Source organism: Streptomyces sp. NPDC032198 (genome assembly GCF_040636975.1).
Taxonomy (GTDB): domain Bacteria; phylum Actinomycetota; class Actinomycetes; order Streptomycetales; family Streptomycetaceae; genus Streptomyces.
In genome coordinates, this window is sequence record NZ_JBEZVL010000014.1 from 1 (window position 1) to 57,671 (window position 57,671).

Consider the following 57,671-nt stretch of genomic DNA (forward strand, 5'->3'; position numbering starts at 1 on the left):
CGACCGTCACGTCGTGCCCGCGCCGCCGCAGCTCCTCGATGACCGCCTCGTCCATGCGGGACTCGACCGTGACGCTCCCCGGGCGCATGCCGCGCGGGTAGAAGGAGCCGGGGAAGCTGTCGTTGTGCCAGTTGGGGGCGTCGATGGCGCCCTGGAGGTCGAGGCCTCCGCGGACGGAGTCGCGCAGCGCCACCGCCAGGAAGAAGTGCACCTGCCACTGGTCCTGCTGGTCCCCGCCGGGCGTCCCGAACGCCATCACCGGTACGCCGTCCCTGAGGGCGAGGGACGGTGTCAGCGTCGTGCGCGGACGGCGGCCCGGCGTGAGGGAGTTGGGCAGGCCGTCCTCCAGCCAGGCCATCTGGAGCCGGGTGCCGAGCGGGAAGCCCAGCTCGGGGACGACCGGGTTGGACTGCAGCCAGCCGCCGCTGGGCGTGGCCGCGACCATGTTGCCCCAGCGGTCGACGATGTCGAGGTGGCAGGTGTCGCCGCGGGTCGCGCCGTCCGCCGAGACGGCCGGTTCGCCGGGCACCGGTGAGGTGCCGCTCTTGGCGACGGTCGGCTCTCCGGCGCCCGCTCCGGGCAGCCCGAGCGCGTCGAAGCCCGGCTCACCCGCGGCGACGGCGCTCGCGTGCGCGGAGATCTTCGGGGTGCGCCCGCCGGGGCTTCCGGGGCGCAGGTCGTGCGACGCCTTGTCGCTGATGAGCGTCCGCCGCTCGTCGTTGTACGCAGCGGACAGCAGGTCGGCGACAGGGAGCGTGTCGGCGCCGTCCGCGTCGCCGTACCAGGCCTCGCGGTCGGCCATGGCCAGCTTGCAGCCCTCGATCAGCAGGTGGACGTAGTCGGCCGAGCCGTACGCGGGCAGGTCCGCGAGCGCCGAGGGGAGCACGGCCAGCTGTTGGAGGAAGGCCGGGCCCTGACTCCAGCCGCCCGCCTTGCACAGCGTCCAGCCGTTCCAGTCGTACGTCGTCGGGGCCTCGTAGGTCGCCTCCCATCCGGAGAGGTCGGCGGCCGTCAGCGTTCCGGTGTGCCGGGTTCCGCTGGTGTCCATCGTGGGGACGGCAGCCTGGCGTATCAGCGCCTCGGCGATGAACCCCTCGCTCCAGAGCTTCCGCGCGGCCTCGATCTGCTCGGTGCGCGAGCCGGTGCCCGCCTCCTCGATCACGCGGCGCCAGGTCGCGGCGAGCGCCGGGTTGCGCAGGAGTTCACCGGGACGCGGGGACTGGCCGCCCGGCAGGTAGACCTCGGCCGACGAGGGCCATTCGGTCTCGAAGAGTTCGCGCACCGTCTCGACGGTCTCGCCGACGCGCTCCACGGGTGCGTGGCCGTCCTCGGCGTACCCGATGGCGTACGTGAGGACATCGGCGAGGGACTTGGTCCCGTGGTCGCGCAGGAGCACCATCCACGCGTCGAAGGCGCCCGGCACGGCGGCCGCGAGCGGCCCGGTGCCCGGCACCAGGTCGAGGCCGAGCGAGCGGTAGTGCGCGACGGTCGCTCCGGCGGGTGCGACGCCCTGCCCGCACAGGACCCGTACCTCTCCGTCGGCGGGGGCCACGATGATCGGCACCTCACCCGCCGGGCCGTTGAGGTGCGGCTCGACGACGTGCAGGACGAAACCGGCGGCGACCGCCGCGTCGTAGGCGTTGCCGCCGTCCTCCAGGACCGCCATCGCGGACTGCGAGGCGAGCCAGTGGGTGGAGGACACCATGCCGAAGGTGCCCTGGAGAGTCGGCCTAGTGGTGAACAAGAGAGCTGCTCCTAGCGTGCGGTGCGGGTACGGGGGATCGTACGGAGGGTCGGGGCGGCGGCAGCGTCCGGAGCCGTGCCGTCGTCGGCGACCAGGTGGCAGGAGACCTCGTGTCGGCCGTCTCCGCTTCCGGGAAGTACGCGCAGCGCGGGCACCTCGGTGCGGCAGCGGTCGACGGCCAGCGGGCAGCGCGTGTGGAAGCGGCATCCGGTCGGCGGGGCGAGCGGGCTCGGCAGTTCGCCACTGAGGACGATGCGCTCGCGGGTGCGCTGGAGCACCGGGTCGGGCACGGGCGCGGCGGAGAGCAGCGCCTGGGTGTAGGGGTGCTTGGGGTCGGCGAACAGCTCGGCGGTCGGCGCCTGTTCGACGATCTGGCCGAGATACATGACCGCGATGCGGTCGGCGAGGAACTCCACTGCGGCCAGGTCGTGCGTGATGAACAGGCACCCGAAGCCGCGGTCGCGCTGGAGGTCGGCGAGGAGGTTGAGGACCGAGGCCTGGACGGAGACGTCGAGTGCCGATGTGGGTTCGTCGGCCACCAGGAGGTCCGGGTCGACGGAGAGCGCGCGGGCGATGGAGATGCGCTGGCGCTGTCCGCCGGAGAGTTCGTGCGGATGCCGGTCGGCGTGCTCGGGGCGCAGGCCGACCTGGCCGAGGAGTTCGGCGATGCGCGCGCGTGCCGCGTCGCCCTTGGCGATGCCGTGCAGGCGCAGGGGTTCGGCGATGATCTGTCCGACGGTCATGCGCGGGTCGAGCGAGGACGAGGGGTCCTGGAAGACGAGGTGGAAGTCCTTGCGCAGCGGGCGCAGGGCACGCCGCGAAAGGCGGGTCACATCGGTGCCGTTGATGCGGACGGTGCCACCGGTGGGTTCGTCGAGCCGCACGGCACACCGCCCCACCGTGGACTTGCCGCTCCCCGACTCCCCCACGAGGCCCACGACTTCACCTTTGCCGACGGTGAGGGTGACGCCGTCGGCGGCTCGTACGATGCCGCCGGGGCTCGCGAAGTGCCGCTCCAGGTCGACCAGTTCAAGAACGGGTGTGGGGATCACTGTCCGGCCTCCTGGGTGGTGGGCGTGAGCACGGCGGCGTCCTGCGGGTGCCAGCAGGCCGCCCGGTGGGCGGCATCGGCCCCGGCGTCGCGGGAGACCGCCTTGAAGCCGGGTCTGCCCGTCGTGCACCGGTCGTCGGCGTGCGCGCAGCGTGGGGCGAACGTGCAGGCGTCGGGCTGCGCGTCGAGGCTCGGCACCAGCCCGGGGATCTCGGACAGCCGCCGCTTGCCCTCGCCGCCGGGGCGGAGGACCGCACCCAGCAGGCCGCGGGTGTACGGGTGGCGGGGCTCGGCGAACAGCTCGTGCACCGGGGCCTGTTCGACGGGGCGGCCCGCGTACATGACCAGGACGCGGTCGGCGGCGTCGGCCACCACGCCCAGGTCGTGGGTGATCAGGACGATCGCGGTGCCGAGCCGTTCCCGCAGGGACTGCAGGACTTCGAGGATGCCCGCCTGGACGGTGACGTCGAGCGCGGTGGTCGGCTCGTCGGCGATGAGGACGGACGGGTCGCAGGCGACCGCGATGGCGATCATGACTCGCTGGCGCATGCCGCCGCTGAGCTGGTGGGGGTACTCGTCGACGCGCTGGGCGGGGGCGGGGATGCCTACCAGGTCGAGGAGTTCGACGGCACGCGCGCGTGCCTCCTTCTTCGACAGGCCCTGGTGGCGCCGGAGCACCTCGCCTATCTGCCGGCCGATGGTCAGAACGGGGTTGAGGGAGGTCATCGGCTCCTGGAAGATCATCGCGATGTCCTTTCCGCGGACCCGCCCGAGCTCCTTCTCGCTCGCTCCGGCGATCTCGCGCCCGCCGAGCCTGATCGACCCTTCGATGTGCGCGGTGGGCGGCAGGAGTCCCATCACGGCCATCGCCGTGACGGACTTGCCGCAGCCCGACTCGCCTACCACCGCCAGCACTTCGCCCGGTGAGACGTCGTACGAGAGATGGTCGACGGCGTGCACCGTGCGGGTGCCCGAGCGGAAGGAGACCGACAGGTCGCGCACGCTCAGTACGGGGTTGGTCATCGGGTGGCTCCTCGGGGGTCGAGGACGTCCCGCAGGCCGTCGCCGAGCAGGTTGAACGCCAGGGTGGCCGCGACGACCGCGAGTCCGGGGAAGACCGCCATCCACGGCGCGGGCGCGAGGAAGGACTGGGCGCCGGAGAGCATCACGCCGAGGGACGCCTCCGGTGGCTGCACCCCGAGGCCGAGGAAGCTGAGCAGTGCCTCGCCGATGATCGCGGCGGGAATGCCGACGGTCGCCTGGACGGTCAGTGCGGAGGTGGCGTTGGGCAGGATGTGCCGGAAGAGGACGGTGGCGTCGCCGCCTCCGTTGGCGACGGCGGCGGCCACGTAGTCGACGTGCCGCAGCCGCAGTGTCTCGGCGCGGGTGATGCGGATGACGGCCGGGATCTGCGAGATCCCGATCGCGATCGTCGCGTTGGTGAGCGAGGGGCCGAGCACCGCGGCGAGCCCGACGGCGAGCACCAGGAAGGGGAAGGCCAGCATCGTGTCGGTGAGCCGCGAGACCACGCTGTCGGTGAACTTGCCGTAGTAGCCCGCGAGCAGGCCGAGCGGTACGCCGACGACGAACGCGAGCACCACCGCCACCATACCCACCTGCATGGACGCCCGCGCCCCGTACACGACCCGCGAGAGCTGGTCGCGGCCCAGGTCGTCCGTGCCGAGCCAGTGCGACCAGCCGGGCGCCGCAAGGGCGTTGGCGAAGTCGAGGCGCGCGGGGTCGTACGGCGCGACCAGCGGCGCGAAGAGCGCGGCGAGGACGAACACGGCGGCGATGATGCCGCCGGTCATGGCGAGCCGGTTCTTGCGCAGGGCGCGCAGCTTGCCGCTGCCCGTGCCGGCGGAACGTATCCGCCCCAGTGTGGTGAGCACCGCTGTCGTCACCGGGCACCTCCGAGCCGGATGCGCGGGTCGATGACCGAATACGCCACGTCGACCAGCAGGTTGATGAGGATGTACGCGGCGGAGGTGCACAGCACCACGCCTTGCAGGGTCGCGTAGTCGCGGGTGAAGACGGCGTCGATGGTGAGCTTGCCGAAGCCCGGCAGGACGAAGATCTGCTCGGTGACGACGGCGCCCGAGATGAGATGGCCGAGCTGGAGACCGAGCACGGTCACGACGGTGACCAGGGAGTTGCGCAACGCGTGCCCGCCGATGATCTCCCGCCGGGAGAGGCCCTTGGCGCGCGCGGTACGTACGTAGTCGGCGGAGAGCGAGTCGAGCATCGCCGCCCGCGTCTGGCGCATCACGACGGCCGCGAGCCCGGAGCCGAGGACGATCGCGGGCAGCACCATGCGGCGCAGGTTGTCGAGCGGGTCGGTGCCGAAGGGCACGTATCCGGAGGCGGAGAAGACCGGCACGGCGATGGCGAAGCCGAGGACCAGGACCATGCCGAGCCAGAAGGTGGGGACGGAGAGGCCCAGCAGGGCGAGGGCGTTGGCGAGCCACTCCTCGGGCTTTCCGCGCCGCACGGCGGCGATGATGCCCGCGCCGATGCCGACGACGACCGCCAACAGCAGGGAGAGGGCGGCCAGTTCGAGGGTGATGGGCAGCGCGGCGGTGATCGCGTCGGAGACGGGCAGGCCGGTGCGGGAGGAGGTTCCGAGGTCTCCGGTGATCGCGTGCCCGATGAACCGCCCGTACTGGACGACGATGTTGTCGTTCAGGCCGTAGCTCTCGCGGATGGCGGCGAGCGCCTCGGGGCTGCGCTCCTCACCGGCGAGGGCGAGCGCCGGGTCGCCGGGCAGCGCCCGGATGCCCGCGAAGACGACCATGCTGACGAGGACGAGCGTGACGAGGGACTGGCGGACGCGGGTGAGCAGATAGGACGTCATCGGACGTACCCCGCAGTCGTGACGCGGACCAGGCCGTCTCCGTAGACGCGGACGCCCGCGACGTCCTTGCCGGTGACGATGTAGTTCTTCTGGCGGTAGAGGTAGATGAGCCCGCGCCGTTCCTGGGCACGGCGGGTCAACTCGCCGTAGATCTTGGCGCGTCCGTCCGGGTCGGCCTCGGCACGGCCGCGCTCGACGAGCCGGTCGATGGCCGGGTCCGAGAGACCGTAGGCGTTCATCGCGCCGCGCGTCTGGAGGAAGCTGGCGATGTTGCCGTCCGGGTCGAGCCGCCCCGACCAGCCGCTGGTGAAGGCGTCGTAGTGCCCGGAGTCGGTCTCTTCGAGCATCGTGGCGTACTCGGTGGGGCGCAGCGTGACCGCGAACCCCGCTTCCTTGGTCATGGCCTGCACGACCTGCCCGAGGCGGCTGGATTCGGGGGTCGTGGACACCTTCAGCTCGATGCGCACCGGCGTTTTCACCCCGGCCTCTCGCAGGAGCTTCTTGGCTCTGGCCATGTCGCGCTTGGGGCACTGGGACGCCTTGACGCCCGGGGCGATGGCCGACTCGGGGGAGACGGGGCCGCAGGCGGGCTCGTACATGCCCTGGAAGACGACCTTGTTGATGAGGTCGCGGTCGATGGCGAGCTCGAAGGCCTCCCGGACGCGCGGTTCACGTGCGAGGGCAGTGTCGACGCGGCCCGGCTTCGCCCCGAGGCCCTTGACGTTCCCGACGTTGAAGCCGATGCCCTGATAGCCGAGCGAGGGCGAGTTGAAGAGCTGCAGACCGGGCTCGGTGAGCGCGCTGCGCACGTCGACGGGGGTCATCTGGTCGCCGACCTGGATGTCCCCGGACCGCAGGTTGGCAAGGCGGACGTTCCCGTCGGGTATCGGCTTGTAGATCACCTTGTCGAGATGGACCTGATCAGCCGCGTAGTAGTTCGGGTCCTTGGTGAGCACGATGCGGTCGCCGCCGACACGTTCCACGTACTTGAACGGGCCCACGCAGGAAGGGTGGTTGGTGAAGTTCTTGCCGTACTTCTTGAGGGCGGCGGGTGACATCACCATGCCGGAGCGGTCCGCGAGGACGGCCGTGAGGGGCACGTAGGCCTGCTTGAGCGTGAGCTCCACCGTGTACGGTCCGGTCGCCTTCGCCCCGGCGAGCGGGGCGAGTTCGGTGGCGCGTGCCGAGCCCGCGAGGCCCCGGTGGCGCAGCAGCGAGGTGACGGCGGCGTCCGCGTCAAGGCTGGTGCCGTCGCTGAACTTCAAGCCCTTGCGCAGGCCGAAGGTGACGGTGCGGCCGTCCTTCGACGTCTTGGGCAGGGCCCTGGCCAGCTGCGGGATCACGGTCCCGTGCTCGTCGATGTCGTAGAGCTTCTCGCACATCCCGGCGAAGACGGTGCGGCCCACGAGGGTCTGCGCGAGGGTCGGATCGAGCTTGTCCGGGTCGGCGTTGAGGGCGACGGTCAGGGTGCCGCCGTCCCGCACGGGACGGTCGTCGGTCATGCGCTCACCGCCGACCTCGGTGGCCGAGGACTGCAAGGAGCCGCAGCCCGCCGTCAGGGACATCACCAGGGCAACTGCCGCGAGGGCAACCGCTTTTCGGCGCACGGGTAGGTACCTCCGCCAGGGTGGTTCCGGGCTGATCGTGGACGATCAAGGAATACGGCAGAACGTATTTCGCATACAGTCCGCACACAAGAGGCCCGTCCGGATGCCGGACCGGATTTGATGAAGATTGAATAACCGGGTGCGACAAACAGCTGGGGGGCGCCCTTGTGCGGACATTCGGCGGGCTTTCCGTCCATCAGGGGACGACGTGCCGCGGGCCGGAAGCGGATCGCCTCGCCGGGCCGTTGTCAGTGCGCCGCGCTAGTCTCCGCGCATCTGACCGTTCCACCCCGTTCCGGGAGGTTTTCATGGTCTCGCGCCTCAACCCGTATCTCAGCTTCGGCGGCGACGCCCGACAGGCCCTCGAGTTCTACAAGGAGGTCTTCGGCGGCGATCTCGCGCTCAACACCTTCGGCGAAGCCGGCCAGCAGGGCACCCCGTCCGCCGACAACATCATGCACGGCATGCTGGAGGCACCGAACGGCTTCACCCTGATGGGCGCCGACACCCCGCCGGGCATGGACCACACCCCGGGCAACAACTTCTCGGTGAGCCTCAGCGGGGACGACGACGCCGAGCTGCGCGGCTACTGGGAGAAGCTGTCCGCCGGCGGCTCGGTGGCCGTGCCGTTGGAGAAGCAGATGTGGGGCGACGTGTTCGGCATGTGCACGGACCGCTTCGGCATCCCCTGGATGGTCAACATCAGCCAGCCGCAGAGCTGACCGGCCGCCCACGACGCGGCGGGGTCTGCCGGGCCCAGCAGGCGCCGGCAGACCCCGGCGCGCCCCGGTCGCGGGCTCTGAGCAGCGCGTCTACGGTGTGACGGGGATGTCTTGTGTGGTGGGGGACGTCTGGAGGCACCGATGGACCGCTCGCCCGCGCCCGAGCCCTTCGAGGCGGTGCAGACCGCAGGATCGTCCGCCTCCGCTCCCCCGCATCCGAGCGGCGGAAGCCATGAACACCGCTGGCTGATCCTCGGCGTCGTCGGCATCGCCCAGCTCATGGTGGTCCTCGACGCGACCATCGTGAACATCGCGCTGCCGTCCGCCCAGCAGGACCTCGGGTTCAGCGACGGCAACCGCCAGTGGATCGTCACCGCGTACGCGCTCGCCTTCGGCAGCCTGCTGCTCCTCGGTGGGCGCATCGCCGACCTGGTGGGCCGCAAGCTGGTCTTCCTCGCCGGACTCGCAGGCTTCGCGCTCGCCTCGGCCCTCGGCGGCGCGGCGACCAGCTTCACCATGCTGGTGGTCGCGCGCGCCCTGCAGGGCCTGTTCGGAGCGCTCCTCGCGCCCGCCGCGCTGTCCCTGCTCACGACGACGTTCACCGACCCCAAGGAACGCGCGAAGGCGTTCGGCATCTACGGCGCCATCGCGGGCGCGGGCGGCGCGGTCGGACTGCTCCTGGGCGGCATCCTGACCGAGTACCTGGACTGGCGCTGGTGCCTGTACGTGAACCTGATCTTCGCGGTGTTCGCCATGCTGGGCGGCGCCCGGCTGCTGCACGGCGGCAGGCCCGTGGACCGGCCGAAACTGGACGTCCCCGGCACCCTGCTGGTCTCCGCGGGCCTGTTCTGCATCGTCTACGGCTTCTCGAACGCCGAGACGCACGCCTGGGGCGACGTCCAGACCTGGGGGTTCCTGGTGGTCGGCGCCGTCCTGGTGGCGGCCTTCGCCTGGTGGCAGACGCGGGCCGCGCATCCACTGCTCCCGCTGCGGGTCGTGCTCGACCGGGACCGCGGGGCGTCGTTCCTCGCGATGTTCATCTCCGGCGCGGGCATGTTCGGTGTCTTCCTGTTCCTGACGTACTACCTCCAGCAAATCCTCGGCTACACGCCGGTCAAGACCGGGCTCGCGTTCCTGCCGATGGTCGCCGTGATGGTGGTGATCTCCGTCGTCACGACCAACGTGCTCGTGCCGCGGTTCGGCGCGAAGCCCATCGTGCCGCTCGGCATGGGTCTCGCGGCGGCCGCGATGGCCTGGCTCACCGCCCTCGACGTGCACAGCGGTTACGCGGCGCACGTGCTGCCGCCGCTGCTCGTCGCCGGTCTCGGCCTCGGTCTGGTCTTCGCGCCGGCGATGAGCATGGCGACCGCGGGCGTCGCCGCGCATGACGCGGGCGTGGCGTCGGCGATGGTCAACACCAGCCAGCAGGTGGGCGGTTCGATCGGCACGGCCCTGCTCAACTCCCTCGCGACGAGCGCCGCGGCCAGCTACCTCGTGGGCAAGCAGCCGACGCCACAGGTGAAGGCCCAGTCCGCGATGGAGAGTTATTCGACCGCCTATACGTGGTCGGCCGTCTTCTTCGCGGTCGGGCTGATCGTTACGGTCGTGCTGTACCGCAGGGGAGCCCCGGTCCACTCCGAGGCGGACGGCGGCGCGGTACACATGTAGGACGGGAGGGGCGATGGCAACGGCATCCGAGGCTTCACCGACGAAGGACGCGGACGGCGGTGTCGCGCTGGCATCGGCACGGGGCCGGTGGGTGCTCGCCTGCGCCGTCCTCGCGTCCGGCATGGCGATGCTGGACGGCACGGTGGTGAACGTCGCCCTGCCCACCCTCGGCCGCGAGCTGGACACGTCGATCGCGTCCCTGCAGTGGGTCGTCAACGCCTACATGCTCACGCTCTCCTCGCTGCTGCTGCTCGGCGGGGCGCTCGGCGACCGCATCGGACGGCGGCGCACCCTGGTCATCGGCGTCGTGTGGTTCGCCGTCGCCTCGGCCCTCTGCGGGCTCGCGCAGGACGCGGGGATGCTCATCGCGGCGCGGGCGTTGCAGGGCATCGGCGGCGCGCTCCTGACGCCGGGCTCACTCGCCCTGGTGCGCACGTCGTTCCGGCCACAGGACCAGGCACGTGCGGTGGGCGCCTGGTCGGGACTCGGCGGGGTCGCGGGCGCGGTGGGCCCGTTCCTGGGCGGCTGGCTGATCGACGGGCCCGGCTGGCGGTGGATCTTCCTGATCAATGTGCCGCTGGCGGCGCTCGTGCTCTTCGCGGTCCGTCATGTGCCGGAGAGCCGGGCCGAAGGTGCCGCGGACAAGCCGTTCGATGTGACGGGGGCGTGCCTGGCGGCGCTGTTCCTCGCGGGCCTCAGCTTCGCGCTGATCGGCGCCGCGGGGGACGCGTCGAAGGCGGCCGCGGTCCTGCCGGGCCTCGGCGGGCTCGCGGCGGGTGTCGCCTTCGTCATGGTGGAGCGCCGCCGCCGTAACCCGATGCTGCCGCTCTCCCTCTTCCGCTCCCGCCTGTTCAGCGCGGCCAACGTCATGACGCTGTGCCTGTACGCGGCCATCGGCGGACTCTTGTTCATGCTGCCGGTGCAGTTGCAGACGACGCTGGGCTACGACGCGCTGCAGGCGGGCACGGCGACGCTGCCGATCACGGTCATGATGCTGCTGCTCTCGGCGTCGGCGGGCGAACTGTCGCGGCGGATCGGCCCTACGGTGCCGCTGGTCGTGGGCCCGTTGATCGCGGCCGCCGGGGCGCTCCTGATGCTGCGGATCGAGCCCGGCGCAGCGTACGCCACGGAGGTGCTGCCCGCGGTGGTGGTGCTCGGCCTGGGGATGAGCCTGTTCGTGGCCCCGCTGACGGCGACGGTCCTGGCCTCGGTGGACGCGGGGCGCGCGGGTCTTGCGAGCGGCGTCAACAACACCGCGGCGCGGGTGGCCCAGATGCTCGTCGTCGCCGCTCTCCCCCTTGCCGTGGGCCTGTCCGGTACGGCCTACGCGGATCCGGACGCGCTGAACACGGCGTTCGGGAAGGCGGCCGTGGGCTGCGCGGGCCTGTTCGTCCTGGCGGCGGTAGCGGCGGCGGTCTTCATCCGCCCGCGGCCCGCCTCCTGGCACGAGGACGCGGGGAACACGCCCCGCTGCAAGTCCCATCTGGGCGTCAGCGCACCGCCGTTGGAGCCGGGCAAGGACTGCGCGGGATAAGGATGAGGGCAGGGTGAGGGTGGCTGCGGCCCTCAGGCCAGCGCGTCGGGTGCGTCGCGTACGAACAGGGTGACCGACACGCTCTCCTTGAAGCCGTTGCGCCGCATCAGCGCGGCGGATGCGGTGTTGCGCGACTCGACATCGGTCACCACGGCGGTGGCACCGGCGGCGGTCAGCGCCGCGCAGCAGGCCTGCACCAGATGGCTGGCGACGCCCTGCCCCTGGTAGGCGGGGGCGCTGGCGATCCACTCCAGGTTCCCCCAGTCCGTACGCTGGTCGAACCCCATCGAGCCGAGGACGAAACCGGCGAGGGCGTCACCGTCGAGCGCCACCCAGCACGAGGAGGCATCGGCGTCCAGGTGCCGGGCGATCGCCGAGAGCGACCACGACGTGTACGGCTTCACCGAGGTGTCGTACAGCTCACGCCCCAGGGCGAGGACGTCGGCCAGATGGGTGGCGGTCATCCGTTCGAGGGCGATCGGGGACCGCTGGTGGGCGGCGGCGGCTGACATGGGACCTCCCGGGTAGCGGACGCCGGGACCTGCGCGGGTGCGGGACGGTGACCGGCTGCTTCTCACGCTATGAGGGCCCGGGGCGTCGCGCACGCCAGGGCCCACGCCGGGACGAACGTCAGGACCCACGCCGGGACGCGGCAGGGGCGCGCGTCAGAAGGTGCGCGAGGACCGGCCGCCACCAGGCCCCTCGCCGAACCCGAGGAGCCCTTTAGCAGACCACTGTTGCGACCGCCTATCGTGGTGCGCATGTCCGCTCCTGAGCTGATCCGCATCGTCTCCCGTTCCTCCCCCATGGCGCTGGCCCAGGTGGAGCGAGTCCGCGCCGAACTCGCCGCGCTGCACCCCGGGATCCGCACCGAGGTCGTACCGGTCACGACCTCGGGTGACAAGTGGATGGGGGACCTCGCGAAGCTCGGCGGCAAGGGTGCCTTCACCAAGGAGGTCGACGCGGCACTGCTCGCCGGTGAGGCGGACCTCGCGGTGCACTGCGTCAAGGACGTGCCGGCGGACCGGCCGCTCCCGGCGGGCACCACCTTCGCCGCGTTCCTCAAGCGGGACGACATCCGCGACGCGCTCATCCACCCCGGCGGGCGCACACTGGACGAGCTGCCCACGGGCACCCGCATCGGCACGTCCTCGGTGCGCCGCATCGCTCAACTGGCCGCATCACACCCGGAGTTGGAGTGCGTGCCGATGCGCGGCAACGCCGGGCGCCGGATGGAGAAGCTGGCCGCGGGCGACGCGGACGCGCTGCTGCTCGCGGTGTCGGGGCTCGAACGCATCGACCGGATGGACGTGGTCACCGAGGTCCTTTCGGTGGAGGCGATGTGCCCGCCGATCGGCGCGGGGATCCTGGCCCTGCAGTGCCGCGAGGAAGACACGGAGACCATCGACGCCGTGTCGGGCCTCGGTGACCCCGAGGCCTGGCGGGAGGCGACCGCCGAGCGCATGTTCCTGCATGTCCTGCAGGGGCACTGCAACTCCCCCATCGCCGGGTACGCACGATGCGAGCGGGGCGGCGACCTCTCGCTGCGCGCCCGCGTGTTCACCCCGGACGGCAAGACGGTCCTCAACGCCCACGAGTGGGCCGGGCCGCTCGACCCGGCGACGCTCGGCACGTCCGTGGCGGTCACGCTCCTTCGCCAGGGCGCGCGTGAACTGATCGACTCCATCGCGCACTGACCCCGCTCAGCCGGCCGTGATGAGACGGCCGTGATCAGACGACCGTGACCCGCACGCCGTCGGCGGCGATGGCGTCGAGTTCACCCCTGGGTGCCCCGGCGTCGGTGACGAGGGTGTGCACGCCTGCCGTCGGGCAGATCCTGGCGAACGTCGCCCTGCCGATCTTCGTGTGGTCGGCGACCACGACGGTGCGGCTGCTGTGGCCCGCGAAGGCACGGTCGGTGGCCGCCTCCAGCTGATCGTACGTGGTGCACCCGTGGACGGCGCTGATGCCGTCCACGCCGAGGAACGCGATGTCCGTGTGGTGGTCGGCGAGGGTCTTCTCCGCGATGGGGCCCACCAGTTCGTAGCTCTCGCTGCGGGCGGTGCCGCCGACCACGATCAGCGTGACGGTCGGGCGCAGGACGAGGGCCGCCGCGATGTTCACGGCGTTGGTGACGATCGTGACGGGGCCGCGGTCGGCGAGCAGCCGGGCCACCTCCGTGGTGGTGCTGCCGCCGGTGAGACCGACCACCGCACCGGCGGGCACCAGTCCGGCGGCGGCCTGCGCGATGGCCTGCTTCTGCGGGGAGCGCTGATCGATCCGGTGCTGGAGCGGCACCTCGATGCTCAGACCGCCGAGGACCGCGCCGCCGTGCGTGCGCTCGAGCAGCCGCTGGTCGCTCAACTGCCGCAGGTCGCGGCGCACGGTGGCCTGCGAGACCCCGAGCAGCCGGGACAACTGCGTGACGTCCGCGCTGCCCTGGGCGGCGACATGCTCAAGTATCCGCGCATGGCGGTCGCTTCTCAGCACGGGGCGAGCATAGCCGCCGCACAGCGTTACGAGCAGACTCCCGCAGAAATACTGCGCGTTTCTGCGCGACTGCGCCAAGTGCTCCTCAGTCCCCATCCCTTGACATGACCGAAACTGCTCGCTTAACTCCCTGGCACGCCGATGCCGAGCACTCGGCGCAGAGGTACGCCTAGCCGGTAGTTGGCCTTGGCCATGAGCCCGGACTGAGTCGCCAGGACCCTTCCGTGTCCGAGGCGGGGACGTGCCCTCAGACATCTGGAGCTCTGAGATGAGCCTCAATCGTGTTCTGCGCAGGGGTGTCGCCGCGTCCGCGGCGCTCACGGCCACCGTGGCCGCCTGCCTGCTCGTCCCGTCCACGGCATCCGGCGCGACCGCCGCCGAGCTGCCACCGGCTCATGCCGGGTTCGACTACCAGATCGGCGGCTCGTACACACCGCCCGCCGGGGTCGAGACCGTCAGCCGGGACCGGACGGCCGCCCCCGCACCCGGCCTGTACAACATCTGCTACCTCAACGCCTTCCAGGTCCAGCCGGGGGCCGAGGGAGACTGGGACCCCGACCTGCTGCTGCGGGACGCCGACGGCGAGGTCGTGTACGACGGCGACTGGGGCGAGGCCGTCCTGGACATCCGCACCGCCGGCAAGCGCGAGCGGATCGCCGCCAAGGTCGGCGGCTGGATCGACGGCTGCGCCGACAAGGGCTTCCAGGCCGTCGAGCCGGACAACTACGACACCTTCACCCGCTTCCCTGACCTCCTTACGGCCGATCAGGCCATGTCCTACGTCTCGCTGCTCTCCGCGCGCGCCCACGAACAGGGCCTGGCCGCCGCGCAGAAGAACACGCCCCAGCTGGCCGGTGAGCGCGAACGGACCGGGCTCGACTTCGCCGTCGCCGAGGAGTGCGGCGCGTACGACGAGTGCGGCGACTACACCTCCGCGTTCGGCGACGACGTCCTGGTCATCGAGTACACGGACGACGGTCTGCGCAAGGCCTGCGCGGGCTTCGGCGACCGGCTGAGCATCGTCCGCCGCGACGTCGGAGTGTCGCCCGCGGGCAGCGACGGATACGTCCGCCGAACCTGCTGATCCGCGGCACATCCGGGCTTCCGCTCCGCGCGGGGATCCCCGCGCGGAGTTCGCCCGGATATGGGCCCACCGCTTCACCTCCCCGCCATGGACGTTCCGTCCCATGGACCTTCCGCGCCGCGGGCGCACCCGATTCCCCTGGAGGCAGTGATGACCGCAGGACCCCGAGCGCCGGGAGGTCCCTCGCGACGCGGCGTGCTGCGCGCGGGCGGCACTGCGGCGGCGATCGTGGCGGGCGGGGGCACACTGGCGGGCTGCGGCACGGGGCCCGCCGACGGGGTCGGCCCCGACGGGCGGGTGACCATCCAGCTGTGGCACGGCCAGACCGACACCGCCGCCAAGGTCATCAAGGGGCTGGTCGCCCGCTTCCAGGCCGCCCACCCGGACATCCGCGTCGACATGGGCGGCGGTGTGCTCGCCGACGCCATGCTGCAGAAGATCACCGCCGCCCTCGCCGCGGGCTCGTACCCCGATATCGCCTACGTCTTCGGCTCCGACCTGGCCAGCGTCGCCCGCAGCCCCGAGGTGGTCGACCTGACCGACCACGTGCGCGAGGGGCCGACACCGTGGCGCAACTTCTGGGCCCCGGCCCGGCAGGCCGTCACCATCAACGGCCGGGTCCGGGCGATGCCCGCGCTCCTGGACTGCCTCGCCGTGGTCTGCAACAAGAAGCTGTTCGCCGAGGCCGGACTCGATCTGCCCGAACCGGGCTGGACCTGGGACGAGTTCACCGACACCGCGCGCCGCCTGACCGATGCCGGCAAGGGGCGCTTCGGCACCGGCTGGCCCGGCACCGGCGACGAGGACACCGTGTGGCGGATGTGGCCGATGGTGTGGGACCTGGGCGGCGACGTGATCGCCGACGACGGGCACGGCATCGGTTTCGCGAAGGAGGGCGTACGCGCGCTGGAGGTCGTACGGGACCTGGTGCGCGACAAGAGCGTCTATGTCGATCCCAAGCCCGGCAGCGAGCAGATGTACCAGGTCTTCCTGTCCGGGCGGATGGGCATGGTGCCCACCGGCCCCTGGCAGCTTCCGGACATCACCCAGGCCAAGGTCGATTACCACGTGGTGCCCCTGCCCAGCTTCAGCCGCCGGCCCGTGACCATCTCGGGACCCGACACCTGGACGGTGTTCGACAACGGCGCGGCCCGGAAGAAGGCCGCCCGCACCTTCGTCACCTGGCTCAACCAGCCGGGGCCGGACAGCCGGTGGGCCGTCGAGGCGGGCAGCCTGCCGCTGAGCCGCCGCAGTCAGGACCGCCCCGCCTGGCGCGAGCACGCCGCCGACATGCCGGGCCTTCCGGTGTTCACCGACGCGGTCACCTCGGCCCGGGTGCGCCCCGTGCACGCCGCCTACCCCCGCATCTCCCAGTCCCTCGGGCAGGCGGTCGTCTCCGTCCTGCTCGGCCGCAAGAGCCCCGCCGACGCGGTGCGCACGTGCGCCGAAGAAGCCAACGCCGCCCTGCTGATACCGCGTTGAGGACCGACATGCCGTCACTTCCCCGCCCCCTGACCCTGTCCCCGGACGCCTCCGGCCAACGCGCCCTGCGCCGCCGGCGCCGCAGCGAGACCGTCACCGCCTGGGCCTTCATCTCCCCCGCGGTGCTTGTCATCCTCGGCCTGAGCGTCCTGCCGGTCGTCTGGTCGCTGCTGCTGTCCTTCCAGGCCAACGACCTGGTCACGCCCAGCCGTTGGGTCGGCCTCGACAACTACCGGGCGCTGTCCCAGGACCCGCACTTCAGCCAGGCCGTGCGCAACACCCTGCTCTACACCGTCCTGTACGTGCCCTTGAGTATCGTCATCGGACTCGCCCTCGCCCTCGCGCTGAACCGGCGTATTCGCTTCGTCGGCCTCTACCGCACCTTGTTCTTCGTGCCGTTCGTCATCTCGGCCACCGCCCAGGGCGTGCTGTTCTCGTTCATCCTCGACCCCGAGTTCGGGGCGGCCAACTCCGTCCTCCACCATCTGGGGATCTCACCGCAGGGCTTCCTCACCGACTCCTCGCAGGCGCTGTTCGTGCTGGTCGCCATCACGCTGTGGAGCGGCACCGGGCTGTGCACCGTCATCTACCTGGCCGCGCTGCAGGACGTCGACCAGTCACTGATCGAGGCGGCCCGCCTGGACGGCGCGGGGCGACGGCACCTGCTGCGGCACGTGACGCTGCCCGCGCTCTCCCCGGTCAGCGTGTTTCTGCTGCTGTGGCAGACCATCCAGGCCCTTCAGGTCTTCGACCTGGTCTATGTGACCACCAAGGGCGGCCCCCTCGGTTCGACCACGGTGATCGTCTACTTCATCTGGGAGCAGGCGTTCAAGAACTTCACCGCCGGGTACGGCGCCGCGGCCGCCTACGTCCTGGCGCTCGCCCTGTTCGTCGTGGCCGTCGTGCTGCGCGTGGTCCGCGGCCGTGAGCGCACCCTTCGTACGAAAGCAGCCGCATGATGACCGCCACCACTACCGCGCCCGGGACCACCGCACGCCGGGCCACCGAGCCCGCCGCTCTGCGCCGGGGCCGCTTCCGGCTGCCCTTCAGCGGCTGGCACGTGCTGCTCGCACCGCTGGCGCTGCTCTTCGCCGTGCCGTTGATCTGGCTGCTGCTCAGCTCGGTGATGACCAACGCGGAGATCAACCGTTTCCCGCCCGCGCTGTGGCCTTCCGGCATCGACCTGGGCGGCTACCGCTATGTGCTGGGCAACGCCATGTTCCCGCGCTGGCTGCTGAACTCGGCGATCGTCTCCGCCGTCGCCGTCGCCTCCAATCTCGTCTTCGGCGCGCTCGGCGGCTACGCGTTCGCGCGGATGCGCTTTCGCGGCTCACGGGCGCTGCTCGTGCTGATGCTGGCCACGATGGCGGTGCCGTTCCAGCTCACGATGATCCCCACCTTCCTGGTCATGAAGAAGCTGGGCCTCATCGACACCCTGGGCGCGCTGATCGTGCCCTCCCTCGTCACGCCGTTCGCGGTGTTCCTGCTGCGGCAGTTCTTCCTCTCCCTGCCCAGGGAGCTGGAGGAGGCCGCCTGGATCGACGGCTGTTCGAGGCTGCGGGTCCTCTGGTCGATCGTGCTTCCGCTGGCGCGGCCCGCGCTGGCCACGGTGGCCGTTCTGACCTTCCTCACCACGTGGAACGACCTGACGTGGCCGCTGATCGCGATCAATCACGACACCCAGTACACGCTGCAGCTGGGTCTCACCACCTTCCAGGGGCAGCACCACACCCGCTGGTCGGCGGTGATGGCGGGCAACGTGCTCACCGTCCTGCCGGTGCTGGTCGCGTTCCTCTTCGCGCAGAAGGCCTTCATCCGCTCGGTCACCTCCAGCGGCCTGAAGGGCTGACCTTCCCCGCTTCCCTCTCCTCCCCCCTCCTCCCTCCTCTCCTCCCTCCTCTCCTCCCTCCTTTCTCCAGTACGACCCGAAGGAACTCGATGCCACCCTCGTACGACCTACTCGTCATCGGGGACGCCAATCCCGATGTGATCGTGGGCCCGCTGACCGGACCGCTCGCCTTCGGCCAGCGCGAACAGCTCGTCGACGCGGGGTCACTCACCCTCGGCGGATCGGCCGCGATCATGGCGTGCGGGGCAGCGCGCCTGGGCCTGAAGGTCGCCTTCGCGGGCCGTGTCGGCGACGACGAGGCCGGGCGCTACATGCGCGACGCGCTCAACGCCCGCGGCGTCGACACCCAGGCCCTGCGGGTGGACGCCTCCCTGCCGACCCCGCTCACCGTCGTGCTCACCCAGGGCGACGACCGCGCCATCCTCACCTCTCCGGGCACCCTGACCGCCGTCAGCGGCGACGACGTCCCCGCGCAGCTCCTCGCCGACACCCGGCATGTCCACGCCGCCTCGTACTTCCTTCAGCCCCGCCTTGCCGCCGACCTGCCCCGGCTGCTGCGCACCGCGCGCTGGCACGGCGCGAGCACGTCGCTCGACACCCAGGACGACCCGTCGGGGCGATGGGACCCGGCGGCTCTCGACGCCGTCCTCGGCGAGACCGACATCCTGCTGCCCAACGCCCAGGAGGCCCTGCACCTGGCCGGACTGCCGTCCGGCACCCCGCAGCGAGCGGCCGAACTCCTCGCCGCCCGCGTCCCGTTGGTGGCCGTCAAGAACGGCGCCGATGGCGCCCTGTGCCACAACGGCCACACACTCCTGACCGCGCCGGGCCTTCCCGCGGCCCCCGTCGACACCGTCGGCGCCGGAGACAGCTTCGACGCCGGTTTCATCGCCGCTCTCCTCGATGAACAGCCCCCGTACGAGGCACTGCGGTTCGCCGTCGCCTGCGGGTCGCTGTCCACCCGCGCGCACGGCGGCACCCCGGCCCAGCCCACGCGGGACGAAGTCCTCGCCCACACCACCCCGAGCGGAGCGCACGCCTCATGACCCACCCCAAGATCGTCTTCATCGGCGCCGGCAGCGTCGTGTTCACCCAAGGCCTGCTCGCCGATCTCTTCGCCTTCCCCGAGCTGAAGGGTGCCCACATCGCGCTGCACGACATCGACGCCGAGCGCCTGACCACGGCACAGGCCGCGGCCGAGTACATCTCCGGACACCTCGGGGCGCACGCCACCGTCACCAGCCACGCCGACCGGCGCGAGGCCCTGGCGGGCGCGGATTTCGTCATCAACATCGTGCAGGTCGGCATGGGCGAGGCCACCCGCACCGACTTCGAGATCCCGGCCCGCCACGGCCTGCGCCAGACCATCGGCGACACCCTCGGCGTCGGCGGCATCTTCCGTGCGCTGCGCACCTTCCCGCTCCTGAAGGCACTCGGCGAGGACATCGCGGAGCTGTGCCCCGACGCCTGGCTCCTGAACTACACCAACCCCATGGCCATGAACATCCAGTACCTCACCCAGGCGACCGGCCTGACCAAGGTGGTGGGCCTGTGCCACTCGGTGTACTGGACCATGCGGGACCTGGCCGAACTCGTGGACGTCCCGTACGAGGAGATCACCTACCGGGCGGCGGGCGTCAACCACCAGGCGTGGGTGCTGCGGTTCGAGCACCAGGGCCGCGACCTCTACCCCCGGCTCGACGAACTGATCGCCCAGGACGAACAGTTGAGGCGTCGCGTCCGCGTCGACATGTACCGGCGGCTCGGCTACTACCCCACCGAGACCAGCGAGCACTCCTCCGAGTACGTCCCCTGGTTCCTGCACCACGACAGCGAGATCGAGCGTCTGCGCCTGCCGGTCGGCGCCTACCTCGGCATCGTCGACGAGAACGTGGCCGCCTACCACCACACCCGTGACGCCCTGGCCACCGGTGAACCGCTCACCGTCGAGGGCACCATGGAGTACGCCCCGCAGATCATCCACAGCATCGTGACCGGCACCCCGCGCACGGTGTACGGCAACGTCCCCAACCACGGCCTGATCGACAACCTCCCCGACCACGGGGTGGTCGAGGTGCCCTGCCTCGTCGACGCCTCCGGCATCCAGCCCACCCGCGCGGGCTCCCTGCCCCCGCAGCTGGCGGCACTCAACCGCACCTACCTCAGCATGAACGACCTGGTGGTCCGCGCCGCCCTCGAGGACGAGCCCCGCCACATCCGGCACGCGGCGATGACCGATCCGGCCACCGCCGCGGCCCTGACCGTCGAGCAGATCTGGCGGCTCTGCGACGACATGGTCGCCGCCCACTCGGCCCGTCTGCAGCCGTCCCTGCGGGGCTTGCTGGGCGACTGAACGATCTACTGCCCAGTTCTCCGACCAACCGATCCGGCTCCCCCGAACAGAGAAAGCACCCTCCATGTCGCTCACACGCCAGGAAATCGACACACAGCCGCAGTGCTGGGAGTACGCGCTGAAGCAACTCCCCGAGTACGCGCAGGCGTTGCCCGCCAAGGGCGAGCGGGTCGCCGTGATCGGCTGCGGTACGTCGCTGTTCATGGCCCAGGCCTACGCCCACCTGCGCGAGGACCTGGGGCACGGCCCCACCGACGCGTTCCCCGCCTCCGCGGCCCGGCTGCACCGGCCGTACGACCGCATCCTTGCCCTGACCCGCTCCGGGACCACCACCGAGATCCTCACCGCCCTCGGGTCGGCCCTCCCCACCACGCGGATCACCACGCTCACGGCGGTGCCGCGGTCGCCTGCGGCGGCCGCCGCCGACGACGTGATCATCCTCGACCACGCCGACGAGCGGTCCGTGGTGCAGACCCGCTATCCGACCACGCAACTGGCGCTGATGCTGGCCCACTTGGGCCACGACCTGGACCGGGCGCTGACCGACGTGTCCACGGCCCTGAGCGCACCGCTGGATCCGCAACTGATCGCGGCCGAGCAGATCACCTTCCTCGGTGAAGGCTGGCACACCGGGCTCGCGCACGAGGCGGCGCTCAAGGTGCGGGAGGCGGCGGCCCATTGGACCGAGTCCTACTCGGCGATGGAGTACCGCCACGGGCCCATCGCGGTGGCCGGTCCCGGCCGAGCGGTGTGGAGCCTGTCCCCGCTGCCCGCGGAGCTCGCCGCCCAAATCGAAGCCACCGGCGCGCATCTCCGCGGCCCGGAGCTCGACCCGCTCGCGGAACTGGTCCTCGCCCAGCGGCTGGCCGTGCGGCTCGCCGAGGACGCGGGGCGCGACCCGGACCGGCCGGCGCATCTGACCCGCTCGGTCGTGCTGGCCTGATCGCCGCCCTCACTCTGCCTGGCCGCCGGGGGCTCGGCCGACGGACGTACGTAAGATCGACATCGAGTCACATTTCGACACTTCGACGCTTCGACACAAGGACGGGCTCCCGGGCTCCCTGGCCCGTCCTTGGTCGGCGGAGTCCTTCGCCGACCACCGCCCCGAACGAAAGCCTCCAATGCACCGCCCGTACCGCCCGCACCGCCCTGACCACCTATTCCGCTCGCGTCCGGGTCGACTGGCCGCCTGCGCCGCCGCCCTTGTCCTGGCCACCGCCTGCTCCACCGACGACGGCAAGGACACCCCGGCCACGGACCGGGCGGGCACCGTGCGCGCACCGGAGGCCGACGCCGTCTTCGACTACCAGCTCGGCGGCCCCTACTCGCCCGCCGACGCCGTACAGGCGGTCTCCCGCGACCGCTCCGCCAAGCCGGCCAAGGGCCTGTACAACGTGTGCTACGTCAACGCCTTCCAGGCCCAGCCCGGCGACGCCATCGCCTGGTGGAAGAAGAAGCACCCCGACCTGCTCCTGAAGGACGACGACGGCTCCCTCGTGGTCGACGACGACTGGGAAGAGCCACTTCTGGACATCTCCACGCCCGGCAAGCGCCGCCAGCTGATGGACGTCGTCGGCCCGTGGATCGACAGCTGTGCGAAGTCGGGTTACGACGCCGTCGAGCCGGACAACCTCGACTCCTACGAGCGCTCCGACGACCTCCTCACGCCCAAGCATGCCGCCGCCTTCGCCAAGTTGCTGGCCGAGCGGGCCCACAGCCGCGGTCTGGCCATCGCCCAGAAGAACACCACCGACCTCCTTCCCGAGCGCGGCCGCATCGGCTTCGACTTCGCCGTCGTCGAGGAGTGCGCGGCGTACAAGGAGTGCGGCGACTTCGCCGACGCCTACGACGACAAGGTCTTCGCCGTCGAGTACACGCGCAAGGACTACCGCAACGCCTGCGATGCCTGGGCCGATCGCCTGTCGATCACGTTGCGCGACCGCGACGTCAGCCCCAAGGGGACGAAGAGGTACGTCTTCGCACAGTGCTGACGGCACTGGGCTGAGGGCACTGGGCTGAGGGCACTGGGCTGACGGCACTGGGCGGAAAGCCCAGTCGCCCGCTCGTGCCCGTTTCACGACCAACGTCGACGTCCGCCCCGTGGCACTCCATCTGGTACGCCCCCTTCGACGCCACCGGCCCGAAGCCGGCCACACCCGCATCAAGCACGCGAAATTTCCTCCCGATGGCGCTGAAGGTGGGGCAGTTACGGGGTGAGGGCCGTTCACGGGGTAGACGGATGAGGGAGCTGCGCCTGTCCGAAGGGGCAGCGCGTGCGTTGCGCGTCCGACCGGCTGGGCTGGCTGGGTGGCTAGGGCTAGGAGTGGGATCAATGTCGATGGATCTGCTGGGCTTCTTCGGGGTGGTGCTGCTGGCGTATCTGATCCCCGGACCTGACTTCCTCGTCGTCGTACGCGCCGCGACGCGCGGCCGGGCCGAGGGCCGCGCGGCCGCGCTGGGCGCTCAGAGTGGACTGGTCGTTCACATGGCAGCCGCGGTGCTGGGGCTGTCAGTGCTTGCCGCCCGGTCCGCCGCCGTCTTCCAGACCATCAAGTTGCTGGGCGCGGCCTACCTCGTCCATCTCGGTGTCCGCTCGCTGATCACCGCGCGACGCGCCCGATGCCGTGTCGCCGAAACGCCCCCGCACGAAAGGCGGGTCCCGAGCGTGATCCCGTCCGGCGGGGGCGCGTCTCCGGACGGGCGGCGGCGCAGCTTCACTCAGGGGTTTCTGACGAACGTGCTCAACCCGAAGGCGGCGCTGTTCTTCTTGAGCGTTCTCCCGCAGTTCGTCGACACCAGCAGCGGCACCACGACGCGGCAGATCCTTCTTCTGGGGGCTGCCGACATCGCGATCGGGGTCGCCTACTGGTGCGCACTGGTGGCCGTGGCCGGCCGCGCTCGGGTGCTGCTGGCCCGGCCGAGGATCCAGCGGCGCTGGGACATCGTGTCGGGGTGGCTGTTCATCGGGATCGGCGGGGCGGTTGCCACCTCCGCCTGACCATTCGCTGCCCGCTCGCGTCCTTGTCGTCATGGAAAGACGCGGGCCGCACCACTTCCAGCAGCCGCCCGAGCTGATCCACTCCCAGTCCGGTGAACGACTCCACCCACACCCGATCCACTAGTTGCCTTCAGGGAGGTCTGATGTTCGACGGGTTCGAGACCGCTCAGATCGATGTCGGTGATGCTTCCGTCTTCGTCCGCTCCGGTGGGACGGGCCCGCCGGTGGTGCTGTTGCACGGGCACCCCCGCACATCGGCCACGTGGCACCGGGTCGCCCCGCTGCTCGTACGAGCCGGCCACACAGTGGTGTGTCCGGACCTGCGGGGATACGGACGCTCCAGGGGACCACACTTCACGGCGGATCATGCCGGCTATTCCAAACGTGCGGTTGCCCAGGACGTGGTGGCCGTGATGCGCTACCTCGGGCATCGCCGGTTCTCACTCGTCGGACATGATCGCGGAGGCAGCGTGGCTCTGCGCCTCGCGCTGGACCACCCCGAGGTCGTCTCCCGGGTGGTGTTCGCGGACTGCCTGCCGCTGACAGAGCATCTGTCGCGGATCACCGCCGAGTTCGCCACCCAGTGGTGGCACTGGTTCTTCTTCGCCCAACCGGACATCCCCGAACGCGTCATCTGCGCCGACCCCGACAGCTGGTACCGCGGCGACCCCGTGACCATGGGAGAGGAGAACTACGCCGAGTGGCGCCAGGCCACGCGTAATCCCGACGTGGTACGAGCGATGCTCGAGGACTATCGCGCGGGCCTCACCATCGACCGGCAACACGAGGAAGCCGATCGCGCCGCCGGTGCACGCCTCGCCTGTCCTGTGCTGGCCCTCTGGTCCCTTAAAGACGACTTGGAGGACCTGTACGGAGACCCCCGTGTGATCTGGAGGCGTTGGGCCGATGACGTATCCGGACATGGCATCGACTCCGGACACCACATCGCCGAACAGGCCCCCGGACCATTGGCCTCCGCGCTCGCCGAGTTCCTCGACGCCGGCGCAGATCTCGCGTAGCCACCATCACGATGTACGGCACGAGAGCCGAGCCAACAATCCATCGCGAGACGGCCTGCAGACTCCGCCGACCGACGGAACGCGGCGGCCAGGCTGATGCCGTCGACTGTGGCCACGCTCGGGGACAAGAGGCAGCCGGTCACCAGGAGAAGAATCCAGCTGAGCCTGGGGGAAAACCCCCAGGCCAGACGGAGGAAAACCGCGTTCCGGCGGGTCCTCGCCGAGACCTAACGTGAGGTTGTCCGACCCCACCAGGTCTGCAGCGGGAGTTGTGATGATCGAGGCTCAAGGTCTCACCAAGCGGTATGGACCCACCGTCGCCGTCGACGCGCTGAGCTTCGACGTGCTGCCGGGCGCGGTCACCGGGTTTCTCGGGCCGAACGGGTTGGGCAAGTCGACCACCCTGCGCATGATCATGGGGCTGGACCGGCCCGACGCCGGGCAGGCCAGGATCGGCGGTCGGGCGTACGGCGATCTGCGCTGGCCCCTGCGTGAAGTAGGGGCACTGCTCGAGGCCCGTACGTTCCATCCGGGACGCGCCTTCTCGCTGGGGATGGCGCAGCGCCTCGGAATTGCTGCGGCGCTGCTCGGTGATCCGGGGGTGCTGCTCTTCGACGAGCCCGTCAACGGTCTCGATCCCGAGGGCGTGCGCTGGATCAGGGATCTGATGAAGTCCCTCGCCGCCGAGGGCCGGACGGTGCTCCTGTCGAGTCACCTGATCAGTGAAATGGCGCTCACCGCCGATCACTTGGTGGTGATAGGCCGCGGACGCCTCCTCGCCGACACCTCGGTGCGGGAACTGACCGCGCGCGGTCACTCCCTGCCCGCCTCCAAGCCCGTCGCCGACGTCCTCTCCCCTTGGGCCGGCTTCGGCGTGATGTGTCTGTACGCAGCTCTCTCCCTCGGCGCGGGGTGGCGCACGCTGGCCCGCCGCGACGCCTGACAGGACACTGGTCTCCATGCACGTCACACGCCCGCGGGTCACCGCCACAGCTGCCGGCGCCACCCCCTCCGGCGCGCCGGAGCACCCCGGGACGCCGCCCGCCGCGCGAGGGGCGCGCGCCCTCGCACGCGCCGTGGGCCGCGCCCCCCTCACCCGGCGGGCGTGGGCCGAGGCCGCGTACTGCCTGATCGGGTTCCCGCTGGGGCTCGCGGGTGGTGTGCTCCTCGCGGTGGCGCTTGCGCTGGGCGGCGGGTTCACCGTGTCGGTGGTCTTCGCCGTGCTCGGCGCGCTGCTGTTCATCACGGGGCTTCAGCTGGCCAGGGCGCTGGGCGGCGTCCATCGTCGCCTTGCGGCAGTGTTCCTGGGGGATCGGACGACCGCGCCGCCGCCGCTGCGTCCGGAGGGACGGTTGGTCAGCCGCCTCGACGCCCGGCTGTGGGACGGGACCGGCTGGCGGTCGGCGGCCTATGTGCTGGCGAAGCTGCCGGTCGGCTGTCTGGGGGCGTATGCCGTCCTGTGGTGGCTCACGGGGCTCATCAACCTCACCGCACCGCTGCGGTGGGCGGCGTTCGGGCAGCAGCCCGAGCCCGGGTCCCCCGAAGGCATGCCGGTGCTCACGCCGATTCCCTTCGGCGGTCTGGACGCGGACACCTTCGCCGGTACGTTCCTCGCGGTCGCCATCGGTGTGGCCACCCTGCTCTGCGCGCCCTGGGTGACGCGCCTGGTGACCGACGCCGATCGGTGGCTGATCGGCGCCCTGCTCGGCCCGGGTGAACTGGCCGATCGCGTACGTGACTTGGAGGAGACGCGAGCGCTGGCCGTGGACGACTCGGTGGCACTGCTCCGCCGCATCGAGCGCGATCTGCACGACGGGGCGCAGGTCCGTCTCGTCGCGGTGGCGATGAGCCTCGACATGATCAGGCAGCGGCTCAACGCGAGCGAGAGCGGGAGCACCGGCGACGGCACCGGCGACGGCGACAGCGACGGCGCGGGTGGCAGAGCACTGGATGTCGCTCGTCTGCGTCAACTCGTCGACGGGGCGCACCACAACGCCACCGAGGCCCTCACGGAACTGCGCGATCTGGCTCGCGGCCTGCATCCCCCGGTCCTCGACGACGGTCTGCCGGACGCGCTCGCCACGCTCACCGCGCGCAGCAGCATCCCCGTCGACCTGGTGACGGACATACCGGAACGTCCGACCCCGGCCATCGAGACCATCGCGTATTTCTGTGCCGCCGAGTTGCTCGCGAACGTCATCAAGCACAGCGGGGCCCGGCGGGCCTCGATCACGGTGGCCCAGCTGGACGGGCGGCTGCTCCTCCAGGTCGGTGACGACGGCCACGGAGGCGCGGACGCCGGTGCGGGCAGCGGTCTGACGGGACTGGTGCAACGCGTACGTACGGTCGATGGGCGGATGGATGTCAGAAGTCCCGACGGCGGGCCGACGGCGGTCACCGTCGAGCTGCCGCTGCACGCGTGAGAGCATGCCGCCATGCGCGTCGTGATCGCTGAGGATGCCGCGGTACTGCGGGAGTTGTTGGGCCAGATGCTCGTGGAGCGCGGGCACGAGATCTGTGCGTCGGTGAGCGATGCGGACGCGCTGCGGGCCGCCGTCGCCGAGCACCGCCCGGACGTCACGGTGACCGACATCCGGATGCCGCCGACGCACACGGACGAAGGGCTCCGTGCCGCCATCGACATCCGCCGCGACCACCCCGGCACGGGAGTGCTGCTCTTCTCCCAGTACGTGGAGACGAAGTACGCCACGCGGCTGCTCGCCGCGGGTTCGGCGGGCGTCGGTTACCTGCTCAAGGACCGCGTCGCGAACATCGCGGAGTTCACCGACGCCCTGGAGCGGGTGGCCGGGGGCGGCACCGCACTGGACCCCGAGGTCGTCACACAGCTGGCCGGGGCCGGTCGCCGTGCGGAGGAGCTCGCGCCCCTGACCGACCGGGAGCGCGAGGTCCTCTCGCTGATGGCCGAGGGCCGGTCCAACGCGGCGATCGCGCAGAGCCTCGTCATCTCGGCGGGCACCGTCGAGAAGCATGTGGCCGCCGTCTTCGACAAGCTCGGGCTGCCCGCGTCACATGACCACAATCGCCGTGTTCTGGCTGTTATTCGGTACTTGCGCGGGTGATCGGGACCGAGCCGTCGGAACATATCGTTCCGAAGGACATAGACATATGCCAGAAGCACCCACGCGTCGTGTGTTGCCAAATCCCTTACGAGCCACCCCCCGCTGTGCGAAAGTCATTAGCGGTCCATCCCGCCCGTTTGGTCGCACCGCATCCTCAACGGAGCACCTCATGCCGTCCCATGTCTTCGCGGACCGCCCTTCCGCCCAGCCGCCCGAGCGCGGCTCGGTCGAAGCGCTGATCACGCAGACGCGCCGGCTCCGCGGCGAGGTCGACGCGGTGCGCCGTGATGCCGAGCCCGACCAGAGTGACCCACAGGGGCGCTGGCAGCGAGCCCTCTGCGACCTGGCGGTCCATCAGCTCAACGACCTGGACGAACACCTCGCGCAGTTACGGGACGGACCCGTGCCGTCGGCCGTCGAGCCCGCCGCTCCGGCCGTGCCCCCGCCGCTCGAACCGCAGCGCGGCTCGCTGCTCAGCCGGGTGGGCAGCGCGGAGTGGAACCTCCTGAGCGACGAGGCGAGTTGGTCGGGCGAGCTGTACCACATCCTCGGGCGGGACCCGGGCGCTCCCCCGCTCTCCCTCGACGAGCTGCCCTCCCTGGTGCACGTCGACGACCAGCCGATGCTGACGGCCATGGTCACGGACTGCTTGGTCGACGGAAAGCCGATCGACGGCGAGTTCCGCATCGTGCGCCCCGACGGCGGCGTACGACAAGTGCACATGATGGGCGAGCCCGTGCTCGCCGCTGACGGCAGCACCGCCTCGATGTGGGCGGTGCTGCGCGATGTCAGCGAGCTGCGCCGGAGCCAGCGGGTGGTGCGCGAGACCCGTGACTCGCTGCAGCGCCAGCGGCACATCGCGCAGACAGAGCACCGGCTCGCGGTCGAACTGCAGGAGGCTGTGCTGCCGCCGTGGCGCGGCTCCCTGCGGTTCCCGCACGGCGGACCCGCGGCGCTCGACCTCGCCGCGCACTACCTCCCCTCCTCGACGAGTTCACTGATCGGCGGTGACTGGTACGACGCGATGGAGCTGCCCGACGGCCAGTTCCTCCTCAGCGTCGGCGACCTCACGGGACATGGCGTCACCGTCACGTCGGGCATGGCGATGCTGCTCGGCGCCGTCCGCGGCATGGCGGTCGCCGGAGTGCGCCCGGCCCAACTGATGGGCTGGCTCAACCAGTTACTGGACAACACCGCGCAACCGGCCCTCGGCAGCGCAGTCTGCTGCCAGTACACCCCGGCCACCCGCACCCTCAGCTGGGCGCAGGCGGGTCACCCCGCCCCACTGCTGTTCCGCGCAGGGACGGGGCGCGCACTGACGCCGCCGGGCGGAGTGATCCTCGGGGCGACCTCCGGAGCCACGTACGAGCAGGCCGAAGAGCACCTTGAGCCCGGTGACCTCCTCTTGCTGCACACCGATGGACTGGTTCCCCGGCGCACCAGGGACGCGGCCACGAGCCGGCTGCTCGCGCTCGCGCCACGCTTCATGGACACGCGGGGTGCGCAGGACTGCGTGCGGAGGGTCATCGAAGAGTTCGGCGTGGCCCCGCGTGAGGACGACGCCTGCCTGCTGATCGCACGGATCAACTCCTGAAACGGACCAACCAGCCGGTCCCTACGCCCGGGCCCGGCTGCCACCTCCGGTCTTGGCCGCCGCCTTCGGCAGGGCCAGCTTGATCTCCTCACGCAGGTCCTGGATCTTCGGGTAGCCCGAGTACTGAGCGGTCAGGCGGTACATCTCGCGCAGCCGGTCCCAGGTGCGGTGCGAGGAGTTCGATCCCATCGACACCAGCGCCAACCGTGCGTACCGGTCGGCCTGTTCGGGGTCGTCGGCGATGAAGCAGGCCGATGCCAGCGAGATGTAGTCGAAGATCTGCGAGCGGTCGCGGCCCTTGGACCGCAGGTCGATCGCCTCCCTGGCATGGCGCTGGGCGGTGTTGGCGGCGGACGCGTCGTGATCGGCGAGGGTGCGGAAGGCCAGGGCCTGCATGCCGTGCATGTCCGCCTCGTCGAACATCTGCATCCAGCTCGGCGGGGGCACGTCCCCCTTGTCCGAGACGAACAGATCCTCCGCGATGCCCAGGGTGCGGCGCATCGCCTGCCCCTTGCCCATCGACGCCTGTGCCCAGGCCTCGATGGTGTAGAGCATGGCCTGCGTGCGCGGCAGCATCTCCTCCCCTGAGCCCGACTGGGCGAGCTTCATCAGGTCGAGAGCGTCGTCGGGCCGCCCCAGATGAACCATCTGGCGTGCCGCCCGGGACAGGGCCTCACCGGCGCGCGGCCGGTCGCCGCCCTCGCGGGCCGCGTGCGCGGCGATCACGAAGTACTTCTGCGCCGTGGGCTCCAGGCCGACGTCGTGCGACATCCAGCCCGCGAGGACGGCGAGATTGGCAGCGACGCCCCACAGGCGGCGCTGGAGATGGTCGGGGTGTCGGTAGGCGAGCATGCCGCCCACTTCGTTGAGCTGGCCCACCACAGCCTTGCGCTGCAGCCCGCCGCCGCGGGCCGCGTCCCACGCCCGGAACACCTCGACGGAGGTCTCCAGTTCCTCGATCTCCTGCGACCCGATGGGGGCAGCCTCATAGCGGTCGAACCCAGCGGGGTCGGCGTGCAGGGGACGGTTGGTTCGGGGAGCGTCGGCAGCGAGGGCCGGATCGGTGTGCAGCCAGTCGTGCATGGCGCTGGTGAGTGCGGAGCCGGCGGCGAGCGCGGCACCCGCGCCCACCAAGCCGCGTCGGTTGAGCATGAGGTCCATTCCCGTGAATTCGGTGAGGACCGCGGCTGTCCGTTCGGGCGCCCACGGCACGCCGTCGGGGTGCTCCACACTCCCGTCGGCCCGCCGTTTCCCCACGCGCCCGTGCCGGACCAGACCAAGATCCTCAATGGTCACGACACGGCCGAGACGCTCGGTGAACAGAGCCGCCAATACCCGGGGCACGGGATCGCGGGGGATTTCCCCCATGTCGATCCAACGCCGTACCCGCGAAGTGTCGGTGGCCAGTTGCGGATGGCCCATGGCCGCCGCCTGCCGGTTCACCAGTCTCGCGAGCTCCCCCTTGGACCAGCCTGTCAGGCCGAAGAGGTCCGACAGTCGGGTATTGGGTTGTCCGTTCACGTCAAGCCCCCAGGTTCTCGGCTGAGTTGACAGTAACCCTCTGTCAGTTGCTGGGCGACTATTCGCCAGGGTTCGCCAGGGTGCGCCAGATGGTGTGCCAGGGGACGCCGGGTGTCAGGTAGGAATGCGCCACCCCGACCCGGCTCGCCGCGGGACATTCCCCAGGGTGCTCCCAAGGGGGCCGGGGCGGAGGCGCAGCAATTCGCAGGCACACGAAGGGATCTGTATCGCCCATGTACACAGCATCGTCCTCCGTGTCCGCCCCGCCCCGGCCACTGCACAGCCGCCAGCCCGGCAGCGGCCCGTATCTGGAGCCCGCGCGCCCCGCGGCCGGGTCGCTCGGCGCCGGCCGAACGCGACGCGTTCCGGGGCCCGGCACGCAACCGCTCAGCGGGAGACTCGACTTGTCAGGCCCCCAGGGGGCGCAACTGCGCACCGCGATCGCCTCGGTGCACCGCATCTGTCCGGAGTTCAATCCGGTACAGGTGCTCCGCCGCAGCGGACGCACCGTACTCCTGGTGGGAACGACAGGGCGCAGCACCGCGATCGCCAAATGTTTACTGGACCACTCGCCCGTGTGGGCCGAGCGGATCCGGCACGAGATAGCGGTATACCGCTCGTTCGTCCGGCACCGTCCTCCGGTCCGGGCCCCGCGGCTCATCGCCGCGGACCCCGAGGACTGCACGCTGGTGATCGAGCGGATGCAGGGACGCGTCGCCGCGCTGTCCCGCCACCCCGTGGAGCCGCCGCCGCGAGCGGACGTGCGACTGGCGCTCAACGCCATCCGCCACCTCAACCGGTGGCGTCCTCCGCAGGAACTGTTCGGCAGGCCCATGGACTACGGCAAGCGGATCAACCGCTTCCATGAGCTGGGGCTGCTCACCGACCGGGACATGGGCGACCTGCAGAAGCTGCTGCACGGCATCGCACACTCGGCCGGGCCGCACGGCACGTGGCAGTTCTGCCACGGTGACGCCCTGCTGTCGAACATCCTGCTGTCCCCCGCGGGCCCGGTGTTCGTGGACTGGGAGCACGCCGGCTGGTATCTCCCTGGCTATGACCTGGCGACGCTGTGGTCGGTGCTCGGTGACGCACCGGTCGCGCGGCGCGAGATCAGTCAGCTGGCGCAGGAGCAGGGACCGGCGGCGCGTGACGCGTTCCTGGTGAACCTGATGCTGGTGCTGACCCGGGAGATCCGTACGTACGAGATGGCCGTGCAGCGGTCGATGCACGACGCGACGCCTGCGGCACCGGGACCCGCCCACTCGGGCGCCGTGCCGTCCGGTGAGGAACAGCGGCTGCTGCTGAGGCGGCTGCACGACGACTGCCAGCTGGCCCGCAGGGCCGTGCGAGCGGCGGTCGGCACTCGCTGACGGGGGACGAGGTCCGCAGTGCGCCGTGGACAGCGGCGCACTGCGGCCTTGTCTATGCCCCCGGCCACTTCCGGGTGACTATGACGTGGTGAACTGACCGCGCCTACGTCATAGGAGTACAGAGAGTACAGAGCAATGCGATGAGGCAGCTTTGGTCTGTCGCGGTACCAAGCAGCGTCCTGCATAAGGGAGTTGAATGGAGCCGTAGGTTGATCACCGAACAGTATCGGCCTTGTGAGCAGCCAAACTCGTCCCTTAAATTGCTGCCATGTCTGGAGCGCCGGATCACCCCGTTTCGGTACCGGCCTCACCCGGCGAAGTCCTCGCCCTGCTCCGCACGGGAGCGGCGGAGACCCGCGCCGACATCGCCCGCATGACGGGGCTCGCGCGCTCGACGGTGTCGCAGCGGGTGGACGCGCTCATCGCGCACGGCTTCCTCATCGAGGAGGCGGACGGCGGCTCGACGGGCGGGCGCCCGCCCCGGCGCCTTCGCCTGCGCACCCGCGAACACACGGTCGCCGGAGTCGACCTGGGTGCCTCGCACTGCCGGGTCGCCCTGCTGGACATCGGCGGCGAGATGCTCGCCCTGCGCGAGGACCCGCTGTCCATCGCGGACGGCCCGCAGGAGGTGCTCGGCCACGTCGAGCGGACCCTGCACACCCTGCTCGACGAGGCGGCCCGCGACCCCGCTTCCCTGCAGGCCATCGGGGTCGGGGTGCCGGGTCCCGTGGAGTTCTCGACGGGCCGGCCGGTGGATCCGCCGATCATGCCGGGCTGGCACCAGTACCCCATCCCGGAGTTCTTCACTGAGCGGTTCGGCCCGCGGGCCCTTGTCGACAACGACGTGAACGTGATGGCGCTCGCCGAGCAGCGCCGCGCTTTCCCCGACACCCGCTATCTGCTCTACATCAAGGTGGGCACGGGCATCGGCTGCGGAATCGTCGCCGACGGCCGGCTGCACCGGGGTGCGCAGGGCAGCGCGGGCGACATCGGGCACATCCGGGTCGGTGACATCGAGGATCCCTGCCGGTGCGGCAACTCCGGCTGTCTGGAGGCGGTGGCGGGCGGCGCGGCGATCGCCCGCAAGCTCTCCGCGCTCGGCCTGGAGGCGACGTCGGGCAGCGACGTCGTACGCCTGGTGAAGTCCGGCAACCGCGATGCCGTACGCATGGTGCGCGAGGCGGGCCGTGCGGTGGGCGAGGTCCTTGCGGGCCTGGTGAACTTCTTCAACCCGGACACGGTGGTGGTCGGCGGGGCGCTGGCCGCGGTCCACGACCAACTCCTCGCGGGCGTAAGGGAAGCGGTGTACCGCCGCTCGCACCCGCTGGCCACCCATGTGCTGCGGATCGAGCCGAGCCGCACCGGGGAGAACGCGGCGGCGATCGGCGCGGGCATCCTCGCCGTCGAGCACGCGCTGTCCCCGCGGCAGGTGGACCGGGCTCTTGCGGGCGCGGTCCGCTGAGCACCTCCGGCCCCTCGGTACGCACGCACCCCCGGCCCGCACCCCCGGCCCACGGAGACCGGACAAGCACCGCGCAACACCAGCCATAGCGCGAACTGCCCTGTACCGCACGGCACTTGCGACCGTAACTTCAGGCTATGTCCCTCAATGACGCACAGCAGATCGACCGCGCCAACGCCGCCACCGAGCGCGTTCCGGTCGTGTTCGTGCACGGTCTGTGGATGCTGCCCAGCAGCTGGGACCTCTGGATGGCCCACTTCGAGGCCGCCGGGTATGTGCCCATCGCCCTGTCCTGGCCCGGCGACGCGGACACCGTCACCGAGGCCAGGCAGCGCCCCGACGCCCTCGCGGGAAGGACCGTCGGGCGGATCGCCGATCACCTGGCGGGGCTGATCGACGGCCTGGAGCGCAAACCGGCCATCGTCGGGCACTCCGTCGGGGGGCTGCTCACGCAGATCCTCGCCGGGCGCGGTCTTTCCGCCGTCTCGGTGGCGATCGATCCCGTTCCGTTCCGCGGCATTCTGGCGGTGCCGGTGTCGACCGTACGCACGCTGCGCCCGGTGATCTCCAATCCGGCCAACCGGAAGCGCGCGCTGCCGCTGACCTTCGCGCAGTTCCGCTATGCCTACGCCAACGCCGTCAGCGAGCGGGAGGCCAGGGAGCTCTACGAGAAGTACGCCGTTCCGGCCCCCTGCGCACCGCTCTTCCAGGCGGCCACGGCCAATCTCAACCCCCGGTCGGAGATGAACGTGGACTGCCGCAACCCCCGGCGCGGCCCCCTGCTGATCATCTCCGGCGAGAAGGACAACGCCGTGCCCTGGGCGCTCGCCAACGGGGCGTACAAGAAGCAGCGGGAGAACTCGGGCGTCACCGAGATCACGGAGATGACGGGCCGCGACCACGCCCTGACGATCGACAGCCGCTGGCAGGAGGTGGCCGACACGGCCCTGGCCTTCGTGCGCCGGTTCGTCTGAGCACCGCTCGCACCACCGCGCCCATCCCCCGAACAGGTGGACCGGACCTCTGACGGCCGGAGTGGTCCGCCCACAGGACCGTGGCGGTGGCCGCGGTGTTCGTGCTGCTCATTGGTCCAATCCACTGACGCGTCGCAGGCCGTGCGGCCTCCTGCGGCGAAACCCGCCGGGACCGGTGCTGACATGGGAAATCCGTTGCCCTGGGCATGATTGACGGATCGTCGGTGAGCCGGTACCACTGACGCACGCCCGGCCCCGCACGCCCCATCACGCTTCACCGTCCCAGGAGGCTGCATTGCGAGGATCCGCCACCGCCCGCACCCCTGCCGCGCGCAGACGCGCCGTCAGGACCGCGGGCGCACTTGTCTCCGCCGGTCTGCTGCTTCCGCTGCTCGGTGCCGCGCCGTCCGCCTCGTCGCCGGGTGCTCCCGCCCGGGCGTCGTCGGACTCGCTGCAGGGCGCCTTCGCCGCCGCGGCCGCCGAATACCGCGTACCGCAGAGCGTGCTGCTCGGAGTGTCCTATCTGCAGTCCCGCTGGGACGCGCACGGCGGCGCGCCGAGCGTGACCGGCGGGTACGGCCCGATGCACCTCACCGACGCGCGCACTGCCGTCGCCGGCGCCCCGCACCACAGCGAGGGCACGGAAGACCCGCGCGGTGACGCGTCGCGGGGTGTCCTCAAGCCGAAGGAGTTCACGGCCAAGGTGCCGGAGAACTCCCAACTGCCCGCCCGGCTCAAGACGTTGCCCCGCGCCGCCGAGCTCAGCGGTCAGTCCGCCGAGCGGCTGCGCACGGACCCGGCGGCGAACGTACGCGGCGGCGCGGCCCTGCTCGCCGCCGCACAGAAGAAGCTCGGCAAGCCGCTGAGCGACGACCCGGCCGACTGGTACGGCGCGATCGCCCGCTTCTCCGGAGCCGACGACCAGGCCACCGCGGCGACGTATGCCAATGACGTCTTCGCCGTCATCCACGACGGCCAGGAGCGCACCACGGACTCCGGGCAGCACGTGGCGCTCGCGGCGGTCGCCGGACTGAAGCCGGATGCCGCGCAGGTGCGCGGCATGGGGCTGCGGAAGGCACCCAAGGGCGACACCGAGTGTCCCTCGACCGTGTCGTGCGAGTGGATCCCGGCGCCGTACGAGGAGTTCAAGGACCCGAACGGCAACGACGACTACGGCAACCACGACCTGGGGAACCGGCCCAAGAGCCAGAGCATCGACACGATCGTCATCCATGACACCGAGGGCCGCTGGGAAGGCGTCCTCAACCTGGTGCAGGACCCGACGTACGTCTCCTGGCAGTACACCCTGCGCTCCACCGACGGGCACATCGCCCAGCACGTGAAGGCCAAGGACGTCGCCTGGCACGCGGGCAACTGGTACGTGAACTCCAAGTCGATCGGCCTGGAGCACGAGGGCTTCCTGACGGCGCCGGACACCTGGTACACGGAGGCGATGTACCGCTCGTCGGCGCGTCTGGTGAAGTACCTCGCCAAGAAGTACGGCATCCCGCTGGACCGCCAGCACATCATCGGCCACGACAACGTCCCGGGGACGCTGCCCTCGACGATCGCGGGCATGCACACCGACCCCGGCCCGTACTGGGACTGGCAGCACTACTTCACGCTGATGGGCAAGCCGTTCAAGCGCACGGCGGGTCCGAGCGGCGGTCTGGTCACGGTGGCACCGGACTACGCCAAGAACCGGCCGGTGTACACGGGCTGCGTCAAGCCGGGAGACACGTGCCCGTCGCACGGTTCCGCGGCCGTACGCGTCCACACCGAGCCGCGTGACGACGCGCCGCTCATCAAGGACATCGGCTTGCGCCCCGGCGGCGGCGACTCGACGACCGGCGTGAACGACACCGGCGCGCGCCTGTCCACCGGCCAGCAGTACGCGGTCGCCGACCGGCAGGGAGACTGGACCGCCGTCTGGTACCTGGGCCAGAAGGCCTGGTTCAAGAACCCGAAGAAGCAGCCGACCGCTGTCGACGCGAAGGGGCTCGTGGTGACGCCGAAGGGCGACGCCAAGGAGGTCCCGGTGTACGGGCGCGCCTACCCGGAGAAGGAGGCCTACCCGGCGGGCGTTCCGGTGCAGGCGGTCACGCCGCTGCCGTACAAGTTGCTCGCGGGGCAGAAGTACGCGGTCGGCGACAAGGTGCCGGGCGAGTACTTCTACGCGCCGACGTTCGACACGGCGCCGCACAAGGTGGTGCGCGGCAAGGACGTCTACTACGAGATCCAGTTCGGGCACCGGGTGGCGTACGTCCGGGCGGCCGACGTGCAGGTGGCGCGCTCGGGCTCCTAGAGCCGTAGAGGTCGGTCGGGGCCGGGTCCGCGTGAGGGCGGGCCCGGCCCCGGCGTACGAGGGCGTCGGCTCAGTCGAAGACGTACCGCTGCCCGGCCCGCGCCTTGAAGGTCTTCTGGCCGCCCTTCAACAGGCTGCTGCGCACGGTGAGTTCGCGGGTGCGCGTGGCGGTGAGGACGATGCGTGTGGCCCGTCCGCCCGACCACTCGACGTCGAGGCGCGCGCCGCCGCGTGCGCGCAGGCCGCGCACCGATCCCTCGGGCCAGCTCGCGGGCAGCGCGGGCAGCACCTCGATGACGTCGAACTGGCTCTGCAGGAGCATCTCCACGATGCCCGACGTCGCACCGAAGTTGCCGTCGATCTGGAACGGCGGGTGGGTGTCCCAGAGGTTCGGCAGCGTCGAGGACTTGAGCTGCTCGCCGAGCATCTTGTGCGCGTGGTCGCCGTCGCGCAGGCGTGCCCAGAAGTTGACCTTCCACGCCTTGGACCAGCCGGTGCCGCCGTCGCCGCGCGCGGTGAGGGAGACCTTCGCGGCGTCGGCCCACGCGCTGTCCGGCTTGATCTGGCGTCCGGGGTGCAGGGCGTAGAGGTGAGAGACGTGCCGGTGGTCGTCGGTTTGGGAGTCCAGATCGGCCTTCCACTCCTGGAGCTGGCCCCAGGAGCCGACGCGCAGGCCCGGGTCGAGCCTGTCGAGGGTCTTCTCCAGCTCGGCGCGGAAGGCCGCCGAGTCACCGAGCACGCGGGCGGCTTCCAGGGTGTTGGTGAGCAGGTCGTGGACGATCTGCTGGGCCATGGAGTCGCCCGCGGTGAAGTCGCCGTGCTCGGGCGAGTAGCTGGGGGTGACGACGAGAGTGCCGTCGCGGGGGTCGGTGCGGAGGTTGTCGAGCCAGAACTCGGCGGCCTCCTTCATCGCGGGATAGGCGGTGGTGCGGAGGTACTCCGCGGAGCCGCCGAAGCGGTAGTGCTCGTAGAGCTGCGCGGTGAGCCAGGCGGCGGCCTCGGGGAACCAGAAGGCGGTCGACCAGTCGTGGACGCCGGTGAAGCCGTAGGGGTTGGTCTCGTTGTGCACGACCCAGCCCCGTGAGCCGAACATCTCCTTCGCCGTACGCCGCCCCGGCGCGCGCAGTGCCTCGACGAAGCGGTCGTAGGGGGCGGTGGTCTCGGCGAGGTTGGCGGCCTCGGCGAGCCAGTAGTTCATCTGGAGGTTGATGTTGGTGTGGTAGTCGGCCGACCAGGGCGGGGTCGTGCTGTTGTTCCACACGCCCTGGAGGTTCGCGGGCAGCGAGCCGGGGCGGGACGAGGCGATGAGGAGGTAGCGCCCGTACTGGAAGAAGAGGGCTTCGAGGGCGCGGTCGGCCGGGCTCGCTCCTGTCCCGTATCCCTTGAGCAGTTCGTCGGTGGGAACGTCGGCCGGAGTGGTCTGGCCGATGTCGAGGGCGACGCGGTCGAACAGGTCGCCGTGGTCGCGCAGATGGCGTGCCCGCAGCGTGCCGTGGCCGCGGGCGACGGCCCGGTCGACGGTGCGGGTGACGAGCGCGTGCGGGTCGTCGCCGCGGTAGTGGGGGTAGGTGTCGGCGTAGTCGGTTCCCGCGGCGAGCGCGAACCAGACGTGGTCGGCTCCGGTGACGGTGATGCTGCCGTCCGCGTTCGCCGTGCGCGTGCCGCCTTGGTGGACGACGCGCAGCTGGGCCTCGAACGTGAGCCCGTTGTCGGCGAGTTCACCGCGTACGGCGATCCGGTCGCCGTCGGCCTTCGCGGTGAAGTCGGCGCGGGGCGAGGTGTGGCGCACGGTGCAGGTGACACTCGCGGGGCGGTCGGCGCCGAGCCGCCCGACGAGCACACCGTCGGGGTGGGAGGCGAAGAACTCCCGCTCGTGGCGCACCCTTTGGTGGGTGTACGTGACGGTCGCGAGGCCCGTGCGGAGATCGAGGGCACGGCGGTACGTGGCGTCGGGCGCGTCCGGGGTGCCCGGGATGTCGAGGTGCAGATCGCCGAAGGTCTGGTGGGCGCCGTAGCCGCGGCGGGACTGGCCGAGGCCGGCCGCGACCGCGTCGGGGGTGAGGGCGCCCTTCTCGTCCAGTTCCTTGCGCACCGCGTCGAGGGCGTCGGGGCGGGGCTCGCGCCAGTTGCCGAAGTCGTAGCCCTCGCGGGAGCCGGGGCCGCCGGTCCACAGGGTCTTCTCGTTGAACTGGAGCCGCTCCGAGGCGAGGGTGCCGAAGATCATGGCGCCGAGGGCCCCATTGCCGATGGGGAGGGCCTCGCGCTCCCAGTCGGCGGCGGGCTTCGCATACCAGAGCTGCGATTCATCGGAGGTGTCGCGTCTGTTATGTCCTCCGCTATCCCCTCCATCGGCTGCGGTCGCGGTACCGGCGAGCACACCTCCGCCCGATGCCAGAACGGCTGCTCCGCCTACAGCGGACTTCATCGTGGTTCTTCGCGAGATCCCGGGAGTCATGACCGGTCACGTTAAAAGTCCGATGACTGGCCTGGCAAGGCGCATGACAAAACCCACCCCTCCGGCAGACGGTCCGGCAGAAGGGGTGGGTACGTGGCCTGCGGTGGTGCCCGGTGGGTCAGCCCTGCTGGAAGAGCTCCGCGGGCAGCGGCTTCAGGAGGGCGTACAGATCGTCGGTGATCGGCCGGTCCCAGGCGGCGATGGTGACGAGGACGCCGTCGCTGCGGTCGAACTGCACGCAGGAGATGCGGGTTTCGGAGAGCTTGAGGCGGCGCACGATGAGGAGGTTGTCGCCCTGCATCACCGGCATGTCCTCGGTGCTGACGACGGTGACCTCCTCGTCGTTCTCCAGCGCCTGCAGCAGCTGGGCCACCTCGAAGGGCACCTCGTCGTCGGCCGTCTCGCGCGCCGGGGAACCCTCGGGCAGATTGCCGATGATCATCGCGGGGCCGCGCCCGCCGAAGAGGTCGTAGCGCAGGAAGACGCCCTGGCAGCTGCCGTCGGGGGCGGGCAGCAGGCCCGCGCCGAGGTTGCCGGGCCAGTCACCCGGGTCCATGGCAAGGACATCGAAGTCCGGGCCGGCGGGAGTGGCGGCGCTGCGGCGGCGGAGGAAGGACATGCGCCAATGGTACGTGTCCCGCGGTGCTTGTCGGCGCGGGGGCGGCGCCGGTCCACGCGGGGCGCACGGCGGGTGGGCCGGTGTTCAGGGCGAGGTCAGCGGGGGTGGTGGGGCGCGAGCGCGGCGGCAAGACCGGAGTGGTCCGTTCCCACTTTCCGGTAGACGGCGGAGAGCAGCCGGACGACGGCCGCCTCGTCGGTGTGCATCTCCTCGGCGATGCTGGCGGCGGACCCACCGCGGACGGAGAGCGCCGCGGCGGTGCGCTCGCGCGCGGTGAGCGTGTCCGTCTCGGTGCCGTGCAGCAGCCGGGGGCGCAGGCCGGCTGCCGCCAGCTCGTCACGGGCCTGCTCCACCAGGCCGTCGGCTCCGCACTGGACGGCGGCCTCCAGCCCTCGGTAGAGCGGGTCGGCGGCGTCCTTGGGGCGGCCTGCGCGGCGCAGTTCGGCGCCGAGCCGGACCAGCGCACAGGCGAGTTCGTACGCCGCGGGCGATCGCTCCAGGTGGCTGACGGATTCCTCCAGGAGCTTGATGCGCGCGGAGCCCGATGCCACGTCGGCGGTGATCCGCAGCGCCTGCCCGACCGCCGACGCGGTGGCGAACCTGCGGGCCCGGCGTACCGCTTCGTACGCGGTGGCGAGCGCGCGCTCGGGGGCGTCGTCGGCCTCGGCGAGCGCGAGGTGGAGCTGCCAGGGGCACCAGGCGGGGTTGCGCATGCCGCGCGGATCGAGGCGGCGGCCCGCCGCGGCGAGTTCGGCCGCCGCGTCGCGGGTGAGGCCGCGGGCGAGGAGCAGTTCACCGTGCACGGCCTGCGCGTCGGGGAAGACGACAGCCGCCGGGAAGGGCTCCCCGAAGCCGTACTCCTCGGCGGTCCGGGTGGCCTCGGCGACGCGGCCACGGGCCAGCAGGATCTCGATGAGGATGCCGACGGCGTACCAGTGGGCGGGCGTTCCCGAGCCCACCCGCTCGGCGATCCGCAGCCCCGCGCGCACGAAGTCCTCGGCTTCGACGAGGCGCCCGCGGCGGAAGCGTACGTACGCGAGGAGCGTGTACGCGAACGACAGGTGGGCGCCGCGCCAGCCCTGCCGTTCGAAGTCGGCGATCCCGGCGGCGAAGAGTTCCTCGGCCCGCCCCGGCCGGTCGGCGTACAGGAAGGTGAGCGCGACCAGGACGGGGACCTCGAAGCCCCGGTCCTCCTCGGCCCAGCCGAGCCCGCCGACCAGGGCGCGCTCGGCGTTGCGGACGGCGGCCTGGGCGGGTTCGGCGCGCAGCATCGCGTCCCAGGCGCGCAGCCCGATGATGTACCGCTCGGTGAGATCGCGGCCCGGCAGCCGGTCGGCGAGGCGGGCCAGGCGCCGGGAGCGGGCGGGCGAGTCGGGTTCGTCGGCGCGGAAGGCGTCCCACATGAACTTCTCGGCGTGCATCCGGATGCGGACCCGGGGATCGCTGGTGAGGCGGATCTCGCGGGCGAGGGCGTCGGAGGCCTCTTCGAGCCGGTCGGAGTGGGCGAGGACCTGGGAGAGGCGGTAGACGACGCCGTGCCGCAGGACGGGGTCGGTGATGGGCTCTTCGAGCGCGGCGCGCAGGTGGTTGACGGTCGTGGCAGGTTCGGTCAGGAGGGACGCGCAGCCGAGTTCGTAGAGGACCGCGGCGCGGTCCTCCCAGGACGGGGGTTCGCGCAGTGCGCGGGCGAGATAGCGGCGGGCGGCGTCGGGGGCGCCCGCGCGGACGGTCTCGCGGGCTGCGGCGCGCAGCTGCTGCACGACCCAGGTGTCGCCGTCGGGGTGGACCTCGAGGAGGTGGCGTGCGGCGGCGGACGCGCCGAGCCCCGCGTTGATCACGGACCATGCGGCCTGCCCGTGCAGGGCGACGCGCACGCCGCCGGGGATGGCGCGGTAGACGGCGGTGGCGATCAGCGGGTGCACGAACTCCAGGGTGTCGGCGCCGGCCAGGACCCGGGCGCGGCGCAGGCGGTCCGCGCAGTCGGCGGACTCCCGCTCGCCGATGCCCGCGACGGCCGCGGCGAGGCCCGGGGAGATCGAGGTACCCAGGACGGCGCAGGCCCAGGCGAACCGGACGGTGGAGGTGCCGAGCCGCTCCAGGCGGGCGACGAGGCCGTTGCCCTTCACGGCGGCGGCGAGATCGCGCAGCAGATGCGCGCCGGCCTCGTCGGGGGTCAGCCCGCGGTCGCGCACCTTCGCGGTCAGTTCCACGGCCTCGAACGGGTTGCCCGCGGTGACGGCCCAGCATTCGCGGCAGAACGCGTCGTCGGCGCGGGCGCCGAGCGTGTCTCGTACGAGCCGGGCGACCGCGGTGGCGCTGAGCGGTTCGAGTCCGATGGGCCGCTGCCCGGCACGTCCGGGCAGGCCTCTGAACTCAGCCGCGTGGGCGGGCAGTTCCTCGGGCCGGTAGGCGACGACGAGCAGCAGCGGGAGGGCTTCCGCGCGGGGCGCGAAGGCGGTCAGCCAGCTCAGCGATTCCGTATCGGCCCAGTGCGCGTCATCGACCATGACCACCAACGGTGCGCGCTGCACGGCGAGATGGGTGAGCACCCAGTCGAGCCCGTCCCGCAGCCCCTGCGGATCGGGGGGCGCGTCGTCCGGCGCCGCGCAGAGCCCGAGGGCGGGGCCGACGATGGCGTACCAGCTGCCGAGGACGTCCCGCAGCTCCGCGTCGGGGACGGAGGCGAGCAGTGGCTGCACGAGCTGCCGGGCCACGTGGAAGGCGACCCGCTGCTCCTGGTCGCCGCCGCGGGCCGGCGCCACGGTGCAGCCCTTGTCGACGGCGCGGCGCCGCGCCTCGGCGAGCAGGGAGGTCTTGCCGAGACCCGCACGGCCCGCGAAGGCGATGAGCGCGCCCCGGGACCGGTCCGGGGGCTCCGACCCGTCCCGCGAGAGGCCGCACAACTCGGTCAACGCCTCGTCGACCGCCGCGAGTTCGCTCTCACGCTCGAAGAGGATCCGCTCTCCGTGGGTGCCGTGATGCACCATGGGACACTCCCCGCCACGGTGGTGCGCCGGGCGCCTCCCGCGGCGCGTGTCTTGGCCTTCAGGCACTTCAGATTACGCCCGCGGGGCCCGCCCGGAGCCGATTCGGCCACAGCGGTGAAAGGGGGCATGGTCATCCCATCGCCACCCGCTCCGGACGAAGGGACCTCACGTGACGGTCGGCACCGAGAACGTACTCAACTACTGGCACGGCGGCCTGAGCGACGTCCCCGACGCGGTGTGGCACCACCCGTCCCTTGAGGTCCTGCTCCTGCCCGACAACGCGCTCACGCGACTCCCCGCTCGGATCGGCACCCTGGCCTCGCTGCACACGCTGGACCTGGGCCACAACCGCCTGACGGAACTCCCGCCGGAGCTGGGGGACCTGACGTCCCTGAGCCGCTTCCTCTACGTCCACGACAACCACCTCACGGCGCTGCCGGACTCCCTCGGCGACCTGAAGCGGCTGACGTACCTCAACGTGGGCGAGAACCGGCTGACGGCGCTTCCGGACACCCTGGGCTCACTCGGAGCCCTGGTGGAACTGCGCGCCCAGCACAACCGTCTGGCCTCGCTCCCTTCCTCGCTCGGCGCCCTGACCGCGCTGCGTGAACTGTGGCTGCGCGGGAACCGCCTCACCTCGCTCCCCGCCTCGTTCCGCGGTCTCGCCGACCTGCGCGAACTGGAGCTGCGCGAGAACGAGTTCACGACGGTGCCGGCGGCCCTGCGTGGCCTGCCCCGCCTGCGGAGACTCGATCTGCGGGCGAACCGCCTGCGCGAGCTCCCGCCGTGGACCGGCGACCTGCCCGCACTGGAGAAGCTCGACCTGCGCTGGAACGAGGTCGCCGTGCCGGACGAGCTGCTGCGGAGGCTGGAGGGGCAGGGGTGCGTGGTGCTGCGGTGAGGCGGGGCGAGCGGACCGGTGCGTGCGGGGTGCCGGACAGACCTGTGCGCGTCGGCGGTCCCTCTACCGGGGCTCGGGCGGCACCACGGCCACCGCGCCCTTCGCGTGCAGCAGCACGGCGTTGGTCACCGATCCCATCAGCCTCCCCAGCGGCTTGCGGTGCTGGTGCCTCCCCACCACCACTAGTTCGGCCTCTCGCGACGCCTCCACCAGGAGCCCCGCCGCGTCCCCCGGCAGGACCTCCCTCTCGACGCGCACCTTCGGATACCGCTCCTGGAAGGGCGCGAGCTGCTCGCCCGCCAGCTCCGTGCAGTGCGCCGCGGTCGCCGCGTCCGCCTCCGCCGAGGTCACGAAGTCACCGGTGGCCGTGTAGACGAGGACGGGCCCGGGATAGGCGCAGACGACCCGGAGCGCCGCGCCTCGCAGCGCCGCTTCGGCGAAGGCGAAACCGATCGTGTCGTCGTGCGGGGAGAGCGCGTCGAGCCCGAGCACCACGCACGGCTGGGCCCCCGAAGTGAGCTCTTCGTCCGGCCGCACCACGACCACGGGGCAGGCCGCGTCCCGCGCGCACGCAAGGCCGTTCGAACCGAGCAGCAGGCTGGTGAAGCCGCCGCGCCCGCGTGATCCGAGCACCAGCAACCGCGCCTCGTCGCCGAGCCGCGGGATGTCACGCCCGGCGGTGCCCTCCACGACCTCGACGGTCAGCGGCGGCAGATCCGCCCGTCCCTCCAGGGCCGCGCGCACCCGGTCGACGACCGGGTCGGCGTCCGGGCGGTGATCGATGGTCGGCATGTACGGACCGTCGGCCAGCGGCATCGCGTACTGGCGTACGTGCACGACGCGCAGCGGCGCGTTCCGCAGCCGCGCGGCGGTCAGTGCCCATTCCAGGGCGTGGTCGCTGCCTGCCGAGCCGTCGACGGCCACGACAACAGGTCCATCGACGGCGGCAACGGCTTCAACGGGCGCTTCGTCGCGCATGGCTTCCTCGTCTCCGGCACTGGGCCAAGGTCGACCGGCTCCGCTCCCGGTCCCGGCCTCGTCCAGGAGGCGGGCCGGGGGCGGAGTCCAAAGTCACCAGCTCAGCACGGTGGAAGCCGCGAGCGGCCGCGACAGCCGGAGACGGGGTCCACAACGCCCCGCACGGCCTACGCCGGACCGGCCTACGTCAGATCGAACTCCCCCGCACGCGCGCCGTGCACGAACGCGCCCCACTCCGCCGGAGTGAAGATGAGGGACGGGCTCTCGGGACGGCCCGCGTTGCGCATCGCGATGAAACCCTCGACAAAGGCGATCTCCACATCACCCCGTCCGTCGCTGCTCGATTGCCAGTCCGCTGTGCTGAGGTCGAGCTCCGGCTTGTCCCAGCCCGCGAGCGGGCGCTGCTGACCTGCGAGCGGATGCTGCTGAATGGTGCTTTCGGCCACGTCCGTGCTCCTCCCGATGCGTCGTCCGCCCGCCAGCCTAGCTTTCGGTTCCGGTGCCGGACAGGCCGCGGAAGGAGGACGACCGCCCGTCCGGCCCGGCACACCGTCACGTCGTGGGCTGCTCCGCGCCGACCAGCCACATGGAGAAGAACTGCGAACCGCCTCCGTAGGCGTGTCCGAGCGCCCTGCGGGCCCCGTCGATCTGGTGCTCGCCGGCCTGGCCACGCACCTGAAGTGCCGCTTCGGCGAAGCGGATCATGCCCGAGGCGCCGATGGGATTGGTGGACAGGACGCCACCCGACATGTTGACGGGCAGATCGCCGTCCAGCTCCGTCACGCCCGACTCGGTGAGCTTCCAGCCCTCGCCCTCCTCGGCGAAGCCCAGGTTCTCCAGCCACATCGGCTCGTACCAGGAGAACGGCACGTACATCTCCACGGCGTCGATCTCGCGCCGCGGGTCCGTGACCCCCGCCTGCCGGTACACGTCGGCCGCGCAGTCCTTGCCCGCCTGCGGGGAGACGAAGTCCTTGCCCGCGTGCAGGGTCGGTTCGCTGCGCATCGCGCCGCCGTGCATCCAGGCGGGCGGCCGGGGCGAACGGGCCGCGCCCGCACGGTCGGTGAGGATCATCGCGCAGGCCCCGTCGGACGAGGGGCAGGTCTCGGAGTAGCGGATCGGGTCCCAGAGCATCGGCGACGCCTGGACCTTCTCCAGGGTGATGTCGTGCTCGTGCAGGTGCGCGTAGGGGTTCTTCAGGGCGTTGCGGCGGTCCTTGTAGGCGACGAGCGAGCCGACCGTGTCGGGGGCGCCGGTGCGCCGCATGTAGGCGCGCACGTGCGGGGCGAAGAAGCCGCCCGCGCCCGCGAGGAGCGGCTGCTGGAAGGGGACGGGCAGGGAGAGCCCCCACATCGCGTTGGATTCCGACTGCTTTTCGAAGGCGAGGGTCAGTACGGTGCCGTGGACGCGGCCCGCGATCAGATTCGCGGCGACCAGCGCCGTGGAGCCGCCGACGGAGCCCGCCGTGTGGACGCGCAGCATCGGCTTGCCCACGGCGCCGAGCGCGTCGGCGAGGTACAGCTCGGGCATCATGACGCCCTCGAAGAAGTCCGGCGCCTTGCCGATGACCACGGCGTCGATGTCGGCCCACGTCAACTCGGCGTCCGCGAGCGCCTGTTGGGCCGCCTCCCGGACGAGCCCCGCGATCGAAACGTCCTGCCGGGCGGCGACGTGCTTGGTCTGGCCGATCCCGACGATGGCCACGGGCTCCTTGTTCACCCCACCGCTCACCCCACTCATCACGACTCTCCTTCGAGGACGGCGACCAGGTTCTGCTGGAGGCAGGGGCCGGATGTGGCGTGCGCGAGGGCGCGGTCCGACTCGCCCCGGTGGATGCGGGCCGCGGCCTCGCCGAGCCGGATCAGACCGGCGGCCATGACGGGGTTCGCGGCAAGGGCGCCCCCGGACGGGTTCACGGAGACGTCGTCGCCCAGCTTCAGCGCCTTGCGCAGGACGATCTCCTGGGAGGTGAACGGCGCGTGCAACTCGGCGGTGTCCACCGGTCGTTCGAAGGCACCGGCCCGTTCGGCGGCCAGGCGGCTGGAGGGCGAGTCGGTGAGGTCGCGCACGCCGAGGCTGTGTGCCTCGATGCGGTGGTCGATGCCCCGGATCCACGCGGGCCGCTCACACAGCTCACGGGCCCGGTCCCCCGCCGCGAGGATGACGGCGGCGGCCCCGTCACCGATGGGCGGGCAGTCACCGGTGCGCAGGGGGCGTACGACGTAGTCGCCCTGCGGCACCGAACCGCGCAGCTGCGCATGGGAGTTGGCGGCGGCGTCCCCGCGGCTGCGTGCGGCCACCCCGGCGAGTGCGGGCTCGTCGGCGTCCCCCGCGTCGATCAGCGCCTGCGCCTGGAGGGCGGCGAGGGCGACCGAGTCCGGCCAGAGGGGCGCCACGTAGTACGGGTCGAGCTGCCGGGTCAGTACGTCGCGCACCGATCCCGGGGACGACTTGCCGTAGGAGTACACGAGCGCGGTGTCGGCGTCACCGGTGAGCAGCTTGGTCCACGCCTCGTACAGCGCCCAGGCCCCGTCCATCTCGACGTGCGACTCGGAGATCGGCGGCCAGGCCCCCACCCCGTCCAGCGCCATGGTGAAGGAGAAGGCGCGTCCCGCGAGATAGTCCGACGAGCCCGAGCAGGTGAAGCCGATGTCGCTGGTCTTCAGGCCGGTCGAGGCGAGGACCTGGTGCAGGACCGGCATGAGCATCTCCACCTCGGAGAGCTCGTCGGTGGAGCGCAGATGGTCGGTCTGCCCGAAGGCCACGATGGCGATATCCCGGACGGGCCGCATCACGGACGGCTTCGCGGACGTCTTCGCGGGCGGCATCTACACCATCTCCTTGTACGTGTCGTAGTCGGCGTCCGGCTCGCCCGTGGGCCGGTAGTGGTCGGGGAAGCGGGCACCCTCGGTCCACACCGGCTCGACGCGCAGCCCCATCCGCACCTGGTCGTAGGGGATGCCCGCGATGCGGGCGTGCAGGGCGAGGTCGGCGCCGTCGAGGGCGATGTGCGCGTACACGTAGGGCACTTCGATGTCGAGGTTCTTCGCCTTGATGTTGACGATGCAGTACGTCGTGACGGTGCCGCGGGGGCCGACCTCGACCCGGTCGGTCGTGGCGACGCCGCAGGTGGGGCAGGCGCCGCGGGGCGGGACGTAGACCTTGCGGCAGGAGGGGCAGCGCTCACCGACGGTCCGCTGTTCGGAGAGGGCCTTGATGTACGCGGTCTGCGCGCGGCCGGGCGCGTAGGTGTAGTCGAGGCGCGCTTGGGCGACGATGCCGGTGACGGGATCGCTGAACTCCCCGTCGTGCGCTGCGGTTTCGCCTCCCGCCGGTCCTTCGTACGCCTCGAAGCAGGCGATGTCGGTGATGGCGCCGGTGCGTTCGGCGGCCCAGCGGACGCGGACGCGCATGCCGGTCCTGACCGCTTCGGGGCCCGGCGCGTCCAGGGCGTGCAGCAGGGCGGTGTCGGCGCCGTCGAGCTTCACCAGGACCCAGGCGAAGGGCCGGTCAAGGGGCTGCCCCCTGCGGGGTTCGTGGTTCCAGGCCCAGGTGGTGACGGTGCCGGTGGCTGAGACCTGGACCAGATCGCGTATCTCGTCGGCGGTCACGGGGTCGTACTCGACGGGCGGGACGAGGGTGCGCCCGTCGGTGGTCCTGACCCCGAGCACGGTGCGCTCGCGCAGCCCGGTGAGAAAGGCGCTCTGCACGGGCCCGAGGGACCGGGTGAAGGGAAACTCGACGACCAGAGGCGCACGCAGCACTTCGGGTGAGGGAGCGGATGCCATGAGCAGAACTCCGTTTCTAGGCGATGGGAGCGTCCCGAAGGGGCGCGGGGCTGTATCGATGTGCGGCTCCGCCGCGCGGGCGCGACCAGCCACGACGGCCCCGCAGCCGAGAACGGACCTAGGCGCGCCGGAACACCGGGGGCCGTTTCTCCGCGAAGGCTCTGGAGCCCTCCTTCGCGTCGGCGGTGTCGAAGATCGGCCACCCCCGCTTCAGCTCCGCGGCCAGGCCGTCCGTCTCGGACATCTCGGCGGCCTCGTACACGGACGCCTTGACCGCCTCGACGGCGAGCGGCCCGCACGCGTTGATCTGCCCGGCGATGGCGAGGGCCTTCTCCAGAGCGGTGCCGTCCGGCACGACATGCCCGATGAGGCCCACGTCCGCGGCCTCCCGCGCCGAGTAGGGGCGCCCGGAGAGCAGCATCTCCAGGGCGTGCGTACGGGGAATCTGGCGCGGGAGGCGCACGGTCGAGCCGCCGATGGGGAACAGGCCGCGCTTGACCTCGAAGAGGCCGAAGGTCGCGGACTCGCCCGCGACGCGGATGTCCGTGCCCTGGAGGATCTCCGTGCCACCCGCGACGCAGTACCCCTCGACGGCGGCGATGACGGGTTTGCGGGGGCGGTGGTGGCGCAGCATCGCCTTCCAGTGCAGATCGGGGTCGGCCTTCATGCGGTCCCGGTACTGATCGCCGCCCATGCCCTTGCCCGCGAGGGCCTTGAGGTCCATGCCGGCGCAGAACGCGCCGCCCGCCCCGGTGAGCACGATGGAGCGGATCTCGTCGTCCTCGTCGGCGGCGACCCATCCGTCGTAGAGGCCCACCAGCATCGGCAACGAGAGCGCGTTCTTCGCCTCCGGCCGGTTGAGCGTGAGTATCAGTGTGGCGCCTTCGCGCTGCACAGCGAGATGTTCCGTCCCACCCATGGCCGTGCTCCTTCTTGCCGTCGGCTTCGGACCTGGAACAGGTTGCAGTAGGCGGGGAGCCAGTTCAATAGTTTTCTGACAGCCAGTCAGATTTCTTCAACGAGGGCCCTTCCCACTTGTGGGTGCCTCTGCTCTGATGACCGCCAGAAGAGATGACGCCGGGGTCAGGAGGAGCGGTGGAGTACAACCTTGCCGACCTGTTCGAGTCGGTCGTCGACGTGGTCCCCGACCGCGAGGCGCTCGTGTACATCGATCACCCGGGCACCGGGGCGGAACGCAGGCTGACGTACGCCGAGCTCGACCGGGCCGCCAACCGTCTCGCGCACCACCTGATCGACAGCGGCCTGAAGCCCGGCGAGCATCTGGGGCTCCATCTCTACAACGGCGTCGAATACCTCCAGACCGTCCTTGCCTGCCTCAAGGCACGCCTCGTGCCGGTCAACGTCAACTACCGCTACGTGGAGGAGGAGTTGGTCTACCTCTACCGCGACGCGGATCTCGCCGCGCTCGTCTTCGACGCGGAGTTCACCGAACGGGTCGCGGCGGCGCAGCCGCGCACGGAGAAGCTGCGGCATCTGGTGCGGGTGGGGACCCCACCCGCCGACGCGCCCGCGCTCGACGTGGTGGCCTTCACCGACGCCGAGGCGGCGGGTTCACCCGAGCGCGGGTTCGCGGCGCGCTCGGCCGACGACCTGTTCATCATCTACACCGGCGGCACCACCGGCATGCCCAAGGGGGTGATGTGGCGCCAGGAGGACCTGTTCTTCGCGGGGCTCTTCGGCGGCGAGCCCGCGGGTGAGCCGGTGAAGCGGCCCGAGGAGCTGGCGGAGCGCGTCGCTGCGGGCGGCCCCGGCATCACGTTCTTCCCCGCTCCCCCGCTGATGCACGGCACGTCGACGCTGACGTCGTTCATCGCCTTCAACTACGGGCAGCGGGTGGCGATCCACCGTAAGTACGTTCCCGAGGAACTGCTGCGCACGATAGAGCGGGAGAAGGTCTCCAGCGTGTCGCTGGTGGGCGACGCGATGCTCAGGCCGCTCATCGACGCCCTGCGCGGCCCGCTCAAGGGCACCGACCTGTCGTCGCTGTTCAGCGTCTCCTCGTCCGGGGCGATCATGTCGGAGACGGTGCGCGCCCAGTTCCAGGAACTGGCCCCCGACGTCCTGCTCCTGAACAACTTCGGCTCGTCCGAGTCCGGCTCCAACGGCAAGGCGACGGACGACTCGGGCCCGGAGAAGGGCTTCCGTCTGGAGGTCAACGAGCGCACCCAAGTGGTGGATCTGGTCACGCACGAGCCGGTCCCGGTGGGCGAGCCGGGCCGCCTGGCCCAGCGCGGCCATGTGCCGCTCGGCTACTACAACGACCCGGCGAAAACCGCCGAGACCTTCTTCCAGAAGGGCGAGGAGCGCTGGGTCCTGCTCGGCGACATGGCCACCGTCGACGAGGAGGGCATCGTCACGGTCCTCGGCCGGGGCTCGCAGTGCATCAACACCGGGGGCGAGAAGGTGTATCCGGAGGAGGTCGAGCAGGCGCTGAAGTCGCATCCCGACGTGTACGACGCGCTGGTCGCCGGAGTCCCCGACGAACGCTGGGGCAACCGCGTCGCCGCGGTCGTCCAACTGCGCGACGGGGCGGCCCCGTTGGACCTGGAGGCGGTCCAGACCCACTGCCGAACCCGGCTGGCCGGCTACAAGATCCCCCGCGCGGTGGTCTTCACGCCGCAGATCCAACGCTCCCCGAGCGGCAAGGCGGACTACCGGTGGGCGAAGGCGGTGGCGGCGGGGGGCTAGCGCTACGGGCAATCGGGTGGGTAGGCGGGAAGGGATCCGTCGCGAAGCGGCGGGGCAGAGAGACCGTCAGTCCGCGCAGACGGACGGCAACGCCCGCCCCAGGGCCACCGCATGCAGCACGTCAAGCTGCCGCTCACCACGCACCCGTACGCCCGCCAGAACCACGAACCCACGGCAAGAAGGCATGGACCGCGCCGACGGCGAGTCGGCGATCCCCCGCACCAGCTCCCCGTTCAGGCGGTTGATCTCCTTGCGGACCTCCGCGAGATCGGGCCGCTCCACCGGCGCCTGCGAAGGGTCCGCGTCCCAGCGCCGGTGCAGCTCCCGCTGCACCACCTTGTTGGCCTCGATCTGGTCCCGGAAGATCCGCACGGTCGCCTCGGGATCGGCGCCCAGCTCCCGCGCCTGCCGCGCGACGTCGTCGAGCACCTGCTTCTCGCGGGCCGGGTCGTCGATGGGGCTGTCCGTGCCGTACTTCGCGGCGGCGACGAGATCGGCGGTGGCCAGGCGCTGGGCAGCGAGATCGGCCAAGGTGTGCAGCCGTGCGTACGACCCCGCGCCGGCGACCGACGAGGCGGCGACCGGCTGCCGGGCCGGGGCGGCGACAGCCGCCCCGCCGCTGGCCGACAGCAGAGCCGCCGTCACGGCACCGGCGGCGAGCAGACGGCCCGCGGAGGACGAGGCAAGACGCACGGTGATTCCCCTGATGGTCGGCTGCTCGGGCGGCGGCAGCGAAGCGCCGCGGGCCATCGTACGATCACCCGTCGACCACGCCCTAGTCCTGTGCGAGGAACCCCGCCACCCGCCGCGCGAACCACTCCGGGTCGTCCAGCCACGGGAAGTGCCCACCGCCGGGCTGCACTTGACGTACCCCGCCCGGGAAGAACCCGGCGAACTCCGCCGCGTGAGCGGGGTTGGGGGCGCCGTCGTACTCCCCCGCGAGGACGAGCGCCGGCGCGGTCAGCTCGGCCAGTGCCGCGCGCGTGGCGGGCGGGTCGAAGGCGCCGTCGCCGTAGAACAGGGCGGCAGCCTCGGCGTTCTTCTCCCGCGCGCCGGCCGCCTGGTGCGCCCGCGCCGCGGCGTCCCAGCGCCCGTAGGCGAGGGGGACGATCGCGTCCCACACCTCGGCGGGGTCGCGTCCGCCCGCGATCTCCTTCAGCGCGGCCTCGGCCGCCGGGTACCAGGGCTCTCCCTGGTGCGCCGACGCGGCGTCGAGGTGGTCCCGGGGGCCCAGGGTGAGGCCGAGCGACTGGGTGGCCGGGGTGATCAGGACGAGGCGGCGGATCCTCTTCGGGTGGCGCGCCGCGTAGAGCGTGGCGATGTTGCCGGCCGCCGAATGGCCGAGCAGGTCGACCTGATCGAGACCCAGGTGCTCGCGCAGCGCCTCGACGTCGTCCACCAGCCGGTCGCAGCGGTACGTCGCCGGGTCGGCCGGCGCCACGGAGTCGCCCGTACCGCGCAGGTCGAGCAGGACCAGACGGCGGTGCGCCGTCAGGCCGCCGAGATCGCCGAAGTAGGCGGACGCGCGCATGGGGCCGCCCGGCACACAGAGCAGCGGCTCACCGTCCCCCTTCTCGTGGTAGGCGAGCTCGGTCCCGTCGTATGCGGTGAATGTCGGCATGGGGGTGATCATCACATCTCACGCCGCACCCGGACAATGCCGTTCGGCCGCAGCGCCCCAGCTCAAGGCGGCACTGCGCGATCTCTTGACGGCCGCCCCCGGGGCTGGATTACTGACCTTGACGGAAGATCGACGACCGAATGATCGGTCGCCCGTTTGGGACGGGAGAACGGCATATGACGGCCATGCTGGACGCGGCGGAGCGCCTCGGACGCGAGGAGCTCGAGGCCCTGCAACTGGAGCGCCTCCAGGACACCTTGCTGCACGCGTACGAGAACGTGCCCTTCTACCGGGCGGCCTTCGACAAGGCGGGCCTGCGCCCCGACGACTGCCGCGCACTCTCCGATCTGGCCCGCTTCCCGCTGACGGCCAAGTCCGACCTGCGGGACAACTACCCCTTCGGCATGTTCGCGGTCGAACAGTCCGAGGTGCGGCGCCTGCACGCGTCCAGCGGCACCACGGGGCGACCCACGGTCGTCGGCTACACCGAGCAGGACCTGTCGATGTGGGCGGACGTCGTCGCCCGCTCGATCCGCGCGGCGGGTGGCCGCCCCGGGCACAAGGTCCATGTGGCGTACGGCTACGGCCTGTTCACCGGCGGTCTCGGCGCGCACTACGGCGCGGAGCGGCTCGGCTGCACGGTGATCCCCGCGTCCGGCGGCATGACGGCGCGCCAGGTCCAGCTGATCCAGGACTTCCGCCCCGAGATCATCATGGTCACGCCCTCGTACATGCTCACGCTCCTGGAGGAGTTCGAGCGGCAGGGCGTCGACCCGCGCACGACGTCCCTCAAGGTCGGCATCTTCGGCGCGGAGCCGTGGACGGAGGAGATGCGCCGCGAGATCGAGGAGCGGTTCGCGATCGACGCGGTCGACATATACGGGCTCTCGGAGGTGATCGGCCCCGGTGTCGCCCAGGAGTGCGTGGAGACCAAGGACGGCCTGCACATCTGGGAGGACCACTTCTATCCGGAGGTGGTGGACCCGATCACCGGAGAGGTGCTTCCGGACGGCGAGCGCGGAGAGCTGGTCTTCACGTCGCTCACCAAGGAGGCCATGCCCGTCATCCGCTACCGCACCCGAGATCTGACCCGGCTCCTGCCCGGCACCGCACGCGTCTTCCGCCGGATGGAGAAGATCACGGGACGGTCGGACGACATGGTGATCCTGCGCGGCGTGAACCTCTTCCCCACGCAGGTGGAGGAGATCGTCCTGCGGACGCCGGGCGTCGCCCCGTACTTCCAGCTGCGCCTGACCCGGGAGGGCCGCATGGACGCGCTGACGGTGCGGGCCGAGTCCCGGGCGGACACGACTCCCGAGCGGCGCGAGGCGGCTGCGCGGGAGATCGCGTCGGCGGTGAAGGACGGCATCGGCGTCTCGGTGGCGGTCGAGATCGTCGACCCGGAGACGATCGAGCGGTCGGTGGGCAAGTTCAAGCGGATCGTGGACCTGCGCGACAAGTAGCGCCCAGGCAATGGGCGTCTAGGCGCTGAAGCGGTCCCGCAGCTCCCGCTTGAGGATCTTCCCGCTCGCGTTGCGCGGCAGTTCGTCCACGAAGAGGACCCGCTTGGGTGCCTTGAAGTGGGCGAGCTTCTCGCGCGCGTGGTCGATGAGTTCGGCCTCGGTGACGTCTCCGTTGCGTACGACGACGGCGGTGACCGCCTCGATCCAGCGCTCGTCCGGCAGCCCGATCACGGCTGTCTCCGCGACCCGCGCATGGGTGTAGAGCGCGTCCTCGACCTGGCGCGAGGCGACCAGGACGCCGCCGGAGTTGATGACGTCCTTCACCCGGTCGACGACCGTGAAGTAGCCCTCCTTGTCCCGCACGGCGAGGTCCCCGGAGTGGAACCACCCGTCGCGGAAGGCCTCTTGGGTCTCCTCGGGTTTGTCCCAGTAGCCCTCGCACAACTGCGGCGAGTGGTAGACGACTTCGCCCTGCGTGCCGTCGGGCACCTCACGGCCACGCTCGTCCACGACCCGCGCCTCCACGAAGAGGACGGGCCGCCCGCAGGAGTCCATCCGCCCCTCGTGCTCGTCGGGGCCGAGGACCGTGGCGAGCGGGCCGATCTCGCTCTGCCCGAAGCAGTTGTAGAAGGCGAGCGCGGGCAGCCGTGCGCGCAGGCGCTCCAGGACGGGCACCGGCATGATCGACGCCCCGTAGTAGGCCTTGCGCAGGCCCCCGAGGTCGCGGGTGGCGAAGCCGGGGTGGTTCGAGAGGCCGATCCACACCGTGGGCGGCGCGAAGAGGCTGTCGGCGCGGCCCGCCTCGACCAGCTCGAAGATCCGCTCGGCGTCGGGCGCGTCGATGATCGTGTTCTCGGCGCCGACCGCCAGGTACGGCAGCAGGAAGACGTGCATCTGCGCCGAGTGGTAGAGCGGCAGCGCGTGGACGGGCTTGTCCGTCTCCTTGAGGTCCAGGGCGGTGATGGCGCTGACGTACTCGTGGACCAAGGCGCGGTGCGTCATCATCGCGCCCTTGGGGAGGGCGGTCGTGCCGGAGGTGTAGAGCAGCTGGGCCAGATCCTCCGCTCCGGGCCCCTCCCCGTCGTACGCCTGTCCTCCGGCGAGGCGCGCGAGCAGGGAGTCGTCCGCGTCGCGCAGGGCGAGGGCGCGTACGTCGCCGGGGAGCCGCGGGGCGAGGTCCGGGTCGGCCAGGACCAGGGAGCTGCCCGACTGGCCCACGATGTACGCCAGTTCGTCGCCGACGAGGTTCTGGTTGACCGGCACATGGACCAGACCCGCCCGCGAGCAGGCCAGGAAGCCGATCAGATACGCGTCCGAGTTGTGGGCGTAGGCGCCGACGCGGTCGCCGGGGACGAGCCCCTCCTCGCGCAGCACCTGAGCGGCACACGAGACAGCCGTGTCCAACTCCGCGTACGTCCACTCCCGCTCGCCGTAGCGCAGGGCCACCCGCCCCGGCACACGCCGCGCACTGCGCGTCAGGACGTCGTCGACCGTATTGCTGCGTACACCCGTCATGGCGTGATCCTGTGCCGCGCGTGTCACGGCGGTCAAGGCTCCGTACGGGGCACGAACCGGGGCGGTCGCGGTACTCGATCAACTGACATACCGGTTGGTACGCTCAACCGCCCTCTTCCTCAGAGCAGTTGGGAGGCTCCATGCGTACCCGCATCAGACGCCTGACGGCCCTCGGCGTCAGCCTGCTGACCGCCGCGGCGTTCCTTCCGTCGTCCGCCGCCACCGCCGGTGCGGCCGAGGCCCGTGAATCCCGCCCGTCGGGCCACGGCCTGACCGCGACCGTCCGCTACACGCAGTACGGCATTCCGCACATTCTCGCCAAGGACTACGAGAACCTCGGCTTCGGCACCGGCTGGGCGCAGGCCGCCGACCAGGTGTGCACCCTCGCCGAGGGATATGTGACCGTGCGCGGCGAGCGGTCACGGTACTTCGGCCCTGACGGCAAGCCCGACGGCTCGCTGTCCTCGGCTACCACGAACCTCTCCAGCGACCTCTACTTCGGCGGCGTCCGCGGCACGCACACGGTGGAGAAGCTCCTCAGGCAGCCCGCTCCGGCAGGGCCGAGCGCCACGTCGAAGAAGCTGATGTCCGGCTTCGCGGCGGGCTACAACGCCTGGCTGAAGCAGAACCGCGTCACCGACCCCGCCTGCAAGGGCGCCAAGTGGCTGCGCCCGATCACCTCCCTGGACGTGGCAAGGCAGGGCTTCGCCGTCCAGGTCCTGGGCGGTCAGGGGCGCGGCATAGACGGCATCACCGCCGCGCGGCCGCCTGCCGCGAGCGCCCCGGACCGCGCTCCTGATCCCGGGCGCACCGCGAAGGAGGCGCGCAAGCTCTTCTCGGCCGACGAGGCCGTCATGGGTTCCAACGCCGTCGCGTTCAGCGGGAAGACCACCGCGAACGGCAAGGGTCTGCTGCTCGGTAACCCGCACTACCCCTGGCAGGGCGGCCGTCGCTTCTGGCAGTCGCAGCAGACCATCCCCGGCGAGCTGAACGTCTCGGGCGGTTCGCTGCTCGGCACGAGCGTGGTGAACATCGGCTTCAACGGCGATGTGGCGTGGAGCCACACCGTGGCGACCGGCGTGACCCTCAATCTTCATCAGCTCACGCTGGATCCGGCCGATCCGACCGCCTATCTGGTGGACGGCAAGCCGGAGAAGATGACGAAGCGGACGGTCGAGGTGCCGGTCAAGGGCGGTGCTCCGGTGACCCGCACCCAGTGGTGGACCCGGTACGGTCCGGTCACCACCGGCCTCGGGGCGCAGCTCCCGCTGCCGTGGTCGGCGAAGACGGCGTACGCCCTGAACGACCCCAACGCCACGAACATGCGCGGCAGCGACACCGACCTCGGCTTCGGCAAGGCCCGCTCCACGGCCGGCGTGCTGAAGGCGCTGCGCGACACGCAGGGCCTGCCGTGGGTCAACACCGTCGCCGCGGACCGCAAGGGCCACTCGCTCCTCAGCCAGTCGCAGGTGCTGCCCCGCATCACCGACGACCTGGCCGCGCGCTGCTCCACGGATCTGGGCAAGGTCACGTACCCGGCGTCGGGTGTGGCCGTGCTCGACGGTTCGCGCGGTGACTGCGCGCTCGGCTCGGACAAGGACGCCCTCCAGCCCGGCATCTTCGGCCCGTCGAAGATGCCCACCCTCAAGGACGCCCCGTACGCGGAGAACTCCAACGACAGTGCCTGGCTCACCCATGCCGACCGGCCGATCACGGGCTACGAGCGGGTGTTCGGGACGATCGGCACGCAGCGCTCCATGCGGACGCGCGGTGCCATCGAGGATGTCGCGGCGATGGCGGACGAGGGCGGCCTGACGGTCAAGGACCTGCAGAAGCACCAGTTCGCGAACCGTGCCCCGGCGGGCGACCTC

General features: G+C 71.3%; 46 protein-coding genes and 1 pseudogene (1 of these 47 running past the window's edge). 26 read left to right on the plus strand and 21 right to left on the minus strand.

The features are described from left to right. From AB0E78_RS31915 to AB0E78_RS31940, 6 genes are all read right to left on the minus strand, one after another. Positions 1–1,744, minus strand: a 1,744-nt coding sequence (locus AB0E78_RS31915) for a gamma-glutamyltransferase (protein ID WP_361839875.1), incomplete at its 3' end; no start/stop codon positions are given. Positions 1,745–1,755: 11 nt separating this feature from the next. Next, on the minus strand, positions 1,756–2,796 hold the full coding sequence (locus AB0E78_RS31920; RefSeq protein WP_361839878.1) for an oligopeptide/dipeptide ABC transporter ATP-binding protein: 1,041 nt from the start codon (positions 2,794–2,796) through the stop codon (positions 1,756–1,758). Beyond that, positions 2,793–3,818 carry an ABC transporter ATP-binding protein gene (locus tag AB0E78_RS31925; RefSeq protein WP_361839880.1) on the minus strand — a complete coding sequence of 342 codons (1,026 nt, stop codon included), beginning with the start codon at positions 3,816–3,818 and terminating at the stop codon, positions 2,793–2,795. Before AB0E78_RS31925 ends, AB0E78_RS31920 begins: the two co-directional genes overlap by 4 nt. Beyond that, on the minus strand, positions 3,815–4,699 hold the full coding sequence (locus AB0E78_RS31930; protein WP_361839883.1) for an ABC transporter permease: 885 nt from the start codon (positions 4,697–4,699) through the stop codon (positions 3,815–3,817). Before AB0E78_RS31930 ends, AB0E78_RS31925 begins: the two co-directional genes overlap by 4 nt. Beyond that, entirely contained in the window at positions 4,696–5,649 is a 954-nt protein-coding gene (locus AB0E78_RS31935; RefSeq protein ID WP_361839885.1) for an ABC transporter permease, read from the minus strand. The genes AB0E78_RS31930 and AB0E78_RS31935 overlap by 4 nt, the downstream gene beginning before the upstream one ends. Beyond that, on the minus strand, positions 5,646–7,256 hold the full coding sequence (locus AB0E78_RS31940; RefSeq protein ID WP_361839888.1) for an ABC transporter substrate-binding protein: 1,611 nt from the start codon (positions 7,254–7,256) through the stop codon (positions 5,646–5,648). The genes AB0E78_RS31935 and AB0E78_RS31940 overlap by 4 nt, the downstream gene beginning before the upstream one ends. A gap of 308 nt (positions 7,257–7,564) precedes the next feature. On the opposite strand from AB0E78_RS31940, the gene AB0E78_RS31945 reads away from it, so the two are divergent. The 3 genes from AB0E78_RS31945 (at position 7,565) to AB0E78_RS31955 (ending at position 11,180) form a co-directional block, all read left to right on the plus strand. Next, entirely contained in the window at positions 7,565–7,978 is a 414-nt protein-coding gene (locus tag AB0E78_RS31945; RefSeq protein ID WP_361839890.1) for a VOC family protein, read from the plus strand. Positions 7,979–8,119: 141 nt separating this feature from the next. Beyond that, entirely contained in the window at positions 8,120–9,646 is a 1,527-nt protein-coding gene (locus AB0E78_RS31950; RefSeq protein ID WP_361839893.1) for an MFS transporter, read from the plus strand. A gap of 13 nt (positions 9,647–9,659) precedes the next feature. Next, positions 9,660–11,180: an MFS transporter gene (locus AB0E78_RS31955; protein ID WP_361839895.1), complete on the plus strand. Its 1,521-nt coding sequence runs from the start codon at positions 9,660–9,662 to the stop codon at positions 11,178–11,180. Positions 11,181–11,212: 32 nt separating this feature from the next. Here AB0E78_RS31955 and AB0E78_RS31960 read toward each other — a convergent pair whose 3' ends face one another. Then, entirely contained in the window at positions 11,213–11,692 is a 480-nt protein-coding gene (locus AB0E78_RS31960) for a GNAT family N-acetyltransferase (protein ID WP_361839898.1), read from the minus strand. A 249-nt stretch (positions 11,693–11,941) separates the two neighbouring features. On the opposite strand from AB0E78_RS31960, the gene hemC reads away from it, so the two are divergent. Continuing rightward, positions 11,942–12,877 carry a hydroxymethylbilane synthase gene (gene hemC, locus AB0E78_RS31965; RefSeq protein WP_361839900.1) on the plus strand — a complete coding sequence of 312 codons (936 nt, stop codon included), beginning with the start codon at positions 11,942–11,944 and terminating at the stop codon, positions 12,875–12,877. Between the two features lie 34 nt (positions 12,878–12,911). Here hemC and AB0E78_RS31970 read toward each other — a convergent pair whose 3' ends face one another. Next, positions 12,912–13,670 (minus strand): DeoR/GlpR family DNA-binding transcription regulator, encoded by a 759-nt coding sequence (locus tag AB0E78_RS31970; RefSeq protein ID WP_361839903.1) that lies wholly within the window; start codon positions 13,668–13,670, stop codon positions 12,912–12,914. Positions 13,671–13,938: 268 nt separating this feature from the next. Between AB0E78_RS31970 and AB0E78_RS31975 the strand changes: the two genes are divergently transcribed. The 14 genes and pseudogenes from AB0E78_RS31975 to AB0E78_RS32040 all read left to right on the plus strand — a co-directional run bounded on the left by AB0E78_RS31975 (position 13,939) and on the right by AB0E78_RS32040 (position 29,129). Then, entirely contained in the window at positions 13,939–14,754 is an 816-nt protein-coding gene (locus AB0E78_RS31975) for an endo alpha-1,4 polygalactosaminidase (protein WP_361839905.1), read from the plus strand. A gap of 150 nt (positions 14,755–14,904) precedes the next feature. Next, on the plus strand, positions 14,905–16,236 hold the full coding sequence (locus tag AB0E78_RS31980) for an ABC transporter substrate-binding protein (RefSeq protein ID WP_361839908.1): 1,332 nt from the start codon (positions 14,905–14,907) through the stop codon (positions 16,234–16,236). An 8-nt stretch (positions 16,237–16,244) separates the two neighbouring features. Next, positions 16,245–17,195 carry a sugar ABC transporter permease gene (locus AB0E78_RS31985; RefSeq protein ID WP_361839911.1) on the plus strand — a complete coding sequence of 317 codons (951 nt, stop codon included), beginning with the start codon at positions 16,245–16,247 and terminating at the stop codon, positions 17,193–17,195. Further along, positions 17,195–18,085: a carbohydrate ABC transporter permease gene (locus tag AB0E78_RS31990; RefSeq protein ID WP_361839914.1), complete on the plus strand. Its 891-nt coding sequence runs from the start codon at positions 17,195–17,197 to the stop codon at positions 18,083–18,085. The genes AB0E78_RS31985 and AB0E78_RS31990 overlap by 1 nt, the downstream gene beginning before the upstream one ends. 89 nt (positions 18,086–18,174) lie before the next feature. Next, complete coding sequence (locus AB0E78_RS31995) at positions 18,175–19,131, plus strand: carbohydrate kinase family protein (protein WP_361839916.1); 957 nt, start codon at positions 18,175–18,177, stop codon at positions 19,129–19,131. Further along, positions 19,128–20,438 carry an alpha-glucosidase/alpha-galactosidase gene (locus AB0E78_RS32000; protein WP_361839919.1) on the plus strand — a complete coding sequence of 437 codons (1,311 nt, stop codon included), beginning with the start codon at positions 19,128–19,130 and terminating at the stop codon, positions 20,436–20,438. The genes AB0E78_RS31995 and AB0E78_RS32000 overlap by 4 nt, the downstream gene beginning before the upstream one ends. 64 nt (positions 20,439–20,502) lie before the next feature. Further along, positions 20,503–21,381 carry a sugar isomerase gene (locus AB0E78_RS32005; RefSeq protein ID WP_361839921.1) on the plus strand — a complete coding sequence of 293 codons (879 nt, stop codon included), beginning with the start codon at positions 20,503–20,505 and terminating at the stop codon, positions 21,379–21,381. Between the two features lie 178 nt (positions 21,382–21,559). Beyond that, positions 21,560–22,429: an endo alpha-1,4 polygalactosaminidase gene (locus AB0E78_RS32010; protein WP_361839924.1), complete on the plus strand. Its 870-nt coding sequence runs from the start codon at positions 21,560–21,562 to the stop codon at positions 22,427–22,429. 341 nt (positions 22,430–22,770) lie between these two features. Continuing rightward, the gene (locus AB0E78_RS32015) at positions 22,771–23,436 is read left to right on the plus strand and encodes a LysE family translocator (RefSeq protein WP_361839927.1); all 666 of its coding nucleotides are present in this window, start codon (positions 22,771–22,773) and stop codon (positions 23,434–23,436) included. Positions 23,437–23,579: 143 nt separating this feature from the next. Next, complete coding sequence (locus tag AB0E78_RS32020) at positions 23,580–24,455, plus strand: alpha/beta hydrolase (RefSeq protein ID WP_361839930.1); 876 nt, start codon at positions 23,580–23,582, stop codon at positions 24,453–24,455. 274 nt (positions 24,456–24,729) lie between these two features. Next, a pseudogene (locus AB0E78_RS32025) lies at positions 24,730–25,248 on the plus strand (ATP-binding cassette domain-containing protein); the annotation flags it as partial. Positions 25,249–25,414: 166 nt separating this feature from the next. Further along, on the plus strand, positions 25,415–26,878 hold the full coding sequence (locus AB0E78_RS32030) for a sensor domain-containing protein (protein ID WP_361839933.1): 1,464 nt from the start codon (positions 25,415–25,417) through the stop codon (positions 26,876–26,878). Positions 26,879–26,890: 12 nt separating this feature from the next. Next, a complete protein-coding gene (locus AB0E78_RS32035; RefSeq protein ID WP_361839936.1) occupies positions 26,891–27,535 on the plus strand; it encodes a response regulator transcription factor in 645 nt (214 codons plus the stop codon). Between the two features lie 169 nt (positions 27,536–27,704). After that, complete coding sequence (locus AB0E78_RS32040) at positions 27,705–29,129, plus strand: SpoIIE family protein phosphatase (protein ID WP_361839939.1); 1,425 nt, start codon at positions 27,705–27,707, stop codon at positions 29,127–29,129. A 21-nt stretch (positions 29,130–29,150) separates the two neighbouring features. Here the strand turns inward: AB0E78_RS32040 and AB0E78_RS32045 are convergent, their stop codons facing one another. After that, positions 29,151–30,650: a hypothetical protein gene (locus tag AB0E78_RS32045; RefSeq protein WP_361839942.1), complete on the minus strand. Its 1,500-nt coding sequence runs from the start codon at positions 30,648–30,650 to the stop codon at positions 29,151–29,153. Positions 30,651–30,883: 233 nt separating this feature from the next. On the opposite strand from AB0E78_RS32045, the gene AB0E78_RS32050 reads away from it, so the two are divergent. The 4 genes from AB0E78_RS32050 to AB0E78_RS32065 all read left to right on the plus strand — a co-directional run bounded on the left by AB0E78_RS32050 (position 30,884) and on the right by AB0E78_RS32065 (position 36,764). Then, complete coding sequence (locus tag AB0E78_RS32050; protein ID WP_361839945.1) at positions 30,884–32,023, plus strand: aminoglycoside phosphotransferase family protein; 1,140 nt, start codon at positions 30,884–30,886, stop codon at positions 32,021–32,023. 268 nt (positions 32,024–32,291) lie between these two features. Further along, positions 32,292–33,485 (plus strand): ROK family transcriptional regulator, encoded by a 1,194-nt coding sequence (locus tag AB0E78_RS32055; RefSeq protein ID WP_361839948.1) that lies wholly within the window; start codon positions 32,292–32,294, stop codon positions 33,483–33,485. Positions 33,486–33,622: 137 nt separating this feature from the next. Further along, positions 33,623–34,459 carry an alpha/beta hydrolase gene (locus AB0E78_RS32060; RefSeq protein ID WP_361839951.1) on the plus strand — a complete coding sequence of 279 codons (837 nt, stop codon included), beginning with the start codon at positions 33,623–33,625 and terminating at the stop codon, positions 34,457–34,459. Between the two features lie 295 nt (positions 34,460–34,754). After that, positions 34,755–36,764 carry an N-acetylmuramoyl-L-alanine amidase gene (locus AB0E78_RS32065; protein ID WP_361839954.1) on the plus strand — a complete coding sequence of 670 codons (2,010 nt, stop codon included), beginning with the start codon at positions 34,755–34,757 and terminating at the stop codon, positions 36,762–36,764. Positions 36,765–36,834: 70 nt separating this feature from the next. Here AB0E78_RS32065 and AB0E78_RS32070 read toward each other — a convergent pair whose 3' ends face one another. The 3 genes from AB0E78_RS32070 to AB0E78_RS32080 form a co-directional block, all read right to left on the minus strand. Further along, positions 36,835–39,189, minus strand: coding sequence for a glycoside hydrolase family 95 protein (locus AB0E78_RS32070; RefSeq protein ID WP_361839956.1), 2,355 nt, complete (start codon positions 39,187–39,189; stop codon positions 36,835–36,837). A gap of 148 nt (positions 39,190–39,337) precedes the next feature. Beyond that, positions 39,338–39,838, minus strand: a complete 501-nt coding sequence (locus AB0E78_RS32075; RefSeq protein WP_361839959.1) for a hypothetical protein — start codon at positions 39,836–39,838, stop codon at positions 39,338–39,340. 95 nt (positions 39,839–39,933) lie between these two features. After that, positions 39,934–42,825: an AAA family ATPase gene (locus AB0E78_RS32080; protein ID WP_361839962.1), complete on the minus strand. Its 2,892-nt coding sequence runs from the start codon at positions 42,823–42,825 to the stop codon at positions 39,934–39,936. A 169-nt stretch (positions 42,826–42,994) separates the two neighbouring features. Between AB0E78_RS32080 and AB0E78_RS32085 the strand changes: the two genes are divergently transcribed. Continuing rightward, positions 42,995–43,726 carry a leucine-rich repeat domain-containing protein gene (locus tag AB0E78_RS32085; protein ID WP_361839965.1) on the plus strand — a complete coding sequence of 244 codons (732 nt, stop codon included), beginning with the start codon at positions 42,995–42,997 and terminating at the stop codon, positions 43,724–43,726. Between the two features lie 63 nt (positions 43,727–43,789). On the opposite strand, the gene AB0E78_RS32090 is transcribed toward AB0E78_RS32085, so the two are convergent. From AB0E78_RS32090 to AB0E78_RS32115, 6 genes are all read right to left on the minus strand, one after another. Continuing rightward, entirely contained in the window at positions 43,790–44,704 is a 915-nt protein-coding gene (locus AB0E78_RS32090; protein ID WP_361839968.1) for a universal stress protein, read from the minus strand. A gap of 182 nt (positions 44,705–44,886) precedes the next feature. After that, a complete protein-coding gene (locus tag AB0E78_RS32095; RefSeq protein ID WP_361839971.1) occupies positions 44,887–45,150 on the minus strand; it encodes a DUF397 domain-containing protein in 264 nt (87 codons plus the stop codon). 106 nt (positions 45,151–45,256) lie between these two features. Then, a complete protein-coding gene (locus tag AB0E78_RS32100) occupies positions 45,257–46,423 on the minus strand; it encodes a thiolase domain-containing protein (RefSeq protein WP_361840499.1) in 1,167 nt (388 codons plus the stop codon). Positions 46,424–46,443: 20 nt separating this feature from the next. Beyond that, positions 46,444–47,496 carry a thiolase domain-containing protein gene (locus AB0E78_RS32105; RefSeq protein WP_361840502.1) on the minus strand — a complete coding sequence of 351 codons (1,053 nt, stop codon included), beginning with the start codon at positions 47,494–47,496 and terminating at the stop codon, positions 46,444–46,446. 36 nt (positions 47,497–47,532) lie between these two features. Then, a complete protein-coding gene (locus AB0E78_RS32110; RefSeq protein WP_361839974.1) occupies positions 47,533–48,492 on the minus strand; it encodes an OB-fold domain-containing protein in 960 nt (319 codons plus the stop codon). A 118-nt stretch (positions 48,493–48,610) separates the two neighbouring features. Then, positions 48,611–49,411 carry a crotonase/enoyl-CoA hydratase family protein gene (locus tag AB0E78_RS32115; protein ID WP_361839977.1) on the minus strand — a complete coding sequence of 267 codons (801 nt, stop codon included), beginning with the start codon at positions 49,409–49,411 and terminating at the stop codon, positions 48,611–48,613. 176 nt (positions 49,412–49,587) lie between these two features. On the opposite strand from AB0E78_RS32115, the gene AB0E78_RS32120 reads away from it, so the two are divergent. Then, complete coding sequence (locus AB0E78_RS32120; RefSeq protein ID WP_361839980.1) at positions 49,588–51,201, plus strand: acyl-CoA synthetase; 1,614 nt, start codon at positions 49,588–49,590, stop codon at positions 51,199–51,201. Between the two features lie 66 nt (positions 51,202–51,267). Here AB0E78_RS32120 and AB0E78_RS32125 read toward each other — a convergent pair whose 3' ends face one another. Next, positions 51,268–51,951, minus strand: a complete 684-nt coding sequence (locus tag AB0E78_RS32125) for a chorismate mutase (RefSeq protein WP_361839982.1) — start codon at positions 51,949–51,951, stop codon at positions 51,268–51,270. 25 nt (positions 51,952–51,976) lie between these two features. Next, complete coding sequence (locus AB0E78_RS32130) at positions 51,977–52,822, minus strand: alpha/beta hydrolase (protein ID WP_361839985.1); 846 nt, start codon at positions 52,820–52,822, stop codon at positions 51,977–51,979. Between the two features lie 176 nt (positions 52,823–52,998). Here AB0E78_RS32130 and paaK point away from each other — a divergent pair, with 176 nt between their 5' ends. Next, the gene (paaK, locus tag AB0E78_RS32135; RefSeq protein WP_361839988.1) at positions 52,999–54,285 is read left to right on the plus strand and encodes a phenylacetate--CoA ligase PaaK; all 1,287 of its coding nucleotides are present in this window, start codon (positions 52,999–53,001) and stop codon (positions 54,283–54,285) included. 18 nt (positions 54,286–54,303) lie between these two features. Here paaK and AB0E78_RS32140 read toward each other — a convergent pair whose 3' ends face one another. Beyond that, positions 54,304–55,800 carry an acyl-CoA synthetase gene (locus AB0E78_RS32140; RefSeq protein ID WP_361839991.1) on the minus strand — a complete coding sequence of 499 codons (1,497 nt, stop codon included), beginning with the start codon at positions 55,798–55,800 and terminating at the stop codon, positions 54,304–54,306. A gap of 140 nt (positions 55,801–55,940) precedes the next feature. On the opposite strand from AB0E78_RS32140, the gene AB0E78_RS32145 reads away from it, so the two are divergent. Further along, on the plus strand, positions 55,941–57,671 hold the 5' portion of the coding sequence (locus AB0E78_RS32145; protein ID WP_361839993.1) for a penicillin acylase family protein. 699 nt of this gene lie beyond the right edge of the window; the window shows 1,731 of its 2,430 coding nt (coding positions 1–1,731); it begins with the start codon at positions 55,941–55,943; the stop codon falls past the right edge of the window.

What these genes read in the sequence shown, in the direction of transcription:
- AB0E78_RS31990 (WP_361839914.1), top strand. Translation starts at nt 17,195, where the DNA reads ATGACCGCCACCACTACCGCGCCCGGGACCACCGCACGCCGGGCCACC.
- AB0E78_RS32050 (WP_361839945.1), top strand. Translation starts at nt 30,884, where the DNA reads ATGTACACAGCATCGTCCTCCGTGTCCGCCCCGCCCCGGCCACTGCAC.
- AB0E78_RS32130 (WP_361839985.1), bottom strand. Translation starts at nt 52,822, where the DNA reads ATGCCGACATTCACCGCATACGACGGGACCGAGCTCGCCTACCACGAG.
- AB0E78_RS32080 (WP_361839962.1), bottom strand. Translation starts at nt 42,825, where the DNA reads ATGGTGCATCACGGCACCCACGGAGAGCGGATCCTCTTCGAGCGTGAG.
- AB0E78_RS32055 (WP_361839948.1), top strand. Translation starts at nt 32,292, where the DNA reads ATGTCTGGAGCGCCGGATCACCCCGTTTCGGTACCGGCCTCACCCGGC.
- AB0E78_RS32035 (WP_361839936.1), top strand. Translation starts at nt 26,891, where the DNA reads ATGCGCGTCGTGATCGCTGAGGATGCCGCGGTACTGCGGGAGTTGTTG.
- AB0E78_RS31950 (WP_361839893.1), top strand. Translation starts at nt 8,120, where the DNA reads ATGGACCGCTCGCCCGCGCCCGAGCCCTTCGAGGCGGTGCAGACCGCA.
- AB0E78_RS31935 (WP_361839885.1), bottom strand. Translation starts at nt 5,649, where the DNA reads ATGACGTCCTATCTGCTCACCCGCGTCCGCCAGTCCCTCGTCACGCTC.
- AB0E78_RS31975 (WP_361839905.1), top strand. Translation starts at nt 13,939, where the DNA reads ATGAGCCTCAATCGTGTTCTGCGCAGGGGTGTCGCCGCGTCCGCGGCG.
- AB0E78_RS32090 (WP_361839968.1), bottom strand. Translation starts at nt 44,704, where the DNA reads ATGCGCGACGAAGCGCCCGTTGAAGCCGTTGCCGCCGTCGATGGACCT.
- AB0E78_RS32115 (WP_361839977.1), bottom strand. Translation starts at nt 49,411, where the DNA reads ATGGGTGGGACGGAACATCTCGCTGTGCAGCGCGAAGGCGCCACACTG.
- AB0E78_RS32015 (WP_361839927.1), top strand. Translation starts at nt 22,771, where the DNA reads ATGTCGATGGATCTGCTGGGCTTCTTCGGGGTGGTGCTGCTGGCGTAT.
- hemC (WP_361839900.1), top strand. Translation starts at nt 11,942, where the DNA reads ATGTCCGCTCCTGAGCTGATCCGCATCGTCTCCCGTTCCTCCCCCATG.
- AB0E78_RS32060 (WP_361839951.1), top strand. Translation starts at nt 33,623, where the DNA reads ATGTCCCTCAATGACGCACAGCAGATCGACCGCGCCAACGCCGCCACC.
- AB0E78_RS31925 (WP_361839880.1), bottom strand. Translation starts at nt 3,818, where the DNA reads ATGACCAACCCCGTACTGAGCGTGCGCGACCTGTCGGTCTCCTTCCGC.
- paaK (WP_361839988.1), top strand. Translation starts at nt 52,999, where the DNA reads ATGACGGCCATGCTGGACGCGGCGGAGCGCCTCGGACGCGAGGAGCTC.
- AB0E78_RS32140 (WP_361839991.1), bottom strand. Translation starts at nt 55,800, where the DNA reads ATGACGGGTGTACGCAGCAATACGGTCGACGACGTCCTGACGCGCAGT.
- AB0E78_RS32010 (WP_361839924.1), top strand. Translation starts at nt 21,560, where the DNA reads ATGCACCGCCCGTACCGCCCGCACCGCCCTGACCACCTATTCCGCTCG.
- AB0E78_RS31985 (WP_361839911.1), top strand. Translation starts at nt 16,245, where the DNA reads ATGCCGTCACTTCCCCGCCCCCTGACCCTGTCCCCGGACGCCTCCGGC.
- AB0E78_RS32105 (WP_361840502.1), bottom strand. Translation starts at nt 47,496, where the DNA reads ATGCGGCCCGTCCGGGATATCGCCATCGTGGCCTTCGGGCAGACCGAC.
- AB0E78_RS32110 (WP_361839974.1), bottom strand. Translation starts at nt 48,492, where the DNA reads ATGGCATCCGCTCCCTCACCCGAAGTGCTGCGTGCGCCTCTGGTCGTC.
- AB0E78_RS31945 (WP_361839890.1), top strand. Translation starts at nt 7,565, where the DNA reads ATGGTCTCGCGCCTCAACCCGTATCTCAGCTTCGGCGGCGACGCCCGA.
- AB0E78_RS32020 (WP_361839930.1), top strand. Translation starts at nt 23,580, where the DNA reads ATGTTCGACGGGTTCGAGACCGCTCAGATCGATGTCGGTGATGCTTCC.
- AB0E78_RS31960 (WP_361839898.1), bottom strand. Translation starts at nt 11,692, where the DNA reads ATGTCAGCCGCCGCCGCCCACCAGCGGTCCCCGATCGCCCTCGAACGG.
- AB0E78_RS32070 (WP_361839956.1), bottom strand. Translation starts at nt 39,189, where the DNA reads ATGAAGTCCGCTGTAGGCGGAGCAGCCGTTCTGGCATCGGGCGGAGGT.
- AB0E78_RS32075 (WP_361839959.1), bottom strand. Translation starts at nt 39,838, where the DNA reads ATGTCCTTCCTCCGCCGCCGCAGCGCCGCCACTCCCGCCGGCCCGGAC.
- AB0E78_RS31955 (WP_361839895.1), top strand. Translation starts at nt 9,660, where the DNA reads ATGGCAACGGCATCCGAGGCTTCACCGACGAAGGACGCGGACGGCGGT.
- AB0E78_RS32040 (WP_361839939.1), top strand. Translation starts at nt 27,705, where the DNA reads ATGCCGTCCCATGTCTTCGCGGACCGCCCTTCCGCCCAGCCGCCCGAG.
- AB0E78_RS32030 (WP_361839933.1), top strand. Translation starts at nt 25,415, where the DNA reads ATGCACGTCACACGCCCGCGGGTCACCGCCACAGCTGCCGGCGCCACC.
- AB0E78_RS31995 (WP_361839916.1), top strand. Translation starts at nt 18,175, where the DNA reads ATGCCACCCTCGTACGACCTACTCGTCATCGGGGACGCCAATCCCGAT.
- AB0E78_RS32005 (WP_361839921.1), top strand. Translation starts at nt 20,503, where the DNA reads ATGTCGCTCACACGCCAGGAAATCGACACACAGCCGCAGTGCTGGGAG.
- AB0E78_RS32125 (WP_361839982.1), bottom strand. Translation starts at nt 51,951, where the DNA reads ATGGCCCGCGGCGCTTCGCTGCCGCCGCCCGAGCAGCCGACCATCAGG.
- AB0E78_RS32000 (WP_361839919.1), top strand. Translation starts at nt 19,128, where the DNA reads ATGACCCACCCCAAGATCGTCTTCATCGGCGCCGGCAGCGTCGTGTTC.
- AB0E78_RS31980 (WP_361839908.1), top strand. Translation starts at nt 14,905, where the DNA reads ATGACCGCAGGACCCCGAGCGCCGGGAGGTCCCTCGCGACGCGGCGTG.